Annotated in this window: 53 protein-coding genes and 1 riboswitch (2 of these 54 running past the window's edge); of the genes, 33 read left to right on the forward strand and 20 right to left on the reverse strand. The window is 65.3% G+C overall.

Annotated features, from left to right (window positions below; all coding sequences use genetic code 11):
- The 12 genes from nrdR to IM733_RS22170 form a co-directional block, all read left to right on the forward strand.
- Window positions 1-408 carry the 3' portion of a transcriptional regulator NrdR gene (gene nrdR / locus IM733_RS22115; protein WP_011531964.1) on the forward strand. The gene continues 57 nt to the left of window position 1, outside the view, so only the last 408 of its 465 coding nucleotides appear in the window; its start codon lies off the left edge, out of view; it ends in the stop codon at window positions 406-408.
- 2 nt (window positions 409-410) lie between these two features.
- Window positions 411-1,538 (forward strand): bifunctional diaminohydroxyphosphoribosylaminopyrimidine deaminase/5-amino-6-(5-phosphoribosylamino)uracil reductase RibD, encoded by a 1,128-nt coding sequence (ribD, locus tag IM733_RS22120; RefSeq protein ID WP_248918467.1) that lies wholly within the window; start codon window positions 411-413, stop codon window positions 1,536-1,538.
- A gap of 41 nt (window positions 1,539-1,579) precedes the next feature.
- A complete protein-coding gene (locus IM733_RS22125; protein ID WP_248918468.1) occupies window positions 1,580-2,245 on the forward strand; it encodes a riboflavin synthase in 666 nt (221 codons plus the stop codon).
- A gap of 18 nt (window positions 2,246-2,263) precedes the next feature.
- Window positions 2,264-3,355 carry a bifunctional 3,4-dihydroxy-2-butanone-4-phosphate synthase/GTP cyclohydrolase II gene (gene ribBA / locus IM733_RS22130; RefSeq protein ID WP_011531967.1) on the forward strand — a complete coding sequence of 364 codons (1,092 nt, stop codon included), beginning with the start codon at window positions 2,264-2,266 and terminating at the stop codon, window positions 3,353-3,355.
- Between the two features lie 91 nt (window positions 3,356-3,446).
- The gene (ribH, locus tag IM733_RS22135; RefSeq protein ID WP_003255395.1) at window positions 3,447-3,923 is read left to right on the forward strand and encodes a 6,7-dimethyl-8-ribityllumazine synthase; all 477 of its coding nucleotides are present in this window, start codon (window positions 3,447-3,449) and stop codon (window positions 3,921-3,923) included.
- A complete protein-coding gene (gene nusB / locus IM733_RS22140; RefSeq protein ID WP_011531968.1) occupies window positions 3,920-4,420 on the forward strand; it encodes a transcription antitermination factor NusB in 501 nt (166 codons plus the stop codon). The genes ribH and nusB overlap by 4 nt, the downstream gene beginning before the upstream one ends.
- Before the next feature lie 18 nt (window positions 4,421-4,438).
- Window positions 4,439-5,395 carry a thiamine-phosphate kinase gene (gene thiL, locus IM733_RS22145; RefSeq protein ID WP_248918469.1) on the forward strand — a complete coding sequence of 319 codons (957 nt, stop codon included), beginning with the start codon at window positions 4,439-4,441 and terminating at the stop codon, window positions 5,393-5,395.
- Window positions 5,392-5,895 (forward strand): phosphatidylglycerophosphatase A family protein, encoded by a 504-nt coding sequence (locus IM733_RS22150; protein WP_011531970.1) that lies wholly within the window; start codon window positions 5,392-5,394, stop codon window positions 5,893-5,895. Before thiL ends, IM733_RS22150 begins: the two co-directional genes overlap by 4 nt.
- Before the next feature lie 16 nt (window positions 5,896-5,911).
- A complete protein-coding gene (locus tag IM733_RS22155) occupies window positions 5,912-6,655 on the forward strand; it encodes a substrate-binding periplasmic protein (RefSeq protein ID WP_248918470.1) in 744 nt (247 codons plus the stop codon).
- A gap of 258 nt (window positions 6,656-6,913) precedes the next feature.
- Entirely contained in the window at window positions 6,914-7,531 is a 618-nt protein-coding gene (gene ribA / locus IM733_RS22160) for a GTP cyclohydrolase II (protein ID WP_248918471.1), read from the forward strand.
- Window positions 7,528-7,947 (forward strand): MFS transporter, encoded by a 420-nt coding sequence (locus IM733_RS22165; RefSeq protein ID WP_248918472.1) that lies wholly within the window; start codon window positions 7,528-7,530, stop codon window positions 7,945-7,947. Before ribA ends, IM733_RS22165 begins: the two co-directional genes overlap by 4 nt.
- Window positions 7,947-8,759, forward strand: a complete 813-nt coding sequence (locus IM733_RS22170) for a cobalamin-binding protein (protein WP_248918473.1) — start codon at window positions 7,947-7,949, stop codon at window positions 8,757-8,759. The genes IM733_RS22165 and IM733_RS22170 overlap by 1 nt, the downstream gene beginning before the upstream one ends.
- Here the strand turns inward: IM733_RS22170 and IM733_RS22175 are convergent.
- The 4 genes from IM733_RS22175 to IM733_RS22190 all read right to left on the reverse strand — a co-directional run bounded on the left by IM733_RS22175 (window position 8,737) and on the right by IM733_RS22190 (window position 13,906).
- A complete protein-coding gene (locus tag IM733_RS22175) occupies window positions 8,737-10,593 on the reverse strand; it encodes a TonB-dependent receptor domain-containing protein (protein ID WP_248918474.1) in 1,857 nt (618 codons plus the stop codon). The two genes, IM733_RS22170 and IM733_RS22175, sit on opposite strands and share 23 nt — an antisense overlap.
- Before the next feature lie 105 nt (window positions 10,594-10,698).
- Window positions 10,699-12,594 (reverse strand): 1-deoxy-D-xylulose-5-phosphate synthase, encoded by a 1,896-nt coding sequence (gene dxs / locus IM733_RS22180; RefSeq protein ID WP_248918475.1) that lies wholly within the window; start codon window positions 12,592-12,594, stop codon window positions 10,699-10,701.
- 185 nt (window positions 12,595-12,779) lie between these two features.
- Window positions 12,780-13,667 carry a polyprenyl synthetase family protein gene (locus IM733_RS22185; RefSeq protein WP_248918476.1) on the reverse strand — a complete coding sequence of 296 codons (888 nt, stop codon included), beginning with the start codon at window positions 13,665-13,667 and terminating at the stop codon, window positions 12,780-12,782.
- Complete coding sequence (locus tag IM733_RS22190; RefSeq protein ID WP_011531978.1) at window positions 13,664-13,906, reverse strand: exodeoxyribonuclease VII small subunit; 243 nt, start codon at window positions 13,904-13,906, stop codon at window positions 13,664-13,666. The genes IM733_RS22185 and IM733_RS22190 overlap by 4 nt, the downstream gene beginning before the upstream one ends.
- A 233-nt stretch (window positions 13,907-14,139) precedes the next feature.
- Between IM733_RS22190 and IM733_RS22195 the strand changes: the two genes are divergently transcribed.
- The 5 genes from IM733_RS22195 to IM733_RS22215 all read left to right on the forward strand — a co-directional run bounded on the left by IM733_RS22195 (window position 14,140) and on the right by IM733_RS22215 (window position 18,745).
- A complete protein-coding gene (locus IM733_RS22195; protein ID WP_248918477.1) occupies window positions 14,140-15,543 on the forward strand; it encodes an MBOAT family O-acyltransferase in 1,404 nt (467 codons plus the stop codon).
- Complete coding sequence (locus tag IM733_RS22200) at window positions 15,530-16,672, forward strand: SGNH/GDSL hydrolase family protein (RefSeq protein WP_248918478.1); 1,143 nt, start codon at window positions 15,530-15,532, stop codon at window positions 16,670-16,672. Before IM733_RS22195 ends, IM733_RS22200 begins: the two co-directional genes overlap by 14 nt.
- 1 nt (window position 16,673) lies before the next feature.
- On the forward strand, window positions 16,674-17,864 hold the full coding sequence (locus IM733_RS22205) for an SGNH/GDSL hydrolase family protein (RefSeq protein ID WP_248918479.1): 1,191 nt from the start codon (window positions 16,674-16,676) through the stop codon (window positions 17,862-17,864).
- 393 nt (window positions 17,865-18,257) lie between these two features.
- A complete protein-coding gene (locus tag IM733_RS22210) occupies window positions 18,258-18,503 on the forward strand; it encodes a hypothetical protein (RefSeq protein WP_248918480.1) in 246 nt (81 codons plus the stop codon).
- Window positions 18,500-18,745, forward strand: coding sequence for a DUF3077 domain-containing protein (locus IM733_RS22215; protein WP_213659381.1), 246 nt, complete (start codon window positions 18,500-18,502; stop codon window positions 18,743-18,745). The genes IM733_RS22210 and IM733_RS22215 overlap by 4 nt, the downstream gene beginning before the upstream one ends.
- 94 nt (window positions 18,746-18,839) lie before the next feature.
- On the opposite strand, the gene ribB is transcribed toward IM733_RS22215, so the two are convergent.
- Window positions 18,840-19,490: a 3,4-dihydroxy-2-butanone-4-phosphate synthase gene (ribB, locus tag IM733_RS22220; protein WP_248918481.1), complete on the reverse strand. Its 651-nt coding sequence runs from the start codon at window positions 19,488-19,490 to the stop codon at window positions 18,840-18,842.
- Window positions 19,491-19,570: 80 nt separating this feature from the next.
- Window positions 19,571-19,712: riboswitch (FMN riboswitch) on the reverse strand.
- 36 nt (window positions 19,713-19,748) lie between these two features.
- Window positions 19,749-21,332, reverse strand: a complete 1,584-nt coding sequence (gene rtcR, locus IM733_RS22225; protein WP_248918482.1) for an RNA repair transcriptional activator RtcR — start codon at window positions 21,330-21,332, stop codon at window positions 19,749-19,751.
- Window positions 21,333-21,934: 602 nt separating this feature from the next.
- On the opposite strand from rtcR, the gene IM733_RS22230 reads away from it, so the two are divergent.
- From IM733_RS22230 to IM733_RS22240, 3 genes are read left to right on the forward strand one after another with little or no spacing between them, the layout of a single operon-like run.
- Complete coding sequence (locus IM733_RS22230; RefSeq protein WP_248918483.1) at window positions 21,935-23,065, forward strand: slipin family protein; 1,131 nt, start codon at window positions 21,935-21,937, stop codon at window positions 23,063-23,065.
- A 39-nt stretch (window positions 23,066-23,104) separates the two neighbouring features.
- The gene (locus IM733_RS22235; protein ID WP_248918484.1) at window positions 23,105-24,310 is read left to right on the forward strand and encodes an RtcB family protein; all 1,206 of its coding nucleotides are present in this window, start codon (window positions 23,105-23,107) and stop codon (window positions 24,308-24,310) included.
- Between the two features lie 23 nt (window positions 24,311-24,333).
- Complete coding sequence (locus IM733_RS22240; RefSeq protein WP_248918485.1) at window positions 24,334-25,146, forward strand: nucleotidyltransferase domain-containing protein; 813 nt, start codon at window positions 24,334-24,336, stop codon at window positions 25,144-25,146.
- A 94-nt stretch (window positions 25,147-25,240) separates the two neighbouring features.
- Here the strand turns inward: IM733_RS22240 and IM733_RS22245 are convergent, their stop codons facing one another.
- Genes IM733_RS22245 through IM733_RS22255 form a run of 3 tightly spaced genes read right to left on the reverse strand, consistent with a single transcriptional unit; the run spans window position 25,241 to window position 27,628 of the window.
- Window positions 25,241-26,119, reverse strand: a complete 879-nt coding sequence (locus IM733_RS22245; RefSeq protein ID WP_248918486.1) for an alpha/beta hydrolase — start codon at window positions 26,117-26,119, stop codon at window positions 25,241-25,243.
- Window positions 26,120-26,163: 44 nt separating this feature from the next.
- A complete protein-coding gene (locus IM733_RS22250) occupies window positions 26,164-27,096 on the reverse strand; it encodes a FecR domain-containing protein (RefSeq protein ID WP_248918487.1) in 933 nt (310 codons plus the stop codon).
- Entirely contained in the window at window positions 27,089-27,628 is a 540-nt protein-coding gene (locus tag IM733_RS22255) for a sigma-70 family RNA polymerase sigma factor (protein WP_248918488.1), read from the reverse strand. The genes IM733_RS22250 and IM733_RS22255 overlap by 8 nt, the downstream gene beginning before the upstream one ends.
- Before the next feature lie 179 nt (window positions 27,629-27,807).
- On the opposite strand from IM733_RS22255, the gene IM733_RS22260 reads away from it, so the two are divergent.
- From IM733_RS22260 to IM733_RS22280, 5 genes are all read left to right on the forward strand, one after another.
- On the forward strand, window positions 27,808-30,738 hold the full coding sequence (locus IM733_RS22260) for a TonB-dependent receptor (RefSeq protein ID WP_283107511.1): 2,931 nt from the start codon (window positions 27,808-27,810) through the stop codon (window positions 30,736-30,738).
- 378 nt (window positions 30,739-31,116) lie between these two features.
- Window positions 31,117-32,241, forward strand: coding sequence for an acyl-protein synthase (locus IM733_RS22265; RefSeq protein ID WP_248918490.1), 1,125 nt, complete (start codon window positions 31,117-31,119; stop codon window positions 32,239-32,241).
- 1 nt (window position 32,242) lies between these two features.
- The gene (locus IM733_RS22270; RefSeq protein WP_248918491.1) at window positions 32,243-34,651 is read left to right on the forward strand and encodes an acyl-CoA reductase; all 2,409 of its coding nucleotides are present in this window, start codon (window positions 32,243-32,245) and stop codon (window positions 34,649-34,651) included.
- Between the two features lie 29 nt (window positions 34,652-34,680).
- Window positions 34,681-35,973, forward strand: a complete 1,293-nt coding sequence (locus IM733_RS22275) for a phenylacetate--CoA ligase family protein (RefSeq protein ID WP_248918492.1) — start codon at window positions 34,681-34,683, stop codon at window positions 35,971-35,973.
- A complete protein-coding gene (locus IM733_RS22280; protein ID WP_248918493.1) occupies window positions 35,970-36,884 on the forward strand; it encodes a GNAT family N-acetyltransferase in 915 nt (304 codons plus the stop codon). The genes IM733_RS22275 and IM733_RS22280 overlap by 4 nt, the downstream gene beginning before the upstream one ends.
- A 247-nt stretch (window positions 36,885-37,131) precedes the next feature.
- On the opposite strand, the gene IM733_RS22285 is transcribed toward IM733_RS22280, so the two are convergent.
- The 9 genes from IM733_RS22285 to exaC form a co-directional block, all read right to left on the reverse strand.
- Window positions 37,132-37,830: a LexA family transcriptional regulator gene (locus IM733_RS22285; RefSeq protein WP_248918494.1), complete on the reverse strand. Its 699-nt coding sequence runs from the start codon at window positions 37,828-37,830 to the stop codon at window positions 37,132-37,134.
- Window positions 37,831-37,990: 160 nt separating this feature from the next.
- Window positions 37,991-38,518, reverse strand: coding sequence for an inorganic diphosphatase (gene ppa / locus IM733_RS22290; protein WP_003255365.1), 528 nt, complete (start codon window positions 38,516-38,518; stop codon window positions 37,991-37,993).
- A 93-nt stretch (window positions 38,519-38,611) separates the two neighbouring features.
- Window positions 38,612-39,427, reverse strand: coding sequence for a zinc-dependent peptidase (locus IM733_RS22295; RefSeq protein WP_248918495.1), 816 nt, complete (start codon window positions 39,425-39,427; stop codon window positions 38,612-38,614).
- Between the two features lie 7 nt (window positions 39,428-39,434).
- On the reverse strand, window positions 39,435-40,082 hold the full coding sequence (locus IM733_RS22300; protein WP_248918496.1) for a DedA family protein: 648 nt from the start codon (window positions 40,080-40,082) through the stop codon (window positions 39,435-39,437).
- 258 nt (window positions 40,083-40,340) lie between these two features.
- A complete protein-coding gene (locus tag IM733_RS22305; protein ID WP_248918497.1) occupies window positions 40,341-40,799 on the reverse strand; it encodes a GNAT family N-acetyltransferase in 459 nt (152 codons plus the stop codon).
- A 108-nt stretch (window positions 40,800-40,907) separates the two neighbouring features.
- Entirely contained in the window at window positions 40,908-41,726 is an 819-nt protein-coding gene (gene eutC / locus IM733_RS22310; RefSeq protein WP_248918498.1) for an ethanolamine ammonia-lyase subunit EutC, read from the reverse strand.
- Between the two features lie 8 nt (window positions 41,727-41,734).
- Complete coding sequence (locus tag IM733_RS22315) at window positions 41,735-43,129, reverse strand: ethanolamine ammonia-lyase subunit EutB (RefSeq protein WP_248918499.1); 1,395 nt, start codon at window positions 43,127-43,129, stop codon at window positions 41,735-41,737.
- 49 nt (window positions 43,130-43,178) lie between these two features.
- A complete protein-coding gene (gene eat, locus IM733_RS22320; RefSeq protein WP_248918500.1) occupies window positions 43,179-44,627 on the reverse strand; it encodes an ethanolamine permease in 1,449 nt (482 codons plus the stop codon).
- A 128-nt stretch (window positions 44,628-44,755) separates the two neighbouring features.
- Window positions 44,756-46,276, reverse strand: a complete 1,521-nt coding sequence (gene exaC / locus IM733_RS22325) for an acetaldehyde dehydrogenase ExaC (RefSeq protein ID WP_011532006.1) — start codon at window positions 46,274-46,276, stop codon at window positions 44,756-44,758.
- Window positions 46,277-46,542: 266 nt separating this feature from the next.
- Here exaC and IM733_RS22330 point away from each other — a divergent pair, with 266 nt between their 5' ends.
- From IM733_RS22330 to IM733_RS22350, 5 genes are all read left to right on the forward strand, one after another.
- A complete protein-coding gene (locus tag IM733_RS22330) occupies window positions 46,543-48,498 on the forward strand; it encodes a sigma-54-dependent Fis family transcriptional regulator (protein ID WP_248918501.1) in 1,956 nt (651 codons plus the stop codon).
- 66 nt (window positions 48,499-48,564) lie between these two features.
- A complete protein-coding gene (gene mpl / locus IM733_RS22335; protein ID WP_248918502.1) occupies window positions 48,565-49,914 on the forward strand; it encodes a UDP-N-acetylmuramate:L-alanyl-gamma-D-glutamyl-meso-diaminopimelate ligase in 1,350 nt (449 codons plus the stop codon).
- The gene (gene ubiX, locus IM733_RS22340) at window positions 49,911-50,540 is read left to right on the forward strand and encodes a flavin prenyltransferase UbiX (RefSeq protein WP_248918503.1); all 630 of its coding nucleotides are present in this window, start codon (window positions 49,911-49,913) and stop codon (window positions 50,538-50,540) included. The genes mpl and ubiX overlap by 4 nt, the downstream gene beginning before the upstream one ends.
- Window positions 50,537-50,824 carry a YceK/YidQ family lipoprotein gene (locus IM733_RS22345; RefSeq protein WP_248918504.1) on the forward strand — a complete coding sequence of 96 codons (288 nt, stop codon included), beginning with the start codon at window positions 50,537-50,539 and terminating at the stop codon, window positions 50,822-50,824. Before ubiX ends, IM733_RS22345 begins: the two co-directional genes overlap by 4 nt.
- An 87-nt stretch (window positions 50,825-50,911) precedes the next feature.
- On the forward strand, window positions 50,912-52,576 hold the full coding sequence (locus tag IM733_RS22350) for a ShlB/FhaC/HecB family hemolysin secretion/activation protein (RefSeq protein ID WP_248918505.1): 1,665 nt from the start codon (window positions 50,912-50,914) through the stop codon (window positions 52,574-52,576).
- 122 nt (window positions 52,577-52,698) lie between these two features.
- On the opposite strand, the gene IM733_RS22355 is transcribed toward IM733_RS22350, so the two are convergent.
- Together IM733_RS22355 and IM733_RS22360 are read right to left on the reverse strand one after the other, a co-directional pair.
- Window positions 52,699-53,106 carry a response regulator gene (locus IM733_RS22355; RefSeq protein ID WP_248918506.1) on the reverse strand — a complete coding sequence of 136 codons (408 nt, stop codon included), beginning with the start codon at window positions 53,104-53,106 and terminating at the stop codon, window positions 52,699-52,701.
- A gap of 41 nt (window positions 53,107-53,147) precedes the next feature.
- Window positions 53,148-53,330 carry a Flp family type IVb pilin gene (locus tag IM733_RS22360; protein ID WP_248918507.1) on the reverse strand — a complete coding sequence of 61 codons (183 nt, stop codon included), beginning with the start codon at window positions 53,328-53,330 and terminating at the stop codon, window positions 53,148-53,150.
- 287 nt (window positions 53,331-53,617) lie between these two features.
- On the opposite strand from IM733_RS22360, the gene cpaB reads away from it, so the two are divergent.
- The 3 genes in view from cpaB to IM733_RS22375 are tightly spaced (at most 18 nt apart) and all read left to right on the forward strand, a layout consistent with a single transcriptional unit that may run on beyond the window.
- Complete coding sequence (gene cpaB, locus IM733_RS22365; protein ID WP_248918508.1) at window positions 53,618-54,562, forward strand: Flp pilus assembly protein CpaB; 945 nt, start codon at window positions 53,618-53,620, stop codon at window positions 54,560-54,562.
- An 18-nt stretch (window positions 54,563-54,580) separates the two neighbouring features.
- The gene (locus IM733_RS22370) at window positions 54,581-55,855 is read left to right on the forward strand and encodes a type II and III secretion system protein family protein (RefSeq protein ID WP_248918509.1); all 1,275 of its coding nucleotides are present in this window, start codon (window positions 54,581-54,583) and stop codon (window positions 55,853-55,855) included.
- On the forward strand, window positions 55,852-56,459 hold the 5' portion of the coding sequence (locus IM733_RS22375) for a pilus assembly protein (RefSeq protein WP_248918510.1). It continues 583 nt past the right edge of the window; 608 of the gene's 1,191 nt are visible here — the first part of the coding sequence; the start codon lies at window positions 55,852-55,854; its stop codon lies off the right edge, out of view. Before IM733_RS22370 ends, IM733_RS22375 begins: the two co-directional genes overlap by 4 nt.

Here is a 56,459-nt window from a genome sequence, read left to right on the forward strand (position 1 = left end):
GCCGAGGGCGAGCAAGTGCGCCGCCGACGCGAGTGCGTCGCCTGCGGCGAGCGCTTCACCACCTTCGAGACCGCCGAACTGGTCCTGCCCCGGCTGATCAAGCAGGATGGCACGCGCCAGCCCTTCGACGAAGACAAGCTGCGCGCCGGCATGCAACGGGCGCTGGAGAAGCGCCCGGTCAGCATCGAGCGCCTGGAAGCGGCGTTGGCCCATATCAAGAGCCGGCTGCGTGCCACCGGCGAGCGCGAGGTGAAGTCGCTGGTGGTGGGTGAAATGGTGATGGCCGAGCTGCGCAAGCTAGACGAAGTCGCCTACATCCGCTTCGCCTCGGTCTACCGACGCTTCCAGGACCTCGACGAGTTCCGCGAAGAAATCGACCGCCTGGCCCGCGAGCCGGCTAAAGAGTAAGCATGTCCAGCCAAGCCATTCTCGACGCTCATTACATGGCCCGGGCCGTGGAACTGGCCCGCAAGGGCCTCTACACGACCCACCCCAACCCACGCGTCGGTTGCGTGATCGTGCGCGATGGCGAGGTGGTCGGCGAAGGCTGGCATGTGCGCGCCGGCGAGCCCCACGCCGAGGTGCATGCCCTGCGCCAGGCTGGTGAGCGTGCCCGTGGCGCCTGTGCCTATGTCACCCTCGAACCGTGCAGCCACCACGGCCGCACGCCGCCGTGCGCCGAGGCGCTGGTCAAGGCCGGGGTGGCGCGGGTGGTGGCCGCCATGCAGGACCCCAATCCACAAGTCGCGGGTAATGGCCTGCGGCGCCTGCGCGAGGCCGGCATCGAGGTGGCCAGCGGCGTGCTCGAAGCCGAGGCGCGGGCGCTGAACCCCGGCTTCCTGAAACGCATGGAGCAAGGCCGGCCGTTCGTTCGTGCCAAGCTGGCCATGAGCCTGGATGGCCGCACCGCCATGGCCAGCGGCGAGAGCCAGTGGATCACCGGCCCCGCCGCCCGTGCCGCGGTGCAGCGCCTGCGCGCCCGCTCCAGCGTGGTGCTGACCAGCGCCCAGAGCGTATTGCAGGACAACGCCCGGATGACGGTGCGCGGCGAGGAGCTCGGGCTGGACAACGAACTCACCGCCCTGGCCCTGTCGCGCCCGCCGCTGCGGGTGCTGGTCGACGGGCGCCTGCGCCTGCCGCTGGACGCACCCTTCTTCCAGGCCGGCCCGGCGCTGGTGGTCACCGCCGCAGGCGATGATCCGCGCTACGCCGCTGCCGGCCATGAACTGCTCAACCTGCCGGGCAACGACGGCCAGGTCGACCTGCCTGCGCTGCTGCGCTGCCTGGCCGAGCGCGGTGTCAACGACATCTTGCTGGAGGCTGGCGCCGGCCTGGTCGGCGCCTTCGCCCGCCAAGGCCTGGTCGACGAGTTCCAGCTGTTCGTCGCCGGCACCTTCCTTGGTTCCGAGGCCCGCCCGCTGCTGGACTGGCCATTGTCGAAAATGAGCGAGGCGCCACGGCTGAAAATCACCGAAATGCGCGCGGTCGGCGATGACTGGCGAGTCACTGCCATCCCCTTGCCGGCCCCCGGCGTATAATGCCTGGCCTGCCCCGCGCAGCCCGTCTTTAGGAGAACACCATGTTCACCGGCATCATCGAATCCATCGGCACCATCCGCAGCATGACCCCCAAGGGCGGTGACGTGCGCGTCTACGTGGAAACCGGCAAGCTCGACCTGGGCGACGTCAAGCTGGGCGACAGCATCGCCGTCAACGGCGTGTGCCTGACCGCCGTCGAACTGCCCGGCGACGGCTTCTGGGCAGACGTCAGCGTCGAAACGCTAAAGCGTACCGCCATGGTCGACCTCAAGAGCGGCAGCCGGGTCAACCTGGAAAAGGCCCTGACCCCCACCACCCGCCTGGGCGGCCACCTGGTCAGCGGCCACGTCGACGGTGTCGGCGAGATCGTCTCGCGTAGCGATAACGCCCGTGCCATCCAGTTCCGCGTGCGCGCCCCGAAAGAGCTGGCCAAGTACATCGCCCACAAGGGCTCGATCACCGTCGACGGCACCAGCCTGACGGTCAACGAAGTCGATGGCGCCGAGTTCGAGCTGACCATCGTCCCGCACACCCTGTCCGAAACCATCATGGCCGACTACCGCGCAGGGCGTCGGGTGAACCTTGAGGTCGACCTGCTGGCCCGCTATCTAGAGCGCCTGCTGCTGGGCGACAAGGCCGCCGAACCGAGCAAGGGCAGTGGCATCACCGAAAGCTTCCTGGCCGCCAACGGCTTCTTGAAATCCTGATTGAGAAGGGGGTGCCGCGTGGCGCTCAACAGCATCGAAGAACTGGTCGAAGACATCCGCCAGGGCAAAATGGTCATCCTCATGGATGACGAAGACCGCGAGAACGAAGGCGACATCATCATGGCAGCCGAATGCTGCCTGCCCGAGCACATCAATTTCATGGCCAAGCACGCCCGTGGCCTGATCTGCATGCCCATGACCCGCGAGCGCTGCGAAACGCTCAAGCTGCCGCTGATGGCGCCGCGCAACGGTTCCGGCTTCGGCACCAAGTTCACCGTGTCGATCGAGGCCGCCGAAGGCGTCACCACCGGCATCTCCGCCGCTGACCGCGCCCGCACCGTGCAAGCCGCCGCTGCCAAAGACGCCAAGGCCGAGGACATCGTCAGCCCCGGCCACATCTTCCCGCTGATGGCCCAGCCGGGCGGCACGCTGGCCCGCGCCGGCCACACCGAGGCCGCCTGCGACCTGGCGCGCATGGCCGGTTTCGAGCCCAGCGGCGTGATCTGCGAAGTGATGAACGACGACGGCACCATGTCGCGCCGCGCCGAGCTGGAAGTGTTTGCCGCCGAACACAACCTCAAGATCGGCACCATCGCCGACCTGATCCACTACCGCATGATCCATGAGCGCACCGTGCAGCGCGTCTCCGAGCAGCCGCTGGACAGCGAGCTGGGCCAGTTCAACCTGGTCACCTACCGCGACGCGGTGGAAGGCGACGTGCACATGGCCCTGACGCTGGGCAAGATCTGCGCCGACGAACCGACGCTGGTGCGCGTGCACAACATGGACCCGCTGCGCGACCTGCTGATGGTCAAGCAACCGGGCCGCTGGAGCCTGCGCGCCGCCATGGCTGCCGTGGCCGAGGCCGGCAGCGGCGTGGTGCTGCTGCTGGGCCACCCGCTGGACGGCGACGTGCTGCTGGCGCACATCCGCGAGAGCGCGGGCGATGCGCAGCCCAAGGCACCCACCACCTACAGCACCGTCGGTGCCGGTTCGCAGATCCTGCGCGACCTCGGCGTGCGCAAGATGCGCCTGATGAGTTCGCCGATGAAATTCAATGCGATATCCGGATTCGATCTGGAAGTTGTAGAATACGTGCCCTCCGAGTGACTTGAGGCGGCCTGATCGCCCCTAGACTCGAGTCAAAACCCTCCCGAGGCCGCCACTGCGCGGCCTCGCTCTTGAAGATGAGAACTCCGGAATGACCCTGAAGACCATCGAAGGTACCTTCATCGCCCCCAAAGGTCGCTATGCTTTGGTGGTTGGCCGCTTCAACAGCTTCGTCGTCGAAAGCCTGGTTAGCGGCGCAGTCGATGCCCTGGTACGCCACGGCGTCAGCGAAAGCGACATCACCATCATCCGTGCCCCGGGCGCGTTCGAAATCCCGCTGGTGGCACAGAAAGTCGCCCAGCAAGGCGCTTACGACGCGATCATCGCCCTGGGCGCAGTGATCCGTGGCGGTACCCCGCACTTCGAATACGTGGCGGGCGAGTGCACCAAGGGCCTGGCCCAGGTGTCCATGGAGTTCGGTGTTCCGGTGGCTTTCGGCGTACTGACCGTCGACTCCATCGAGCAAGCCATCGAGCGTTCCGGCACCAAGGCTGGCAACAAAGGTGCCGAAGCGGCCCTGTCCGCCCTGGAAATGGTCAGCCTGCTGGCGCAGTTGGAGGCCAAGTGATTAGCGACGAAAGCGATCGTTTCAACCCGCGCGATCCAAAACCTGCGGATGCCGGCAAGCCCTCGAAGAGCGCCAAGCGTCGCGAAGCCCGCAAGCTCGCCACGCAAGCCCTCTACCAGTGGCACATGGCCAAGCACTCGCTGAACGAAGTGGAAGCGCAGTTCCGGGTCGATAACGATTTCTCCGATGTCGACGGCGCCTACTTCCGCGAGATCCTGCACGGGGTCCCGGCGAAGAAGGTCGAGATCGACGAGGCCCTGAAGCCTTGCCTGGATACGCCACTGGAAGAACTCGACCCGGTCGAGTTGTCCGTGCTGCGCCTGTCCGCCTGGGAATTCATGATGCGCGCCGACGTGCCGTACCGCGTGGTGATCAACGAAGGTGTGGAGCTGGCGAAAGTCTTCGGCGCTACCGACGGGCACAAGTTCGTCAACGGCGTGCTGGACAAGCTGGCTCCACGTCTGCGTGAAGCGGAAGTCCGGGCGAACAAGCGCTGATCGCGGCGCTGACGAGCCATGGGTGAGTTCGAGCTGATCAGCCACTACTTCGCCGCCGCGCCCTGTGCGCAGGGCGGCGAGGGCGTGGCCCTGGGTATCGGCGACGACTGCGCCCTGCTGGCGCTTCCCGCTGGCGAGCAGCTGGCGGTTTCCACCGACACGCTCGTGGCCGGCGTGCACTTCCCCGCAATCTGCGACCCCTTGCTGCTCGGCCAGCGCTCGCTTGCCGTGGCGGCCAGCGACCTCGCAGCCATGGGCGCCACGCCCATCGGCTTCACCCTGGCCCTCACGCTGCCCGAAGTCGGCCCCGACTGGCTCGCGGGTTATGCCGACGGCCTTGGTCGTATGGCCCAGCGTTGCAGTATGGCGCTGATCGGTGGCGATACCACCCGTGGCCCGTTGAGCATCACCGTGACCGTGTTCGGCCGCGTGCCGGCGGGCCAAGCGCTGCGTCGCAGTGGCGCACGGCCGGGCGACCTGTTGTGCGTCGGTGGTTTTCTGGGTAATGCGGCGGGCGCCTTGCCGTTGGTGCTGGGTGAGCGCGAGGCGGCTAATGATGTGGCCGCGCCGCTGCTGGCGCACTACTGGTCGCCGCTGCCACAACTACAGTTGGGCGAGCGCCTGCGTGGCCTGGCCACGGCGGCACTGGACATCTCCGATGGGTTGCTGGCCGACTGCGGGCATATCGCCAAGGCGTCCGGCGTGGCGCTGGAGGTGAACCTGGCGCAGCTTCCCGTGTCTGCTCCTTTGCAGGCGTTTCTTGGCCGTGAGGCGGCATTGCATGCGGCGCTCACCGGTGGCGACGACTACGTACTGGCGTTCACCCTGCCGGAATGCGCACTTTCTTCACTGGCCGACCAGGTGCACGTCATTGGCCGTGTGCTGGAGGGGCAGGGTGTGACCCTGCGTGACCCGCAGGGCCAGGACATCACCCCCGCGCAGCGGGGCTATCAACATTTCAGGGAGACACCGTGACCGACCACCCCAACCAGGTGCCTGCGGAGTTCGTTCCGCCTTCGGTCTGGCGCAACCCGTGGCACTTCATCGCCTTCGGTTTCGGCTCTGGTACCTTGCCCAAGGCCCCCGGTACCTGGGGTTCGCTGGTAGCCCTGCCGTTCATCCCGCTGTGGCAGATGCTGCCCGACTGGGGCTATTGGCTGCTGCTGGGCATCAGCATGTTGTTTGGTGTGTGGCTGTGCGGCAAGGTGGCCAACGACTTGCGCGTCCACGACCACGAGGGCATCGTCTGGGACGAGATCGTCGGCATGTGGATCACCCTGTGGCTGGTGCCGGAGGGCTGGCAGTGGCTGCTGGCGGGGTTCCTGATGTTCCGCTTCTTCGACATCCTCAAACCCTGGCCGATCCGCTGGATCGATCGGCATGTGCATGGTGGCTTCGGGATCATGCTCGACGATATCCTGGCCGGTGTGTTCGCCTGGCTGGGCATGCAGGTGCTGGTGTGGGCGGTGGCCTGAAACAGGGAGCGTTGTGATGAGGTTCAGGACTGTATTGCTGGCAGTGATGCTGCTCGTCGCGGGCTCCGGCGCCATGGCCCGGGAGGCGCCGACGCAGGTGCGCCTGGTCAGCGAGGAATGGCTCGACTACACCAACAAGGATGGCACCGGGCTGGCCTGGGACGTGATGCGCAAGGTGTTCGAACCGGCCGGCGTCAAGCTCAAGCCACAGAGCGCGCCCTACAGCCGCGCGGTGGGCCTGGTCAAGCGTGGCGAGGCGGATGCCTGGGTGGGCTCCTACAAGGAGGAGAACCCCAATAACCTCTACCCGCGCTGGCACTTCGACATGGATCATATCTATGCCCTGGGCCTGGCCAGCAAGCCGGCGCCCACCCTCGACAACATCGGTCAGTTCCGCCTGGCCTGGGTGCGCGGCTACGACTACGGCAGCTACTTGCCCAATGCCAGGAATTTCCGCGAGATCCAGCGCCGCGAGGGCATCCTGCCGATGCTCGAGCATGACCGGGTGGATTTCTATATCGATGCCGAGACCGAGGTGAACTACGTGCTCGGCCAGGCACCCGACCCCAAGCAGTTCAAGCTCACCCACGTGGCCGAGCTGCCGTTGTACCTGGCGTTCGCCGACAGCGAACAGGGCAAGGCCCTGCGTGACCTGTTCGACCGGCGCATGGAGGTGCTGGTGCGCAGCGGCGAGCTGAAGCCGATCTTCGAGCACTGGAAGCAGCCCTATCCGTTCGCCAGCAATAGCCAGCCTCACTAGTGTCACAAGTTTGGATGCCAACCCTGTAGGAGCCGGCTTTGCCGGCGAACCAGGCAACGCGCAGAACGCCGGTGTTCGCCGGCAAAGCCAGCCCCTCCAGGTTGTCTTGAACCCTGAAGGCAGCGGTACGAGGGTTGATGGCGCCCCTATAAGCATCGAACTTTTCGATCTTAAGCCGCGATATTCAGCCTGCGCACCGGCGCCGGGCTGCTGATACAATCGGCCGATCTGAATATTCCTACTTTCCAGGAGCACAACGTGCCCGTCGTCTTTGTCGCCGCCTCCAAACTCCCGACTCCCTTTGCGATCTTCACCATGCATGGTTTCCTCGACGAAGCCACCGGCCGTGAGCACGTGGTGCTCAGCCTGGGTGACATCGCGGACGGTGAGCCGGTGCTGGGGCGCCTGCACTCCGAGTGCCTGACCGGCGATGCTCTGTTCAGCCAGCGTTGCGACTGCGGCTCGCAACTGGAGGCCGCGCTGCAGGCCATCGCCCGCGAAGGCCGTGGCGTGCTGCTGTACCTGCGCCAGGAAGGTCGTGGCATTGGCCTGCTGAACAAAATCCGCGCCTACGAGCTGCAGGACGGCGGCGCCGACACCGTCGAGGCCAACGAGCGCCTGGGCTTTGCCGCCGACCAGCGTGACTACGCCATGTGCCTGCCCATGCTCGAGCACCTGGGGGTGAAATCGCTGCGCCTGATGACCAACAACCCGCGCAAGGTCAAGGCGCTGACCGACATGGGCATCAAGGTCGCCGAGCGCGTGCCGCTGCACACCGGCCACAACCCGCATAACCGCCTGTACCTGGCCACCAAGGCCGACAAGCTTGGCCACATGATGGGCAACAAGCACCAGGGCGAGGTGCCCCAGGCGTGACCCGCGGCGAGGTGAAGCGCCGGCTGGCCCTGGCCTGGTGGCAGTACCTGGCCATGGGCCTGGTGCCGTTGCCGGTGATGGCCTGGGCGTTTGGTGGTAGCGAACCGCTGATCCCGGTGCTGGCCATGCCATTGTTCATCGCCGGGGCTGCGACCATGTTCCTCAGCCTGCCACGCTTCGGCACTTACAAGCGGGCATTGATCGCCACCGACAAGCAACTGGGCACGCCGGAAGAGCCCGGCGCCTGGATCGAGCTGGCGCGGGTGAGGCGCCTGGCCATGCTGTTCGCCTGTTTCCCCGCTTGGGTGGCTGCGCTGTCGGTGCTGGTGGGGCTCGAAGCGGTGCCACAGATCCTGCTGGCGTTGTCTACCGTGGTGATCCTGTACCTCTACCACATTCCGCGTCAGTTGGGCTGATGCGGGCGTTGCTCGCCGGTATCGCGCTGCTGTGCTGCGGCGCCTTGGCCGAAGCACAGCCACGTGTGGTCAGCTTGGCGCCGTCGATGACCGAGATCGTCCTTGAGCTGGAGGCCGGCGACCTGCTGGTCGGCGTGCTCGATGGCGGCGAGCGTCCGCAGGCGCTGGCCAGTCTTCCCTCCGTCGGCCGTCATGGCCAGCTGGATATGGAACGCCTGCTCAGTCTCAAGCCCGACCTGCTTCTGCTCTGGCCCGGGAGCGTGGCTCCTGCCCAGCGTGACCAGCTCAGGCGCCTGGGAATCGACACGTTCAGCGGCGAACCCGGCGACCTCGACCAGTTGATCGAGCAGATCGAAGCCATCGCCCAGCGCATCGGCCGTGACGAGCAAGGTCACGCCTATGCCACCAGTTTGCGTGAGCGGCTGCATGGGCTGCGGGAACATTACCGGCGTGAAGTGCCATTGCGGGTGTTCTACCAGGTCTGGGACAAGCCGCTGTACACCCTGGGTGGGCGTCAGGTGGTCAGTGATGCCTTGCGTGTCTGTGGGGCGCGCAATGTGTTTGATGACCTGACCCAGCCAGCGCCGCAAGTCAGTGTGGAGTCGGTGCTGCTGCGCGACCCTGAGGTGATCCTGGCGGGTGATCCGGCGCAACTGGCCAGTTGGCGCCGCTGGCCGCAGTTGAGCGCCGTTAAGGGTGGACGCTTGCTGGTGGTGCCGGACAAGGGGCTTGAGCGGCCCAGCGGGCAGATGATCGAGGCCACCGCCCGCCTGTGCGCGTTGCTCGAGGCTAGAGCGCCGGTGTCCAGGTAATGCTCAGTAGCCAGGTGCGGCCTTCTTCGCGATAGCCGTAGTCATTCCCCTGGTAGTTGTAGAAATTGCGGCTGTAACGCTTGTCCAGCAGGTTGTCGAGCTTGAGGTCGACCAGCAGTTCACGGGTGGCCGCCCAGCCGCCGCGAATGCCCAACAGCCCATAACCACCGATGGGCACATTGTTGGTTTCGTCGTTGTAGCTGCCACTGACGGCCTGCCAGCTGGCACCGACATTGAAACGGTCGAATTGACGGTCGATATCCAGGCTCAGGGTGCGGCGTGCGCGCCGGGCAAGCGTGTGGCCGCTCTTCTGGTCACGGGGGTCGATCAACGCCAGGCCCAGTTGCGATGTCCAGGCACCCCATTGCTGGTCCAGCGCCATCTCGAAGCCGTTGATACGGGCTTGGGCAACGTTGCTCATGGTATCGGCATCGGCGTCGTAGCTGATGGCATCTCGTAGGTCGGTGCGATAGAGCGAGGTTTCCAGGCGGCTGCTGTCGGTCAGTTGACTGCGCCATTGCACTTCATAGGACTTCGAGTGCTCCGGCTTGAGGTCGGGGTTGCTGAGACCAGGGTAGTAGAGGTCGTTGAACGTGGGGGCGCGAAAGCCCTCGCTGTAGGACAGCAACAGGTCATTGCGGGCGTTCAAAGGCAGGGTCAGGTTGCCGCTCCAGGTGGTCTGGCCGCCGAATTGCTGGTTCTTGTCGTGGCGTACGCCAAGTTCGGTCGAGAAGTGTTCGCCCTGGAAGCGATGCTGGGCGAACACGGCGCGGTTCCAGCGGCTGTCCTCGTTGAAGTCGGTGGCCGCGTGTACCCGGTCCTCGTACCACTCGCCACCCAGCAGCACGCTGTTGTCGTCATTCAGGGTCAGGTCGTTCTGCCAGGTGACCTGGTCGCGGTAGGTGTTGAACGGCGTGCTCTGGTGCGTGAGCTTGTCGCGGCTGTCGTCGCGGTTTTCGCTGTGGGCCACCTCCAGTCGGGAATGCCATTGATCGGCAAGCTGGGCATCGAGGTAACTGCCCAGGCTGCTGACAGCGAAGTTCGAGTAGGGCACCTTCGGGCTGCTGCCGCGAGGCTCGTCGAATTCACGGCGCCCATGGTTCTCGAGCAGGTTCAGGCCCGCTTCGAAACGCTCGTTGAAGGTGTGGCTCAGGCTCAGGTTGAACGCGCGGTTGCGATAGGCGTCATGGTCGCTATCGCTGGCATACGACGGCCCGGTGGAGTCGATGCCGGCCGTTTCGTCGAGGCTGGCGCCGAGGTTGAAGCGCGTTGCGCCATTGCCCCCGGACAGGCCCAGGCTACGCTGCCAGGTCTGATTGCTGCCGGCCGCCAGGCGCAGGCGCGGTTGCAGCCCCTGGCCGCTGCCACGGCGGGTGAAGATCTGGATCACCCCGCCGATGGCGTCGCTGCCGTACACCGCCGAGCGCGAGCCGCGCAGCACTTCCACCCGCTCGATCTGGTCGACGTCGAGAAACTGCAGGCCGCTGTCGCCAGACGTGGCGTTGGCGATGCGCACGCCGTCGACCAGCACCAGGGTCTGGGCCGCCTTGGTGCCGCGCACAAAGATGCCCGGCAGGCTGCCGCGACCACCAGTTGGCGCGACTTGCACGCCGGGCACGCGGGTGAGCAGGTCGGTGACGTTGGACGGTTGCAGGCGGTCGATGTCGCTGCGGGTAAAGACCGTGTTGGCGGCGCTGGTGGCGGTGCGCGACTCGACCTGGCGGCTGGCGCTGATCAGCACGTCGGGGAGCTTGAGGGCATCGTCACGGGAAGGTTCGGCGGCCAGGGCGGCGGCGGGGAGGCACAGCAGGGTGGTGAGGGTTGGAATCTTCATAGGGCGTGCGATTGTGTTCGCCGGCAAAGCCGGCTCCTACAGGTACCGCGCATATCCCGGTAGGAGCCGGCTTTGCCGGCGATGGGCCGCATGGCGGCCCCAGATTTATAGGCCGAGTTTGGCCATGCGGGCCTTGACCGAGGCTTCGATGCCAGCAGCATCCAGCCCGCACTCGGCCAGCATTTGCGCGGGCTTGGCATGCTCGACATAGATATCCGGCAGGCCCAGGTGCAGCAGCGGCTTGACCACGCCTTCACGGGCCAGGAATTCGCCCACGGCGGCACCTGCGCCGCCCATGATGGCGTTCTCCTCGATGGTCACCAGCAGTTCGTGGCTGGCGGCCATCTCCAGCACCAGCGCCTCGTCCAGCGGCTTGACGAAACGCATGTCGACCACGGTGGCGCCGATCTGCTCGGCCACTTGCAGGGCTTCAGTCAATTGCACGCCGAACACCAGCAAGGCGACCTTGCTGCCCTGGCGGCGGACCACGCCCTTGCCGATTTCCAACGGCTCCAGGTCGCCACTGATCGGCGCATTAGGGCCGGTACCGCGCGGGTAGCGCACGGCGGCCGGGCCTTTGTAGTGGTGGCCGGTGCTGAGCATCTTGCGCAGCTCGTTCTCGTCGCTCGGGGTCATCACCAACATGCCGGGGATGCAGCGCAGGTACGACAGGTCGTAGGCGCCGGCATGGGTCGGGCCATCCTCGCCGACCAGGCCGGCGCGGTCGATGGCGAACAGCACGTCCAGGTCCTGCACCGCCACGTCGTGGATCAGTTGGTCATAGGCGCGTTGCAGGAAGGTGGAGTAGATCGCCACCACCGGCTTGGCGCCTTCGCAGGCCATGCCCGCGGCGAAGGTTACCGCGTGCTGTTCGGCGATGGCGACGTCGAAATAGCGCGTGGGGTAGCGTTCGCTGAAGTCGACCAGGTCCGAGCCTTCCTTCATCGCCGGGGTGATCCCCACCAGGCGGTTGTCGGCGGCGGCCATGTCGCACAACCACTGGCCGAACACGGCGGAGTACTTCGGGCCGCTCGGTTTTTTCGGCGCGACCGGCTTGTCGGCCGGCTCCAGCTTGGTGATGGCGTGGTAGCCGATCGGGTCGACTTCGGCCGGGGCGAAGCCCTTGCCTTTCTTGGTGACCACATGCAGGAACTGCGGGCCCTTGAGGTCGCGCATGTTGCGCAGCGTGGCGATCAGCGTGGGCAGGTCGTGGCCGTCGATCGGGCCGATGTAGTTCCAGCCCAGCTCTTCGAACAGGGTGCCGGGCACCAGCATGCCCTTGGCGTACTCTTCGGTGCGGCGGGCGATCTCCCAGGCACCGGGCAGGCGCGACAGCACTTTCTTGCTGCCTTCGCGCATGCTCGCGTAGGTGCGGCTGGAGAGGATCTTGGCCAGGTAGTTCGACAGGCCACCAACGTTGCGCGAGATCGACATGTCGTTGTCGTTGAGGATGACCAGCATGTTGGCATCCACTTCCTGCGCATGGTTCAGTGCCTCGAAGGCCATGCCGGCAGTCAGCGCGCCGTCGCCGATCACGGCGATCGACTTGCGTGGGTCGTTCTGCAGGCGGGCGGCGATGGCCATACCCAGCGCGGCGCTGATCGAGGTGCTGGAATGGCCGACGCCGAAGGTGTCGTACTCGCTTTCGCTACGGCGCGGGAAGGCGGCGATGCCGTCCTTCTGGCGCAGGCTGAGCATGCGGTCACGGCGGCCCGTCAGGATTTTGTGCGGGTAGGCCTGGTGGCCGACGTCCCACACCAGCCGGTCGTCCGGGGTGTCGAAGACGTAGTGCAGGGCGATCGTCAGCTCGATGACGCCCAGGCCCGCACCGAAATGCCCACCGGTCTGCCCCACGGTATAGAGCAGGTCCTGGCGCAGCTCGTCGGCCAGGGTCTCCAGGTCGGCTTCGGCCAGGCGGCGCAGGCCGGCGGGCGTGTCGGCGCGGTCCAGCAACGGCGTGACCGGGCGTTCGCGGGGGATCTCTTGAAACGTCGTGGGCATCAGGCGTGTCGTTATAGGTGTGAAGACGCGGCAGTTTACCCCATTGTGGGAAAAGCTGCCCATTCGGACGGGTGGGAGCGGGGGCTGCTTTGCAGCCCATCGCCGGCAAAACCGGCTCCTGCAGGTTCAGTGCTATCTGTGTAGGAGCCGGCTTTGCCGGCGATGGGCCGCAGAGCGGCCCCAAATCAATGGCGGCGTTCGACGATGTAGCGGGCCAGGGCCCGCAGCGGCTCGGCGTTCTCGCCAAAGCCTTGCAGCGCCGCCAGCGCCTGGTCGCGCAGTTCCAGGGCATAGGCCTTGGCCGCTTCCAGCCCAAGCAGCGCCGGGTAGGTTGGTTTATCGCGGGCGATGTCGGCGCCCTGGCGCTTGCCGAGGGTGGCGGTGTCGCTCTCCACATCGAGGATGTCGTCCTGCACCTGGAAGGCAAGGCCGATGGCCTGTGCGTAAATTTGCAGGGCATCGAGCTGGGCCTGTTCGGCGCGGGCACTGGCCAGGGCACCAAGGCGCACGCTGGCTTCGATCAGCGCGCCGGTCTTGTGCCGGTGCATGTATTCCAGGGCCTGCTGGTCGAGCTTGATACCCACCGAGCCCAGGTCGATGGCCTGGCCGCCGACCATGCCGGCAGGGCCGGCGGCCTTGGTCAGGGCCTGGACCATGTGCAGGCGGATGCCGTCGGCCTGGGGGCTCAGGCGTGGGTCGAGCAGGGCGCTGAAGGCCAGGCTCTGCAGGCCATCGCCGGCAAGGATGGCGCAGGCTTCGTCGAAGGCTTTGTGGGTGGTCGGCTGGCCGCGGCGCAGGTCGTCGTCGTCCATCGCCGGCAGGTCGTCGTGGACCAGCGAGTAAGCGTGGATCAGCTCCACCGCGCAGGCGGCACCGTTGGCCTGTTCGGCCGGGGCGCCCAGCGCCTCGCAGGCGGCGTAGGCCAGCAACGGGCGCACGCGCTTGCCGCCGTTCATCACGCTGTAGCGCATGGCGGCATAAAGGCGTTCGAGTTCTTTCGACGGGGCCTGGAACAACGGTTCGAGGGCTGCATCGACCCGCGCCTGGGCGCTTTGCTGGTACTGGGCAATCATGCCTCGGGCTCCGCGTCGAACGGCTGGGCGGCCAGTTCGCCGTCGCGCTCCAGCAGGATCTGCACCTTCTGCTCGGCCTGGGCCAGGGCGCCCTGGCAATCGCGGGTCAGGGCGATGCCTTGCTCGAAGGCGGCCAGCGACTCTTCCAGCGACAACTCGCCGTTCTCCAGGCGCTCGACCAGGGCTTGCAGGTCGGCGAGGGACTGTTCGAAATCGATGGAGGCTTTTTTGCGGGCCATGGCGACGGTCTCGGTGGCATTCAGAACGGCGCGACACTAGCAGAGCGGGGCAGGGGGAGCAAATTGCCCGGGCTTATCGTTCGTCGCATTTTGTTGCACTTGTCTGCGGCGAGCCATCTTGCATTCTGTGCGATAGCCGCATTGTGAGGGTGCAGGCCCTCTGCCATAATCCGCGCGCTCTGGCCCGCGGGCCAGCCGCCCTCCCTTCTTGATGTCACGTAACGGACTACGTTGTGAGCTTCCTTTCGATCGAATTCGGCCTCTGCTTCACGCTGTTCTTCATGCTTTATTGGTGCCTGTGCTGGAGCGTGCGGTTGCAGAACCTGCTGCTGCTGGCGGCCAGTTATGGCCTGGTGGCGAGTTTCAGCCTGCAATCGCTGTACATCCTGTTGGGCTACAGCGCGCTGGTGTACCTGCTCGGGTTGTTGGCGGGGCGTCACCCCCGGCGCTGGTTCAACGGCGTCTTGCTGCTGACCCTGGTGCTGGGCTGCTTCTACCTGTTCAAGTACCAGGAGTTCTTCGTCGGCGGGATCCAGGGCGCGCTGGCCAGTGCCGGGTTCGAGGTGTCGCTGCCATTACTGGAAGTGCTGGTGCCGATCGGCCTGTCGTTCTACGCCTTCCATTCGGTCAGCTACCTGGTGTCGATCAGCCGCCGCGAGCTGGCGCCCGCCGCACCGCTGGACCTGGCCCTGTACCTGGCGTTCTTCCCAAGCCTCGTGGCCGGCCCGGTCAACCGCGCCCTGCACATGCTGCCGCAGATCCGCCCGCAGGCCATGCGCCAGGTGCTGGAGCCGCAGCGGGCCCTGGGCTTGATCGCCATGGCAGTGGTGAAGCTGTTCTTTCTCAGTGCCTGGCTGGGCAGCGAGTGGGTCGACCCGGTGTTCGACACGCCCGGCAGCGCCACGCCCGAGCAGGTGCTGCTGAGCGTCTATGGCTACAGTTTCCTGATCTACTTCAACTTCAGCGGCTACACCAACCTGGTGACCGGCATCGCCCTGTTGCTGGGCTTCCGTCTGCCGGACAACTTCGACGCGCCCTATGCCGCGCACAACCTCAAGGAATTCTGGGGGCGCTGGCACATCAGCCTGTCGCGCTTCATCCGTGACTACGTCTACATCCCGCTGGGCGGCAACCGCAAAGGTGTGTGGCGCGGCAACCTGAACATGCTGCTGGCAATGCTGGTGTCCGGCCTGTGGCACGGGGCGAGCGTGAATTTCATCATCTGGGGCGCGCTGCATGGCGTGGGCCTGGCCATCTCCAAGCTGTTCAACCAGCTGTTGCCGGGCTTCGAGCGCCTGCCTGGTGCCGCTCTGCTGGCACGCTTGATGACATTCCACTACGTGGCGTTCGCCTGGATCTTCTTCCGTAGCCCGACGTTGGACGGCGCGGTCGAGATGCTCGGTGACATCACTCAGCTGAGCCTGGCAGGCCTGAACAGCGCCACCGGCGTGATGCTGCTGGCCTGCGTGCTGTTCGTGGCCAGTTATCCGTTGTTGCTGGTGCTGTTGCGCCAGAGCGGCGCCGTGTTTCAGCGCTTGCCGTGGCAGCTGTACCCGATCCCGCTCGGGGTCGGCGTGTCGCTGGTGATTTTTGCTTCGCAGTCGGGCGTGCCGGGGTTTATCTATGCAAGCTTCTGATAGCCGTCAGTTGTTCCAGGTACAGATGGGCGCCGCTCGTGCGTTGTATGCGATCGTGGTCACCACTGCGCTGTTGTTCTGGCTGAACCAGGACTCGATCAAGCTCTATTGCCAGCAGAAGTACCACGAGAGTTGCGAGATCCCGCTGCTGGGGCAGATACCGGCCTGGCGCTTCGGGGCGCAGTTGACCCTGGCGCTGGAAGAAGAGCGTGACCGCCTGCTCGAACAATGGCAACCGACCGAGCAGGTGGTCGATGTACCCGCTGCCCAGGTATTGCCAGAGTCGGTGCCGGTGGTGACGGTCAATCTGGAAACCCCGGCGGCCGTGGCCAAGCCGTTGCCGCCTACGGTTGCCCACCCGCCCATGCACAACACACCAGCGCCAGCGCATGCCCCGGCGCCTGTCCCGGCCGCGCAGCCGGTGGTGGCCGCGCCAGCACCTGTGCCGACCGTGTTGCAACCGGGTAAGGTCGCGGCCCTGGCCGCAGGCGACGATGTGTTCCTGGTGGGTGACTCGCTGATGCAGGGCGTGGCGCCGCACCTGGCCAACACCCTGCGCAAGCGCTACCAGATCCGCACCGTCAACCTCAGCAAGCAGAGCACCGGCCTGGCCTATCCTGGCTTCTTCAACTGGCCCAAGACCGTGGCCGAAACCCTCGACCACGAGCCGAACATCCGCCTGATGGTGGTGTTCCTCGGCCCCAACGACCCTTGGGACATGCCCCAGGGCAAGGGCAAGCCGTTCCTGCGCTTCAAGTCGCCGGAGTGGGAGGTCGCCTACCGTGCCCGTATCGACGCGATCCTCGAGCAGGCCCGCGAGCACAACGTGCAGGTGCTGTGGGTCGGCCCGCCTAATATGGAGAAGGCGCGGCTGTCCACGGCCATGAACTACCTGAGTGGGCTGTACCAGGAGCAGACCGCGCTGTTCGGCCAGCACTATGTCTCGGCCAACCCGATCCTCGGCTATACCGACGATGGTTTCTCGTACACGGTGCGGACATCGGAGGGCAAGCGGGTCAAGGTGCGGGTCGATGACGGCATTCATTTCACCATCACAGGCCAGAAGATGATCGCCGAACAGGTGTTGTCGCTGATCAGCTTCCCGGGCCTGACCGTTACAGGACATTGAGATGCGCCAATGGCATCACCTGCTGGGCCTGGCCCTGCTGATCAGCGCCGTGCCGGGTTGCAGCACCGGCGCCAACAGCGCTGCTGCGCAGCCCGCGGCGCGGCCCGCCACCGCGCCGGCCGCGCGCCAGGAGGGCAACCTTGCCCTGCTAGCCGGCAAGCTGCGCAATGCTGGCCGGGCGCCGGTTTCCATCGTCCAGCTGGGCGACTCGCACACCGCCGCCGACCTGTTCAGCGGTGAGCTGCGTCGCTTGTTGCAGGCGCGCTACGGCGACGGCGGCATCGGCCTGGTGCCGGCTTCGCTGGTGCCGGGGATTCGCAACGACCGGGTGATCATCAAGAGCGAGAAGCGCCAGTGGGCGTTGGTGTCGGCGCGCAACCAGCAGAGCAACCAGTTCCCACTCGGGGGCTACCTGTCGCTGCCCCAGGCCAAGCGCTCCAGCGTGGTGATCCAGGCGCGTGACCCCGACAGCCACCGCTACAAGGTTTCGGCGCTTTACCAGTCCAGTGGCACGGCCTCGCTGCTGGCCAACGGCGGCCAGCGCCGGGTGTTGCCGGCGAGCAATGGGCAGTGGCGGTTCAGCCCGGCGTTCACCAATATCGGGCTGCCGGTGCAGTTGGCGGTGGAGGGCGGCAACGTCGCGCTGGGGGGCTGGTATATCCAGGGGCAGAAGAATGCCGGCGTGACCTACTCGGCCCTGGGTATCAACGGTGCGCGCCTTGAAGTGGTGGACAAGTGGCAGCCCGGTTGGCGCGACAGCCTCAAGGCGGTGGCGCCGGACCTGGTGATCCTGGCCTATGGCACCAACGAGGCGTTCGACGACACGCTTGACCTGGGGCTTTACCAGGCGCAGCTGGATGCAACCTTGAGCAATCTGCGCAAGGACCTGCCACGGGCTGCGATCCTGCTGGTCGGGCCGCCGGATTCGATCAAGCAGCGCAAGGCAGGCAGCTGCGCGGCGCGCCAGCCGCGGCCGCTGGCTTCGGTGATTCGCATCCAGAAGCAGATGGCCCGGCAGCACAAGGCGCTGTTCTGGGATTGGCAGGGGTTCATGGGCGGGCCGTGCTCGATTGCCGGGTGGCAGGCGGGTGGGTTGGCGCGGCCGGATCTCGTGCATCTGACGGCGGATGGTTACCGCAAGAGTGCGGCGGGGTTGTATGAGTTTTTGAAGGGGCCTTTGGGTTTGCGTTGAGTGTTCCGGCCTCTTCGCCGGCAAAGCCGGCTCCTACAGGTTCGCGCATGCCGGCGAATGGCCCTGAAGCCGTAAGGCATTTCTGAACCTGAAACAAAATCCTTCAGCCGGTCAGCGCTTGGGACCTATCCTACGCGCCTGCCGGAAGGCTCTGAATTGGCTGGGAAATGCCCCGGGGGTAACGTCGCTGGGTCGTCAAATTTGGCGACCGGGTGTGAGAAGCCCGTTGTGTTTCTAGATTCAGGTTGCCTGTAATGGCAGCCGTGCGCGTGCAGGCTTCGGTCTGGCCGTGGTGTCTGGAACACGGTCTTCTCACCTCGCGTACGGCTGCCACCCTTGTCTGTGAGAAGGATGCCGGTGGTTGCTCTAGAATCCATTTCCAGAGTGACAACAATGAAAAAGATCGTTCCAGATCCACCGTACCCAATTCCTTTCGTCACCATCATCAGCGACCTCCCTCCCGATGAGGCCATGGCCCACGCCAACAAGCTGATGCACACCCTCAGCGACACCATTAACGCCTACACCCACTGCCCACGCGACGAACGCCTGGACGTAATGATGGACAGCGCCGAAATCCTCGCTCAACTGGTCATCGCGTTGGTCCGCCACGCCAGGGCCAAGGGGGCGCCGGTATGAGCGACGACCACAAGCCCGGCCCAACCCAGGGCACGACCACTTGCCTCGAGATCTTCCGCATCCAACCGGGCATTCCTTTCGATCACGCCTTCAGCGACCTGTCGGTGCTGCTCGGCTGCGTGGCGCATTTCACCACCGAGGCCGAGATGGAGGGCGATCTCATGGCCGCCAGCGCCGCGCGGATTCTCAGCGGGCTGGCCAAGGGGCTGATCGATGACATGGAGTTGGGGTTGAATCGGTAGCGCTGACCGGGGGGGGCTGCTGCGCAGCCCCTTCGCCAGCAAGGCTGGCTCCTACAGAGCGTTGTAGGAGCCAGCCTTGCTGGCGAACAGGGGCTCAGGCGATCTCTGCTTCCAACTCAACCATCGCCTCGCGATACCGCGCCAGCTCTTCGATGGTCAGCACCGGCAAGTTGTACTGGCGTGCATACACCGCCACCTGTTCACCCCGGGCCATGCTGCCATCGGGGTTCATCAGCTCGCACAGCACCGCCGCCGGGCGCAGGCCGGCCAGGCGCGCCAGGTCCACCGAGCCTTCGGTGTGGCCACGGCGGGTCAGCACGCCGCCGTCACGTGCGCGCAGCGGGAACACGTGGCCCGGGCTGACGATATGGCGCTGCTGTGCGGTGGAGCGCAGCGCGGCTTCGATGGTGGTGATGCGGTCCTGGGCCGACACGCCGGTGCTGACCCCTTCGGCCGCTTCGATGGTGACGGTGAAACCGGTGCCATGGCGGGCCTGGTTGTTCTGCACCATCGGCGCCAGCTGCAGGGCGTCGACGGTGGCCTCGTCCAGGCACAGGCAGACGATGCCGCTGCAATCGCGGATCATCATGGCCATGGTCTGCAGTGACAGGTTCTCGGCGGCGGCGACGATGTCCGCTTCGTCCTCGCGGTCGTCGTCGTCGAGCAGCAGCACGGGGCGCCCGGCCTGGAAGGCGGCGATGGCGGCGCTGACGTTGGGGAATTGCTTGTTAAGCGGGGTGGACATGAAACGCTCCTCGTGAATGATCGATGAACGTCTCGGGGCGAACAAAATGCGCGCGCAAGGGCGCCTGGACGGCCCCTGCCAAACGCCTTCTTTCATCCGGACTATGACCGTCGGCCCTGGAATCTCACCAGATCTGCTGACCCCCGGCATGGCCGGGGCGCTCGCGGGCTCATCTTTCGATTTACCGCCGGTGGGGACTTTCACCCCGCCCTGAAGACCGGCCAAGCATACAGCACGATGCCAGCATGCTGGCAAGCCCTACGACTTTAGTTGCTGCCACTCCAGCCCGAACCGTGCCAGGTACTTGCGCAGGCGGTCGGCGTCGTTGGGGTTGGCCTTTTCCTGGCGCGACACCGCGAACAGCTGGCGCCCGGCCTCGGACAGGCTCTGGGCGCGGCGGCACACATCGATCACCGCCTGCAGTTGTACCTGGTCGAACAGGTCCAGTTCGCGGCCGGCCAGCAGCGGCTCGGTTGCCAATTCCAGGCCCCAGGCATAGCGCAGCCGATCGATCTCTTCCTCGACCAGTGCCTCGTCGATGCGCCCGCTGTCAGCCAGGGTCGCCATGCGCGTGATCGACGCCGACAGCTCGCGGAAGTTGCCGGCCCAGCGCGCTTCGCTGGCATGGGCGAAGGTCAGGTAGCGGCGCTTGGCCTCGAGGTTGAAACGCACCTGACGCCCTTGTTCGCGGGCGTGGCGTTGCAGCTCGAAATCGAGGTTGGGTTCGATGTCCTCGCGGCGTTCGGCCAGGCCCGGCAGGGCGAAGGTCCACAGGTTGATGCGGGCGAACAGGTCTTCGCGGAACGAGCCGTCGGCGACCTTGGCGCGCAGGTCGCGGTGGGTGCCGGCGATCAGCTGGAAGTCGCTTTCCACTTCGCGGTCGGCGCCCAGCGGGAAGAAGCGTTTTTCTTCGATGGCCTTGAGCAGCATGGCCTGTTCGTCGGCGCCCAGTTCGCCGATTTCGTCGAGGAACAGCATGCCGCCGTCGGCGGCGCGCAGCAGGCCGTCGCGGGCGTTCTGCGCGCCGGTGAAGGCGCCCTTGGCGTGGCCGAACAAGGTCGACATGGCGCCGTCGCCACGCAGGGTGGCGCAGTTCACTTCGATGAAACGCCCGCCCAGCTGATGGCGGCCGCGCTTGAGCTCGTGGACACGGCGGGCCAGGAACGACTTGCCGGCGCCGGTCGGGCCGACCAGCAGCATGGGCGCCTTCGAGCGCAGGGCGACCCGTTCGATCTGCTCAATGGTGCGGTTGAAGCCGGGGTTGCGGGTGGCGATACCGGACTTGAGCAGCGATTGCCCCTCGACCTGCTCGCGGCGAAAGCGCGAAGCAATCGGGTCGTAGCGCGACAGATCGAGGTCGATCAGGGTGGCGATGCCGGCCGGCTCGCTGTGCTCGTCCTGCTTGCGCGAGGGCGAGGTCTGCACCAGGCGCGCCGGCAGGTAGCGCGCCTCGGTGAGCAGGAACCAGCAGATCTGCGCGACGTGGGTGCCGGTGGTGATGTGCACCAGGTAGTCCTCGTGCTCGGTGTCGAAGCGGTAGCCACTGGCGAAGTCGTGCAGGGCGCCGTAGACCTCTTCGAAGTCCCACGGGTTGCGCAGGGCCAGCGGGTGCAAGCGTACCTCGGTGCCGGGCGAGACCTGCTGGATGTCGCCGCGGATGCGGTCGGCCAGGCTCTGGTCACGCGTGCTCGGGCCGTGGATCAGTTCCAGGCGGTCGATGGGCAGGTCGGGTTGCTGGCACAGGCCGATGGTTGGCCGCCACTTGTTCCAGCGCGCCGCGCCCTTGCCGTTGCGGTCGAGGGTGGTGCCGAGAAAACCGATGGCGACGAGGGGCTTGGTCATCCGTGATTATCCAAAAAGATAAATGTGTATCGCAGGATATACGAAAAACTAAATCGGTATGACCATCGCAATGTGCCATCTAATTCGTAATTAAAGAATAAATCCTTATAAATCAGATATTTAGAAAATATTTTCAAGAGCGGATGAAAACCTGGCACGCCGCTCGCTATATCCCTTTCGACCGCATCGCCAGGCAGGCCCTCGGGTCAGGGGATATCAACCCCCGCCGGTGCACGTACCCACCCTCAGGTGTCGGTGTCGTGCATGCCGCCGCCGCAACGACCGGTCTTTGCGGCGCAAGCCTTTGAACAGGCTTGCGAGGCGCTCGCCGGGCCAAGTCCCGGCACTACCCTCCACGGTAGCTACAACCGCAACACCCGCAGGTGGGGCACAGGCAACGCAACCAGGGCCAGGATGGTCCGCTTTTGCGAAGGACGCCTGGGCCACCGCTGGCCCACCCGGCCCGCCGGCCGGGCCTGGCGCAACGATGGAGGCCGCCGGAGCAAACGCTCCCGGCCCCGGACTCCGCCAGGCTTCGCCCACGGCGCTCGGTGAGTCGGCGACCACCCGCACACAAGGACATTGATAAAAGGATGAGCAAGATGAAACTGTTGAAACGCTTTGTGGTGAAGAAGAACGAACGCGGCCTGTTGATGAGCGAAGGTGACTTCGTCTCGATCCTCGAGCCTGGCCAATACCAGCGTTTCGACTGGCAAGACCGGCTGACGGTAACCACCTTCAGCCTCCAATCCCCACTGTTCGACCACCCGCTGGCGCAGTACCTGCGTGGGCATGAGCCAGCGCTGGTCGAGCAGTATTTCGAAACCATGGACCTGGCGCAGCACGAGGTCGGCCTGCGTTTCGAGAACGGCCGCCTGGTCGAGCTGCTGGCCCCCGATAGCCGCCGCCTGTACTGGAAAGGCCAGGTCGAGCATGGCTTGCAGCGCATCGACCTGAATCAGGGCCGGCGCCTGGACGACGAACTGGTGGTTCGCCTGAACCGCCCCGGCGTGGCCGGCACGGACCTGGTCCTGCTGGCGCTGGTGCCGGCGTTCCATGTCGGTGTGCTGAAGATCGACGGCGTGGTGGCCGGGTTGCTCGAGCCGGGACGCCATGGCTACTGGCGCTGCGGCAGCCAGGTAGCGGTGGAGATGGTCGACACCCGCCTGCAGGCGCTGGAGGTCAACGGCCAGGAGATCCTTACCCGCGACAAGGTCAGCCTGCGCCTGAGCCTGGTGGCCAACTGGCGCTACACCGATGTGCTCGGTGCCCACGGGCAGATGAGCAAGCCGGTGGAGCACCTGTACCGTGAGCTGCAGTTCGGCTTGCGTGCGGCGGTGGGTACCCGCACCCTCGACGAGCTGCTGGAAGACAAGCAGTCCATCGACGGTAGCGTCACCGAGCACCTGCAGGCGCATCTGCAAGGCAGTGGCCTGGAAGTGAGCAGCCTGGGGGTGCGCGACATCATCCTGCCGGGCGAGATGAAGACCCTGCTGGCGCAGGTGGTGGAGGCGGAGAAGGCCGCCCAGGCCAACGTGATCCGGCGCCGCGAGGAAACCCAGGCGACCCGCTCGTTGCTCAACACCGCCAAGGTGATGGAAGGCAACCCGACGGCCCTGCGCCTGAAGGAGCTGGAAACCCTGGAGCGGGTGGCCGAGCGCATCGACCGGATTTCGGTGTTCGGTGGCCTGGATCAGGTATTGAATGGAATGGTCAGCCTCAAGGCGGGTTGACCCTTTGCGACATGACGTAGCGCAACAAGGAACAAGGCAATGAACATACTCGAAGTGGCGGGCGGCAAGCCGATCAAACTGTGGACCGACGGTGTGCCGGTCGAGGACGACGCCCGCAAGCAACTGATGAACACGGCGAAGATGCCGTTCATCTTCAAGCACCTGGCGGTGATGCCGGACGTGCACCTGGGCAAGGGCTCGACCATCGGCAGCGTGATCCCCACTGTGGGCGCGATCATCCCCGCGGCGGTGGGCGTGGACATCGGTTGCGGCATGATCGCCGCGCGCACCTCGCTGCACGCCCGCGATCTGCCGGACAACCTGCACGGTTTGCGCACGGCCATCGAGAAGGCCGTGCCCCATGGCAAGACCTTCGGTCACCGCGACCAGGGCGCCTGGGACAACGTACCGAGCCAGGCCGACCAGATGTGGAGCGGACTCGCTGGGCGCTTCAAGGCCATCACCGACAAGTATCCGCGGCTGGAGAAGACCAACAACCGCCAGCACCTGGGAACGCTGGGGGGCGGCAACCATTTCATCGAGGTCTGCCTGGACGAGGCCGACCGCGTCTGGTTCATGCTGCACAGCGGGTCGCGCGGTGTGGGTAATGCCATCGGCAACCTGTTCATCGAACTGGCCCAGGCCGACATGCGCCAGCACATGGTCAACCTGCCGGACCGGGACCTGGCGTATTTCGAGGAAGGCAGCCGCCACTTCGCCGACTACGTCGAGGCGGTGGAATGGGCGCAGGATTTCGCCCGGCATAACCGCGAGCTGATGATGCTGGCGGTGGTCGCCGCCACCCGCAAGGTACTGGGAAGGCCGTTCGAGGCCAGCCTCGAAGCAGTCAACTGCCACCACAACTACGTGCAGAAAGAGCAGCATTTTGGCCGCGAGGTTCTGGTGACCCGCAAGGGGGCGGTGTCGGCACAGAAGGGCCAGCTGGGCATCATCCCGGGCTCGATGGGCGCCAAGAGCTTCATCGTTCGCGGCTTGGGTAACGAGGAATCGTTCTGCTCGTGCAGCCATGGCGCGGGCCGGGTGATGAGCCGCACCAAGGCCAAGAGCCGCTTCACCGTCGAGGACCAGCAGCGTGCCACCGCCCATGTGGAGTGCCGTAAGGACAAGGACGTGATCGACGAGATCCCGATGGCCTACAAGGATATCGATGCCGTCATGCATGCCCAGCGCGAGCTGGTCGAGGTTGTGCACACCCTGCGTCAGGTGGTGTGTGTGAAAGGTTGAACCCCTGCACAAGGATTGGGGCCATGAATCAGGAAGCACTGCATCCACTGTCCACCGCCATGCGTGAGCGGGTGCTGGATGAGTTGCAACGTATCGAGCGCGAGCACCAGGTGACGGTGCTCTATGCCTGTGAATCCGGCAGTCGGGCCTGGGGCTTCGCCTCACCGGACAGCGACTACGATGTGCGTTTCATCTACGTACCGCGTGCCGACTGGTACCTGCGCGTGGATGAGCCGCGCGACGTGATCGAGCGGCCCTTGAGCGACGAACTGGACGTCAGCGGCTGGGAGCTGCGCAAGGCCCTGCGGCTGATGCGCGGTGCCAACCCCAGCCTGCTTGAGTGGCTGGGCTCGCCGCTGGTGTACCGCGCCGACGCCGAGGCTGCGCGAGGTTTGCAGGCGTTGGGCGAGGCATGCTACTCGCCGCGAGCGGTGCGTCACCACTACTTGTCGATGGCGCGCAAGAACCTGCGTGGCTACCTGCTGGGCGAGACGGTGCGCTACAAGAAGTACCTCTACGTGATCCGGCCGTTGCTGGCGGTGCGTTGGATCGACCGTGGGCTGGGCATGCCGCCCACGGCGTTCCCGGCGTTGATGGCGCGCACCGTCGATGAGCCGGGCTTGCAGGCGGCAATCGATGCGTTGCTTGAGGTTAAGAGGCGTTCGGGCGAGGCCGAGCAGGGGCCGCGTGATGAGGTGCTGCATGCTTTCATCGAGGCGGAGCTCGAACGGGCTGACGGGGCGCAGGAGGTGCCGGTGGCACGGGGGGATACCGGCAGGTTGGATGCGTTCCTGCGCGAGACCGTTTGGCGGTTTTCGCAACCCGTACCTCTTTGATTTGGCGCGAGCTCTGTAGGAGCGGCTTCAGCCGCGATCACCCGCAAAACGGGTGCCAGGCACCGCGTTGCCTGGATCGCGGCTGAAGCCGCTCCTACAGGCCCTGGGTCAGCACGTACTGCAACGACGCCGGCAGCATCGGGCCGTGCCCCAGGCCCTCGAAGCGCTGGAAGGTCACCTGCAGGCCTTTCACCTTTTCCAGATCGTTGACCAACCCACGCATCGGGCGTTCGGCCTCACCCTCCACAGAAGCCTTTGGATTCGCCGGCTCATCCGTGCCACGCATCAGCAGCAGGCGCGGGTGGTTTTCACCCAAGCGCTGTTGCAACCCCGATACCTCGCGCAGGATGGCGCCGTCGTTCCACCACAGCGATGGGCTGGCCGCTGCGTAGTCGTTGAACATGCCGGGGCGGGTGAACAGTGTGTGCAGCACCGCCAAGCCGCCATAGGAGTGCCCCCACAGTGTTTGCCGGTGTGGGTCGATGGCGGCGACGCCGGCAACCATCGGGCGCATGCGCTGTTCCAGCAGGTCGAGGAACGCATCGATGCCACCACTAGGCTGACCGCTCAGGGGATCGCGCTGCTCGGCCAGGCCGGGCACGTTGGGTGTGTAGTCGTAGGTGCGGGCGTTGCGCTCGATGCGCTGGTCGGTCTGGTAGCCGATGGCGACCAGCACGGGTGCCTGCCCGGCGGCGAGTTGCTCCAGTTGCCGCGGCTGCAAGGCACCGATGGCGGCATTGCCGTCGAGCATCCACAGGACCGGGTGACCGGTCGCGGGAGCCGGGCGCTTGGGTTCGCCGACCCACAGGCGGTAGTGGCGCTGGCCGTCCTGCGAGTCCATGTCGAGGTGGCTGAAACGGTAGGCGAGGTCCTGACGTTGCAGCAGGGTGCTGTCCATCAGTTGCTCGGGCTGCACCTGGGCGAAGGCCGGGGTGCTCATCGCCAGGGCCAGGAAAAGGGGAAGAAACTTCATGTCGGTGTTCCTGATCTTTGCGAAACCCATGCAGGCTGCCTGGTTCAGCGGCTGATGGCCACTTGCGTGTTGTCGTCGTACACCCGCAGCCCGTAGGTCTGGGTGAGCATGGCCAGGGCCAGGGGCAAGTCATCGACGGGGAAGGTGCCGGAGACGCGCAATGTCTCCACCCCCGGATCACAAGCCAATGGCCTTGTCGTGTAACGCATCATCTCCTGCGCCCACTGCGCCAGCGGCATGTCGTCCGCCAGCAACAGCCCGTTGCGCCACGCGATCAAGGCTTCGCTGGTGGCCTCGATGGGCCCCGGGCGGTCGTGGCTGAAACGCACCTGCTGCCCGGCGCGGACGATGGTCTCATGGGGCGCGACTTGAACGGCGCCTTCGTAGACCGCGAGCAGGGTTTCCCCGGGCAGCTGGCGCACGCTGAAGCGGGTGCCCAGTGCGCGCAGGATGCCTTGTCCGGTCTGCACCTTGAAGGGCCTTACGGGTACCTGGGGGTCGCTGGCGGTGACAATGTACAGTTCGCCGCGTTGTAACTGCAGCAGGCGCAGGTCCTTCGTGAAACGCACATCCATGGCCGTGTCGCTGTTGAGCGAGACGCTGCCGCCATCTGCCAGGTGCACGTCCCGGCGTTCGCCCACGGCGGTCTGGTAGTAGTTGTCGGGCGCGCCGCGCCGCCAGGCCCACCAGCCCAACGGTGCCGCGCCGATCATCAACAGCAAGCCACGCAGCACGGTGCGTCGGTCATGGCGTGTTGGCCGCGTCAGGCTCTGCCTGGCCAGGGTCGGGGGCAGGGTGCCGAGGCGGTCGAGCAGGCGTTGGGCGCGGCTCCACGCCCGTTCGTGCTCGGGGTTGGATTGCCGCCAATGCAGCAGCCGGGCCTGCTGTTCAGCGGTCAGAGGCCCTTCCTGCATCAGCAGCAACCACGAGGCGGCCTGGGCGAGCACGGGCCGGGCGATCGGGGAGGTGTCAGTCATCAGGCATCTGGCTCAGGCAGGTCAGGTAGCCTTCGTGGATGTACTTCTTCACCGTCGGCAGGGCGATATTCAGGGCCTGGGCGATGTCCTTCTGCTTCATGCCATCGAGGGTCGCCATCAGGAATGCCTGGCGCACGCGCGGGCGCAGGGTATCGAGCACGGCGTCGATCTCGTGCAGGGTCTCGAGGATCACGCTTTGCTGCTCCGGGGAGGGGTGCTCGGGCTCCGGGACCTGCGCCAGTGCTTCGAGCCAGGCCTGCTCGAGTGAGTGACGACGGCGCCAGCTGACCAGCACGCAGTTGGCGATGCGGGCCAGGTAGGCCCGGGGTTGACGCAGGGTGCCTGGCTGCATGGCGTCGCGGTTGCTGAGCACACGCAGGAAGATGTCCTGGGCCAGGTCGTCGGCCACGCCATGCCCCCACGAGCGCAGCCGATACGCCAACCAGCCGCGTAACCAGGCGTGGTTCTCGAGGTATAGCGTCGTGACGGCACAGGGGGCGGTACGCAGGGGAGGGGGTTCGAAGGCGGTCATGGTGGGCTGAATCAGGATCGCAATTGCGCAAATGAAAACCATTATCACTGGTTTCTTTCGAATCACAAGCTTCCGGTGAAAATACGAATCGAGTGCATATACCTTTTTCGATCTCGTGCGACAGAAGGGGTAGAAGCCCGCATCGAGTGCCGGGCACACACCCTACGAGCGAGAAAAACATGCCCGCAGCACGACGGCTTCCCCCTGTTTCGCGCCCCTTGCAGCGCCCGTCCCCGATCAGTTTCGCCGTGCGCTGCGCGATGCTCGGCTGCCTGGTGGCGGGTGGCGCCTCCCTGGCCCAGGCCGCTGGCGCGACCTCCAGCGTGGCCACGCGGCTGGACGATGCCACAGTGCGCGACTACGACATCGGCCAGGGGCCGCTGGGGACCTCGCTGGGGGTGTTCGCCAACCAGTCCGGCCTGCTGCTTTCCTATGACCCCGAGCTGACCCGTGGCCGCGCGGCACCCTCGCTCAAGGGGCGCTACACGGTGCTGGAAGGTGCGCGGCGCCTGCTGGCGAACACCGGGTTGCAGTTGTTGCCGAGCGCATCGGGCACCTACATCCTGGCGCCGCAGACCCGTACATCGACCACTGCCACCGAGTTGAGCGCGACCGTGGTCGACTCCACCGAGCTGCTCGATCCGCAGCGGGACACCTACCGCGCGCCGCACTCCACGGTGCACCTGTCGCGGGAAGACCTCGACCGTTTCGGCACGGTGTCGGTGGGCGACATGCTCAAGGGCGTGGCGGGTGTGCAGGTGGGCGACAGCCGCAACGGCGGCGCGCTGGACGTCAATATCCGGGGTATCCAGGGGCAGAGCCGGGTGGCCGTGCGGGTCGATGGCTCGGAGCAGGCGCTGGACGTCTATCGCGGTTATGGCGGCACCCAGCAGCGCAGCTACATCGACCCGGACCTGCTCAGCAGCGTCACCGTGAACAAGGGCCCGAGCACCCGCTCGGGTGCGATCGGTGGCTCGGTGGAGATGAAGACCCTGGGCGTCGACGACATCCTGGTGGATGGCAAGGACGTGGGTTTGCGCCTGACCGGCAACCTCTGGAACAACGGTGTCGACCCCGACCATCGCAACAGCCATTCCCGCGACGAGGACCTGAGCGCGGTGCCTCGCGACAAGCGCAACGGCCTGTTCGGCTCGAAGGCCGAATCCGGCAGCGCGGCTTTCGCCTACAGCAACGCGCGCCTCGACCTGGTGGCGGCCTACGCGCACCGTAACCAGGGCAACTATTTTTCGGGCAAGCATGGCCAGGACCGCTACCGCCTCTACGACCGCGATGGCGACGAGCAGCCCAGCGTGGCCAGCACCTACAACGCCGGCGAGGAAGTGCTCAACTCGTCGGCGCAGACCGATTCCTACCTGCTCAAGAGCACCTGGCGCCTGGCGGACGACCACACCCTGGAGCTGGGCTATCGCCGCTTCGAAGGGCGCATGGGCGAGATCATGCCATCGGACATCTTCCGCTTCGGCACGGCTGGCATCTATCAATACCCCCAGTCCGAAATCGATATCGACACCTACACCGCCCGCTATCACTACCTGCCCGAAGGCAACCCGTGGGTGGACCTGACCAGCAACCTGTGGATGACCGATTCGAAGACCAGCACCCTGAGCGCGGCCTGGATGGCGCCCAAGTCGCAGCTGTTTCGCACCGACCGCAGTTGGTCGCTCCAGGACGACCGACGCCTCGGTGGCGACCTGAACAACGTGTCGCGTTTCACTACCGGCTATGGCGACTTCAAGCTCGACCTGGGCGGCGCCTTCCAGCTCGAAGACTTGCAACCGCAGAAAAGCGTGGTCGCCACCCAGCACGACATCAACGCCAACCGCATGCTGCGCGATGCATCACGCCAGGAGTTCAGTTTCAACGGCAAGCTGGAGTACCAACCCATCGAGCAGGTGACGCTGTGGGGCGGGGGCCGCTACGCCTACTACCGCACCAAGGACAATACCGTGCTGGCCGAGGCCCGCCGTGAGGAGCGCGAAATGCGCTGGATCACCGCGAGCAGCCCGGGGCACTGGGGCAGCATGATGTGGTTCCCCGACGCGAACGGCCAGTACACCGACGCCACCGACCCACGCCTGAACAACGGCATCGTCTTCGAGAACAGCAACGAGCCGTTCAATGGCGTGCCGTTCAACGAGTCCGGCGCAGTTGACGTGACGGTGTACCCGGAAGATATCAGCAGCGTGGTCACCGGCTATGACTACACCCCGCAGGGCAAGTCCAGTGGTGGCGGCTTTGCGCCGGCCTTCGGCATCAACGTCGAGTTCCTGCCCGACACCTTCGTCTATGCCTCGTACACCCAGGGCCTGCGCCTGCCTTCGTTGTTCGAGACCAGCCAAGGCACCCAGCAGGTTACCCCGGGCAAGCACCTCGAGCCCGAGCGTTCGCGCAGCTGGGAGGTGGGCGTCAGTGCCCTGCGCAGCAACCTGCTGACCGCAGGCGACGAGGCGTCGGCGAAGCTGGCGTTCTTCGACAACGACATCAAGCACTACATCACCCGCTACTACGACCCGAGCCCGGGCAAGTGGGGGCAGATGACCTTCAGCAACACCGATCGCTTCCGCACCCGTGGCCTGGAGCTGCAGTCGCACTATGATGCCGGGCGCGTGTTCGCCGACCTGTCGGCCACCTATTATCTGAAGACCGAGACCTGCGACGCGGCCTTCGCCGCCAAGCTGCGCGCCAGCGCCAATCGTTACCAGCCCACCCACAACACCCCGGACTGCACGCCGGGCAGCTACATGGGCTCGTACACCAACACTCAGAACCCGCCGAAGTTCTCGGCCAACCTCACCTCCGGCCTGCGCTTCTTCGACGAGGCGCTGACCGTGGGTGGGCGCATGACCTACACCTCCGGCCCCACCGCGCAGATGGACAAACCGTGGCAGACCGGCGCCACCACGCCGCAGATCGACTACCGCTCGGTGGCGTTGTTCGACCTGTTCCTCAAGTACAAGGTGCTGGAGCATACCGAGCTGAACCTGTCGGTGCAGAACCTGACGGACCGCTATTACCTGGACCCACTGGCACAGAGCTTCATGCCAGCACCGGGGCGGACAGTGCGAATGGGGGTGCAAACGCGGTTCTAGGCCAACCCCGTCCCCGCCGTTAAGCGAAAAACCTCCAGCAGGCCCGGTACTGCGCAAGCATCCAGGCCTGCGACCCCGCTTCTAGAGTCCCACGCGTTTTGATATCGCGCTGACACCAATCCTCGCATCAGTCCGATATCGCATGTCGAAAGCGCCCACATTTTGTGATGACTTTCCCTACTAACTTTCAATACGCATCCGCATAGAGTTTTCCGCTGCAACGCTCGGATCGCCTGGATGAACCGCTAACAGTCAACGGAGCTTCAGGCGCATCCCGATGTTTCAGCCGTGTCGCAGCCCAGCGGTGCCGAGCATTCCCGGCACCTGCTTGCGGGCTGACCACGGTTGTTTCTCAGTGCATGGCTCGGAGCTCGTTCGATGAATCTTGTACACGTTGAGGCACTCTGTGCGCTTGATGATCCCTACCTGGTCGGCGAGTACGCCGATCATCTGTTTGATGCCGCGATGCGTGAAGTCACGGCTTACCACCAACAGCACTCACCGGGCTATGCCGAGTGGTTGCGTCAACAGCAGTTCGATCCTTCTGCCCCGGGTTTCGAGAGTTGGGGGCAGTTGCCGCCGATATTCGCCAACTATCTGAAGAAGCACCTGCTGCTCAGCGAGACAGGGGTGGATGCCCTGGAGCTGACCTCGTCAGGCACTACGGGCCAGAAGAGTCGAATGCGCTATGACGCGCGTAGCCTCGGTGCCGCGCAAGGCATGGTCGACCGGATCTATCGGCGGTATGGCTGGGATACGCCGCATGTGCCGTGCAACTACCTGATGCTGGGCTACGAGCCTGTCAGGCACAGCGCGCTCGGCACCGCCTACACCGACGACTTCCTGTGCAAGTACGCGCCGGTCAAACAGGCGTTTTATGCCCTGCGTCACAACGGCCGGCAAACCGAGTTCGACCCCTTTGGTGTCATCGAGGCATTGCAGCGGTTCGCGCAGGATGGGGCGCCTCTGCGCATCCAGGGCTTCCCGGCATTCATGTGGTTCGTCCTCGAGCGAATGCGGGACATGAAGGTCCCGCCCCTGGCATTTACTGCCGATTCGCTGGCCATGTTCGGCGGTGGCTGGAAAACCCATGCCGACCAGCAGATCCCCAAGGCCCAGCTGTATGCGCGGATGAACGAGCAGTTGGGCATACCGACCTCGCGCTGCCGCGACGGTTACGGCTCCGTCGAGCACTGCGTGCCCTATGTCGAGTGCGAGAACCACCGCCACCACGTACCCACCTATTCCCGCGCCTACACCCGCCACACCGGGACGTTCGCCTTGCAAGGGTACGGGCAGCCGGGGCTGATCCAGTTCGTGTCGCCGTACATCACCTCCAGCCCCGCCCACAGCATCGTGATGAGTGACCTGGCGGTGCTGCATCGCGGTGACGCGTGTGGCTGCGGTATTGCCACCGACTGGTTCGAGATTCTTGGGCGGGCTGGCACCGGCAAGAGCCGCAGCTGTGCGTTGGCCGCCTCCGAGCTGATAAGGGAGAACTGATATGTACCTCATTCAAGGGCAGTACCATGCGGACCTGACGCTGGACCAGGCATTGGTGCGGGTGACGGGCGAACTGGCGCACACGCTGAGCCACCCCTGCGGGATCGAGACCGTGCTGGCCTGCGCCGGTCGGTTTGCCGAGCAACTGCTGGACGGTCAGTTCCTGGCCGAGCTCGACGCTGCTTTACGGGAGCAGCTCCGAGCGTTCTGCCAGCCTGACGTTCTGCGCGCCAAGCTGGAAAACGAACTGGGTGTCAATCCATTCTCCCTACGTCGTCGCGATTATCGGGCCCCCCGCTTCGAGAGCTGGCGGCCGCTGGGGCTCATCCTGCATATCACCCCAGGCAATGCACCGCTGCTGCCATTTTTTGCCGTGCTGGAAAGCTTGCTGGTGGGCAATGTCAACTGGCTACGCCCCAGCGCGCGCGACCAGGGCTTGAACACCCGATTGCTGCAGGCCTTCCTGCAGTGCGATCGATCCGGCGTACTGGCCAACCATGTGGCGGTATTGCCGGTGGCCAAGGCCGAGCTCTCGAGCTTGATGGCCTATGCCGATGGTGTTTCGGCCTGGGGGGGAAGCGAGGCGTTGAAGACCCTTCGCGACCAGCTGCCAGACGGTTGTCGATGGATTCCCTGGGGGCACAAGGTCAGTTTTGCCTGGCTGGTGCCGGAGGCGGTCGATGAGTGTGCCCTCGATGCGCTGGCCGACGAGGTCTGCCGCCTGGACCAGCAGGCATGCTCCAGCCCGCAGGTGGTGTTCGTCGACAGCGACGATGCGGACACGCTGCGAGCGTTGGGCGGGCAACTGGCCGCGGCGATGCGCCGCCGCCATGCCCTCTGGCCTGCGCTGTCGCCCAGTATGCAGGAGGCCGCGCAGGTCACCACCAAGCTTGCACTGGCCGAGCTGGATCACGCGTTCGTTGATGGCCGAGGCCAGCTCTGGAGGGGCCAGGGTTGGCAGATTATCCTTGAACATGTGATGGCGCTTGAGCCCTCTGCGCTGTTTCGCACGATCTTGCTTCGGCCATTGCCGCGCCAGGCGGTGATGCATGCCCTGCGCCCTTGGCGCACGCGGTTGCAGACTTGTGGCCTGGTCTGCGCCGCCCACGAAATTGCTCACCTCAGCCAGTTGTTGCTGGCCGCAGGGGTCGACCGGGTCACCTCGGTGCAGACAATGCACGATGGCTACAGCGGTGAGCCTCACGATGGCGTGTTTGCCCTGGGCATGTTTGCCCGCCGGGTTTCCGTGAGCCTGGTGGAGGGCTGCCTGCCTGGGCAGGCGACCCTGGATGCCAGCGGCCAGGCACCCGCCGGCCTGGAAGGGCAACCGATCATGAGCCGCAGTGCATTTCTGGACGGTTCGATCAGTACGCAGGCACAGCTGTTCTTCCGCACTGGCGGTACCACGGGCACGCCAAGCCTTGCCGGTTATACCTACCGCGATTATCACCGGCAGATGCAGGCTGCGGCCGACGGACTGTTTGCCGCCGGCCTGGAACCTGGCGAGGATCGGCTCATCAACCTGCTGTACGGGGGGAATCTATACGGCGGCCTGCTCAGTTTCTTCACGGTCCTGGACAAGCTTGGAGCCCGGCACTATCCGATGGCCGGCCCCCAAGGTGACGATTACCACGCGATAGCCCAGCTCATCGTCTCTGAACGCATCGACACTGTGATCGGCATGCCGACCACGGTGCACCAACTGTTCTTGCGCGAGGCCGCAACGTTGCGTGCCTATGGCGGGATCCGCAAGGTACTGCTGGGGGGTGAACACCTTGCCCCGGTACAGCGCTCGTTCATCCAGGGCTTTGGCGTCGAGACCATCCGTTCCGCGCTCTATGGTTCCGTCGATGCCGGCCCCCTGGGCTACTCCTGCGCGTCCAGCCCGGATGGGGTCTTCCACCTGATGGGCGATACCCAATGGCTGGAGATCGTCGACCCTGAGCGCGATGAGCCGGTCGCCCCGGGTGAGGCGGGGCGTTTGCTGTTCACCTCGAAGGCCCGGGAGGGGCAGGACGTCGCCCGTTATGACATCGGCGACATGGGACGTTGGGTGAGTGGCCAGTGCCCCTGTGGCGTGCCGGAGCCACGGTTCGAGCTGCTGGGGCGTCACGGGGCGCGGGTGCGTATTGGTTCGCTGTTCATCCAGCCGCAGCGGCTTGCCGCGCTGGCCGAAGCCCCGGTGCAACTGCACCTGGAGCACAATTCTGACAATGGTCTGGAACGTCTTCGCCTGCTGGCGGAGGCTGAGCCCGAGGTGGTGAGGGCCAGGGTGTGTGCCGACGCCGAGTTGAGCGAAGCATTGACACTTGGGTTGTTGGAGCTGGAGGTGTGCCAACGGGCGCAACAGCACTTCGAGAACCACCCGCAGACGGGGAAGACCCCATTGCTTATCGACAAACGTCGCTGACCCACGGTGCCTGTAGAGGACGCAGAAACATGGATTACTCCAGCAAATGCCCGCTTGCACTGGCATGGCTCGTCGATCATGCCCGGGAACATTCCCCCTACTATGCCCGCTTGTATCGGGACCTCCCGAAAGCGGGCTGGACACTGGCCGACCTGCCGATGGTCGATACACAGCAGTACTGGGCCCGCGGCGCGGTTCTCAAGGACTGGCCTGTGCTGACGGGGCCCGTGACGGATGCGATCGTCTACAAGACCGGTGGCACGACGGGGGCAGCCAAGCATTCGGTCTACACCCAGGCTGAATGGGATCAGTTCATCACGACATTCGGGCGCAGCCTTGGCGCCAGGCTCGAGCCTGGGGATCGTGTGGCCAATCTGTTCTTCGCAGGTGACCTGTATGCCAGCTTCCTGTTCATTCAAGGGGCGTTGGCCAAGACCCAGGTGCCGATCTGCGTGTTTCCCTTCACCGGAGCGGTCGATCCACAGGCGCTGGCGACACAGGTCAGACAGCACGGGATCAACGTTCTGGCGGGCGTACCTGGAAAACTCCTGCACGCCATCGCCAGTCTCGAACAGCACGGCATCCAGCTGCCAGGGGTCAGGACCGTCCTGTACGGCGGGGAAAGTGTGTTTGCCGAACAACACGCGTTGTTCAAGGCGGTGCTACCCAACGCCAACGTGGTATCGATCGGCTGTGCCAGCGTGGACGCGGGCCTGATCGGCGCCAGCGCGGTCGATTGCGCGCCGGGTGAGCATCGCGTTTTCGAACCCGACACCCTTGTCGAGATTGTCGATGAAGCGTCGGGCGAGCCGATCCACGAAACCAACCGTACCGGCCTGTTGGTGGTGACCAACCTGACGCGCACCTTGATGCCCATCATTCGCTATCCCGTCGGTGATCTGGCGCAATGGAGCGAAGCACCGGGGAGCGCCGGCCGCAAGTTCAAGCTCGCCGGGCGCAACAGCCTCGGTCACCGGGTGAGAGTCGGCTATGCGACCGTTTTCCCGGACGAGTTGGCGTCAGCCATCGAAGCGCGCCTGGGGCACTGCCCGTGGCAACTGCTGATCGACCGCAAGAACGGCACCGACTTCATCGAGCTTCGTATTGCCCACCCTGGTGACGGCGGATGCGCCGAGGCATTGCAGCAGTCTCTGAAAGCAGGGGACGCTGCTGTGGTGGAGCTCATGGAGAAGGGGGCGCTGGCGGTGTCGGTCAATTGGTGCCAACCCTCGGCTCTGGTGACGAATCAGCGAACCGGCAAGCTGCTGCGTGTTGTCGACCGGCGCGACTATCAGTGCCCTCGTGATGAGGTCGGCCAATGACGATCGTTCGCGGGTTCGAGGAACGTGATGCGGCGCAGATCAGCGCGTTGTTCAACAGGGTCTATGGCGAGGACTACTTCTACCCGGAGATCTACCTGCCCTCCGTCATCTGCCACCACAACCGGACGCAGCGTTGGCAATCCGTGGTCGCGCTGCAGGGGGATCGTATCGTCGGCCATGCCTCGCTGTGGCGTTCTTCGGGTGATGAACGCTGCGCCGAGCTGGCGATGATCGTCGTCGATCCCGAGATGAGGGGGCAAGGAATCGCCACCCGGTTGGGCAAGGACCTGTGTGGGCGAGCCCGTCAGCAGCAGTTGGCGGTGCTGACGATCAAGATGGTCGCCAGCCACCTGTGGACACAGCGACTGGGGCTCGCACTGGGGTTCCAGGCAACGGGGCTGCTGCTGGATTACGTCGAGTCGCCGTTCAGCCATCCGGCGCGCGAAACAGCCATTCTGGGTGTTCTGCCACTGCAGGCGCACCCTATACCGCTTTGCGGGATGCCGGGTGGCCAGCCGGCGTGGATCGCTCCGCTGATCGAGCGCTTCGGGGCCGTTGCCGCCCACGTCACGAGGGATTGTGGCGTGCCCCCGAAAGTAACCGTTCAAGACGATCGCATGGATTTGATCATCGAGTGTGCAACCTATCCCTCGATCGTCGAAGCCTCCCGCTTGCCATCCGCCCGGATGACGCATCTCTGGTTGAAGATGGATGCCAACTTGGCAATGGCGCTGTCGGCGTTTCATCAGGCAGGTTATGTCGACACGGGGCTGGCATTGGGGCCCGAGCGGCAATGGTACTGGTTGTTGCAGCGCGGTTTTTCCGGTCGCCAGATGCAGCTTCACTGTCCGACGGCGCGTGCGTTGCTTGCTGGCGTGACACAGGAGGCGCCCCACGCTGAAGCGTGTTGAGTGTCGTGAAGGGCAGGCATTAAAAAGCCGGCTTGTGGCCGGCTTCTCGGGGACGGTCTTGGCTCATTTTTGATAAGCCGCAACCGCCTTAAACGGTTGGCAACATGGCCTGAAAAAGATGGCGGACGGCTGTGTGAGGCGTCGCCAGGCCCTCTGGAATGCGGCTTGCACCATCAGGGGGCATGATGTGCGGCGTAGCATACTAGGGCTCGGGGCCCATGCCCAGCAAAAAATGGCGTGAAGTGTATCAGCCTGGGCGGGCGGGGCGCAGGCACGACCACCAGAATACCCAGCCGAGGATCTCCAGGCGCTGTGCCCGGCGTTGGTAGGCGGTATAGCGCTCGGTCGGGTGGTTGAGGCGGTCGTGGCTGTGCAGGCACAGGGTACCGTGGCGGCCAAGGGTGAGCTGGTGCACGCGCAGCTTGCCATTGTGCAGCAGTGCATAGCATTCACCCTCGACGACACGGGTGAAGCTGCGGTCGACGGCCAGCAATGTGCCTTGTGGCAGGTAGGGGGCCATGTTGCTTGCCGGCATGCCGATGCAGAACGCGTGTTGCGGGGCCACGCGGATACAGTCGAGCGCTTCCCTGGGGATTGGCTGATGAAGGCCCGGCACGGCCGCGAGGCCACTTTCGTGGGGGCGATAAAGGGGGAGTGGCACACACTCCGTGCCCAAGGCCAGCAATGGCATGGGTGGTTCCTCGCGGGGCCTGGGCGGACGGGGTGGCGTGAAAGGGCCCGGGTGTTTTGGTCCTTCGCCGCTACGCAGCCAGCCGGGGTGCACGCAGAACAACCCGGCGATTTCCTCGACGCGCGCCTGGGGCACGCCGCGCTTGAGCCAGTTGTTGACGTGCTGGGGGGTGACCTTGCGTTGGGCGGCAAAGTCCGAAGGGGTCAGGTCGCACTCCTGCAGGAGGGCTTTGAGGCGGTCGCCGGAAGTGTTCATGGGGGCGAGTCTATCGCCCTGATAAATATGTGGAAATAAACCAGATGTCGACGAGATCTGTAGGGTAAATCTCGATTTGCAGGAGATTGCCTAGGGCCTTGTAGGGCATTTCTTGCGGACACAAAAAAGCCCTGCCGAAGCAGGGCTTCTTCCGTCAGCCTCAGCCTTTGTAGGCAGCAACCGACTTGGTGATCGCGGCACGGGCGGCGTCGGCGCCTTCCCAGCCTTCGATCTTGACCCACTTGCCCTTCTCGAGATCCTTGTAGTTCGCGAAGAAGTGCTCGATCTGCTGGATCAGCAGGGCTGGCAGGTCGGTGTATTCCTTCACGTCGACGTACAGCTGGCTCAGCTTGTCGTGAGGCACGGCGATGACCTTGGCGTCGCCGCCGCCGTCGTCGGTCATGTTCAGCACGCCGACCGGACGGGCACGGATCACCGAGCCTGGGGCGACCGGGTACGGGGTGACGACCAGCACGTCCAGCGGATCACCGTCGTCAGCCAAGGTGTTGGGGATGAAACCGTAGTTGGCCGGGTAGAACATCGGGGTGGCCATGAAGCGGTCGACGAACAGGGTGTCGCTGTCCTTGTCGATTTCGTACTTGATCGGCGCGTGGTTGGCCGGGATCTCGATAGCGACGTAGATGTCGTTCGGCAGGTCTTTGCCGGCTGGAATCTTGCTGTAGCTCATTGGGCAATGCCCCCGTGTTTGATCAAAAAAGTGGCGGCGATTATAGGCACATTCCCACAGTGGGTGCCACGCCCGGCCAGATGTGCGGGGCGATCAGGCAGGGTGCTCACGGTAATCCGGGTGTTCGGCTTGCAGCAGGGCCAGGCGCGTCAGTGGGTCCTGGCGGTAGAACAGCGCCAACTGCTGGTAGACCGCTGGAAAGGCCTGGTGCAGCAGGTCGGGGGCGCTGAAGAAGTACTCGCTGGTGACGGCGAAGAACTCTGCCGGGTTTTCCGCGGCGTAGGGGTCGATGGCGGTCTGCGTGTCGGGGTTCTGGTCGAGCTGGCGGTTCATGCCGTCGTAGGCCTGCTGCATGGCCAGGGCCCAGTCTTCCACGCGCATGCCGTTGTGCAGCGGTGGCAGGCCATTGGCGTCGCCGTTGAGCATGTCGAGCTTGTGCGCCAGTTCGTGGATGACCAGGTTGTAGGCTTCCCAGCCCCCGCTGGCCAGTACCCCGGGCCAGGCCAGGATCACCGGCCCCTGTTGCCAGGCCTCGCCACTGTGCTCGGCGTCCCACACGTGTTCCACGCCGCTGGCGTCGCGATGGCGCTGGGGGCTGAGAAAGTCGTCGGGGTAGAGGATGATCTCGTGGAAGCCCTGGTACCAGTTCAGCTCGCCCAGGTGCAGCAGCGGCAATTGGGCCTGGGCGGCGAGGAACAGGCGCTGCTCGTCGTCCAGTTCGACGCCGGGCAGGGTGGTCAGGTGCTTGTCGTGCAGGAACAGCACGCAGGCCTCACGCAGCCAGCGGTCTTCCTCGTCGCTGATGCCATCGAGCAGTGGCAGGCGATCACGGATCACCTGCCATAGCTGATCGTCGACCGGGTAGCGGGCCAGGGTGCGGCGGCGCCGCCAGGCGCTGAACGACCACATGCCGCGATCAGTGGGCCTTGGCCGCGCGGCTGAACCGGCCGCGCAGCAGGCCGAGAAGCATCGGCACCAGCGACAGGACGATGATGCCGACCACCATCAGCGACAGGTGCTGCTTGATGAATGGCACGTTGCCGAAGAAGTAGCCCAAGGTGACCAGGCCACCGACCCACAGCAGCGAGCCGGCCACGCTGAAGGCCAGGAAGCGTGGGTAGTGCATGTGGGCGATGCCAGCGACGAACGGCGCGAAAGTGCGCAGGATGGGCAGGAAGCGCGCCAGAGTGACGGTCTTGCCGCCGTGGCGTGCGTAGAACTCGTGGGTGCGTTGCAGGTAGTCCTGGCGGAAGATCTTCGACTTCGGGTTGCGGAACAGGCGTTCACCTGCCGTGCGCCCGATCACGTAGTTGGTGCTGTCCCCCAGTATGGCCGCAGCCATCAGCAGGCCCGCCAGCAGCACTGGGTCCATGCCACCTCCCGCGGCCACGGCGCCGGCGATGAACAGCAGCGAGTCGCCGGGCAGGAAGGGCATCACCACCAGGCCGGTTTCGCAGAAGATCACGGTGAAGAGGATGGCGTAGATCCATGGACCGTAGTTGGTGACCAGCAGGTCGAGATAGGCATCGAGATGCAGGATAAGGTCCAGCGGGTTGAAGTCCATGTACAGCACCTGTGTTCTTGACCCGCTTCTACGGGCGCGCGATGACGGAGAGCGTTCTGGGTGTGGAGGGTTTACCTGCGGAAGGTAACTTTTCACACATGACAGGAAGGGGATTATACGGCGAAGTCGCGGTTATGCCCGGAGAGTTTGTAGCGGGGGGTTACCGTAGGGGCGGCTTCAGCCACGATGCAGGCAACGCGGTCTTTGCGGGTGATCGCGGCTGAAGCGGCTCCTACAGAGTCAAGAAATGGCAGGGCTTCAATCCAGGCTGATCGGCAGTATGTAGTTGTCGAACTCGGTATCTTTGCGAAAGCCCATGGACTCGTAGGTTTTCTTCGCCACCTCGTTGTCGCTGCTGGTGGCCACGCGCATGCGCACGGCGTTGGTCTCTTTGGCCATTTTCTTGGCTTCGCGCATCAGGCGGTCGGCCACCAGCATGCGCCGCGAGTCTTCGGCCACGTAGATATCGTTGAGAATCCACACGCGCTTGAGTGATAGCGATGAGTAGCTCGGATAGAGCTGGCAGAAGCCCAGCAGACGGTCGTCGGCGTCATCCGGCAGGGCCAGGTAGATGATCGATTCACTGCGCATGAGGCGCTTTTCGAGGAACTTGCGCGAGCTGTCCGGGTAAGGCAGCTGCCCATAGAACTCACGGTATTTCACGAACAGCGGAGTGAGCAGGTCGAGGTGCTCGAGGGTTGCCTTGATGATGCGCATGTGCGGGCCTCTGAGTCCATGTGGGTGTACGGCGGATTGCCAGCTGCGTCAGATCGCATGCTGCCTAATGCAGGGTAGAAGCGCAATCCGCCTTCCATGACATGTTTCTTACCCTTCGCCGAGTAAGAAATTTCCGCTTTTGGTGCCGGCGTTATCGCTATCGAGACTGTGGACCTCCGCTTCGTCCTTGAGGTTCACCCCCGAAAGCTGGCGCCGACAGGCTTCACGCATCAAGTACAGCAGGCGATGGGCGGCCATGCCATAGCTCAGGCCCTCCAGGCGCACGTTGGAAATGCAGTTGCGGTAAGCGTCGGTGAGGCCGACCTTGGGCGCGTAGGTGAAGTACAGCCCGAGGCTGTCGGGGGAGCTCAGGCCCGGGCGTTCGCCGATCAGCATCACGGTCATGCGCGCGCCCAGCAATTCGCCCACTTCGTCGGCCACCGCCACGCGGCCCTGCTCCACCAGCACCACTGGGGCGCTGCTCCAGCCGTCGGCGGCGGCCTGCTCCTCGAAGCGGCTCAGGAAGGGTAGCGTGTGGCGGTGCACGGCCAGGGCGGAGAGCCCGTCGGCGACGACGATGGCCAGGTCCACCCCGCCAGGATTGGCCTGGGCATGTTCGCGCAGGCGCTGGGCGGAGTCTTCGTGCAGGCGCCGCCCCAGGTCGGGGCGTTGCAGGTACTGGTGGCGGTCATTGGCGGCGCTGTGCAGCAGCAGGCTGTCGCGGCCGCGCTCGCTGAGCTGCTGGCGCAGGCCGGCGTGGTCGAAGGGCAGGTGCACGGCGTCGCGGGCCTGGGCATGGGCGTACTGGAAGTCCAGCTGGGCGCCGGTGGGCAGGCTGATACCGGTGCGCCCCAGGGCGATGCGCGCGGGGGTGAGGTTGCGCAGCGCCAGCCAGGGGTTGTCCGGGGTGGGGGTGTGTCGATCCATGGTCACCTCTAGGCCAGGTGCGCCAGTGCGTGGCGGAAGGCCGGTGGCAGGTTGTCGCCGAACAGCACGCGGCCATCGGCCTGGGTGAAGATGCCGGTGCGCGCCAGCCAGGCCTCGAATTCCGGCCCGGGCTTCAGGCCCAGGGTCTGGCGGGCGTAGAGCGCGTCGTGGAACGACGTGGTCTGGTAGTTGAGCATGATGTCGTCGGAGCCGGGGATACCCATGATGAAGTTGATCCCGGCCACGCCCAGCAGGGTCAGCAGGGTGTCCATGTCGTCCTGGTCGGCTTCGGCGTGGTTGGTGTAGCAGATGTCGCAGCCCATCGGCACGCCCAGCAGCTTGCCGCAGAAGTGGTCCTCGAGGCCGGCGCGGATGATCTGTTTACCGTTGTACAGGTATTCCGGGCCGATGAAGCCGACCACGGTGTTGACCAGGAACGGCTTGAAGTGGCGGGCCACGGCGTAGGCACGGGTCTCGCAGGTCTGTTGGTCGACGCCATGATGAGCGTTGGCCGACAGGGCGCTGCCCTGACCGGTCTCGAAGTACATCAGGTTTTGCCCGACCGTGCCGCGCTTGAGCGACAGGCCGGCCTCGTAGCCTTCCTGCAGTACGTTGAGGTTGATGCCGAAGCTGGCGTTGGCCGCTTCGGTGCCGGCGATGGACTGGAACACCAGGTCCAGCGGCACGCCACGGTTGATCGCCTCGATCGAGGTGGTGACGTGGGTGAGCACGCAGGCTTGGGTGGGGATCTGGTAGCGCTGGATGATGGCGTCGAGCATCTCCAGCAGGGCGCAGATCGAGGCGATGCTGTCGGTGGCCGGGTTGATGCCGATCATGGCGTCGCCGTTGCCGTAGAGCAGGCCGTCGAGGATGCTGGCGGCGATGCCGGCAGGTTCGTCGGTGGGGTGGTTGGGCTGCAGGCGAGTCGACAGCCGGCCGCGTAGGCCCATGGTGCCGCGGAACTGGGTGACCACGCGGATCTTCTGCGCCACCAGCACCAGGTCCTGCACGCGCATGATCTTCGACACCGCCGCCGCCATTTCCGGCGTCAGGCCCGGCGCCAGGGCCCGCAGGCTGTGTTCGTCGGCTTGCTCGCCCAGCAGCCAGTCGCGCAGGCCGCCGACGGTCAGGTGGCTGACCGGGGCGAAGGCGTGTTTGTCGTGGGTGTCGATGATCAGCCGGGTGACTTCGTCTTGTTCGTAGGGGATCAGCGCTTCGTTGAGGAAGTGCGTGAGCGGGATATCGGCCAGGGCCATCTGCGCCGCGACCCGTTCGCCATCGTTGCTGGCGGCGACGCCCGCCAGGTAGTCGCCCGAGCGCGCCGGGCTGGCCTTGGCCATGACCTCTTTGAGGCTATCGAAACGGTAGATCTGGTGACCCACCGTGTGTACGAAACGTGCCATACAGAATCTCCAGGGCGCCGCAGGGCTTGCCTGCGGCGTGGGTCGGCGCTCAGTGCAGGGCCTCTTCGGCCTTCTGGATCGCGGCGAATTCCTCTTCGGGCGTCCCGGCCACCAAGTGATGGCGGCTGTAGAAAGCAAAGTAGGCAATCAATACGGCATAGATCAAGGCGGCGCCGATCACCACCCGTGGATCGACCAGGAAGCCGGCGACCACCGCGATGCACGCCAGCACCAGGGCTACGCCCGAGGTCAAGATGCCACCTGGGGTGCGATACGGGCGTTCCATTTTCGGCCGGCGGATGCGCAGGGTGATGTGCGCGGCCATCATCAGCACGTAGGACAGCGTCGCGCCAAACACCGCCACCAGGATCAGCAGGTCGCCCTGGCCGGTCAGCGACAGGGCGAAACCGATGATCCCCGGGATCACCAGGGCCAGCACCGGCGCCTTGCTCTTGTTGGTTTCCGACAGCTTGCGCGGCAGGTAGCCAGCACGGGAAAGGGCGAAGATCTGCCGCGAATAGGCATAGATGATCGAGAAAAAGCTGGCGATCAGGCCGGCTAGGCCCACCAGGTTGACGAAACCGCCCATCCAGGTGGAACCGCCATAGGCTTTGGACAGTGCCTCGACCAGCGGGTTGCCCGAGGCCTTGAGTGCGTCGGCGCCGGCGCCGCCGGGGCCGACCACCAGGATCAGCAGGGCGAAGGCCAGCAGCACCAGCATCGCGCCGATCAGGCCGCGGGGCAGGTCGCGCTTGGGGTTCTTGGTTTCTTCGGCGGCCAGCGGCACACCTTCGACGGCGAGGAAGAACCAGATCGCATAGGGTATCGCCGCCCACACGCCGACATAGCCGAACGGCAGGAAGCTGCTTGCACCCACGGCGTCGGTCTTGGCGATGTCGAACAGGTTGGCTGCATCGAAATGGGGCACCATGCCGATCAGGAACACCGCCAGGGCGATGGCGGCAATGGCGGTGATGATGAACATCAGTTTCAGCGCCTCGCCCACCCCGAAGATGTGGATGCCGATGAACACGATGTAGAACGCCAGGTAGATCATCCAGCCGCCGATGCCGAACAGCGACTGGCAGTAGGCACCGATGAACACGGCGATGGCCGCAGGGGCGATGGCGTACTCGATGAGGATCGCCGTACCAGTGAGGAAGCCACCCCAGGGGCCGAAGGCGCTGCGGGCGAAGCCGTAGCCACCACCGGCGGTGGGGATCATCGACGACAGCTCCGCCAGGGAGAAGCACATGCACAGGTACATGGTGGCCATCAGCAGGGTGGCGAGGAACATGCCGCCCCAGCCACCCTGGGCCAGGCCGAAGTTCCAGCCGGCGTAGTCGCCGGAGATCACGTAGGCCACGCCCAGGCCCACCAGCAGGACCCAGCCGGCGGCGCCTTTTTTCAGTTCACGTTGCTGGAAATAATCCGAGCCGACTTTTTCGAAGTCGACGGAAGAGCTCGCCGGCGTGCTGCCGGAGTGATCGCTTGGCATGGTGTTCACCTGTTTTTTTCGTTTTTGAGTGGTGAAGGTGTTGCAGGATGCGGGCCAGGGGGTGGCGGTTCGCCAGCAAGTTGGCTCCTACGGGAACAGGTAGGAGCCAGCTTGCTGGCGAAGGGGGCTTAGAAGAAGCCCAGTGGGTTGATGTCGTAGCTCACCAGCAGGTTCTTGGTCTGCTGGTAGTGGTCGAGCATCATCTTGTGGGTTTCACGACCAACGCCGGACTTCTTGTAGCCACCGAACGCGGCATGGGCCGGGTACAGGTGGTAGCAGTTGGTCCATACGCGGCCGGCCTTGATGCCGCGGCCCATGCGGTAGGCGCGGTTGATGTCGCGGGTCCACACGCCGGCGCCCAGGCCGAACTCGGTGTCGTTGGCGATGGCCAGGGCTTCGGCTTCGTCCTTGAAGGTGGTGACGCTGACCACCGGGCCGAAAATTTCTTCCTGGAACACACGCATCTTGTTGTTGCCCTTGAGCAGGGTCGGCTGGATGTAGTAGCCGCTGGCCAGCGAACCTTCGAGTTGCTCCACCTTGCCGCCGGTCAGCAGCTCGGCGCCCTCTTCCTGGGCGATCTTGAGGTAGGACTGGATCTTCTCGAACTGCTGCTGCGAGGCCTGGGCACCGACCATGGTGTCAGTGTCCAGCGGGTCGCCGCGTTTGATCTGCAGCACCTTCTTCATCACCACTTCCATGAACTGCGGGTAGATCGACTCCTGTACCAGCGCTCGCGACGGGCAGGTGCACACCTCGCCCTGGTTGAAGAACGCCAGCACCATGCCTTCGGCGGCCTTGTCGATGAACGCAGGCTCGGCCTGCATGATGTCTTCAAAGTACACGTTGGGTGACTTGCCACCCAGCTCGACGGTGGATGGGATGATGTTCTCGGCGGCGCATTTCATGATGTGCGCGCCGACTGGGGTGGAGCCGGTGAAGGCGATCTTGGCGATGCGCTTGCTGGTGGCCAGGGCCTCGCCGGCCTCGCGGCCATAGCCTTGCACCACGTTGAGCACGCCCTTGGGCAGCAGGTCGCCGATCAGTTCCAGCAGCACGGTGATGCCCAGCGGGGTCTGCTCGGCGGGCTTGAGCACCACGCAGTTGCCGGCGGCCAGGGCCGGGGCGAGCTTCCAGGCGGCCATCAGCAACGGGAAGTTCCACGGGATGATCTGCCCGACCACGCCCAGCGGTTCATGGATGTGGTAGGCCACGGTGTTTTCGTTGATCTCGGCGGCGCCACCTTCCTGGGCGCGGATGCAGCCGGCGAAGTAGCGGAAGTGATCGACCGCCAGGGGGATATCGGCGTTGAGGGTTTCGCGGATCGGCTTGCCGTTGTCCCAGGTTTCGGTGATGGCCAGCACTTCGAGGTTCTGCTCGATGCGGTCGGCGATGCGCAGCAGGACGTTGGAGCGGTCCTGCACCGAGGTGCGGCCCCAGGCGTCGGCGGCGGCATGGGCGGCGTCGAGGGCCTTGTCGATGTCTTCGGCGGTGGAGCGGGGGAACTCGGCGATCGGCTGGCCGTTCACCGGTGAGGTGTTGGTGAAGTACTCACCCTTTACCGGAGGAACGAACTCACCACCGATGTAGTTGCCGTAGCGGCTCTTGAAGGAAACCTTCGCGCCCTCGGTACCGGGATGTGCGTAACGCATGGTGTGTCTCCTGGTCGTTGTGATTGTTGCGGAGTGTCAAAGCGTAGAGCAAAGGTCGGGCCAGTGCCGTGAGGCCTTTGCAAATCAGTGACTTGGGTCAGTGTCCGGGGCTTGTTTGCGATGCTTTGTGCCAGCCCTGGTACGGGGCGGGTGACATTTTGTGCCGTTTCCGGGGCGCCCATGACTTGCTGGTCAGCGCGGCATTGCAATGCGTTCGCGCCTGGAGGATGCTGGCGGGACGATCGATCTGCGGAGAACAACAACACATGCAGAGCAATTCGTTCAGCCGCCATGCCCAGCAGGTGCTCACCATCGCCCGAGGGCAGGCCAGCGGGCCGGGCAGTGACCCGTCCATCGCCCGTTCCTGGCTGCGTTGCCTGGAGGATTACCACCTCGACCCCGCACGCGCCCAGGCGCCCGTCGTGCTTGAACACGGCCGCCTGCTGGAGAGCCGCGAGCGCCTGCACCAGGTGCTGCAGATCGCCGACAACGAGATGAACAGCCTGCACCAGCAACTGTCCGGCGCTGGTCACGCGGTACTGCTCACCGACGCCCGTGGCGTCATCCTCAACTGTGTCACCACCCCCAGCGAGCGGCGCATCTTCGAGCGTGCCGGGCTGTGGCTGGGCGCCGACTGGAGCGAGGCCCGCGAGGGCACCAACGGCATCGGCACCTGCCTGGTCGAGCGCCAGGCCCTGACCATCCACCAGGACGAACACTTCCGCGGCCGGCACACGGGCCTGACCTGTTCGGCCAGCCCGGTGTTCGACCCCCACGGTGAATTGCTGGCGGTGCTCGACGTCTCGTCGGCGCGGCCGGACGTGTCACGGCAGAGCCAGTTCCACACCATGGCCCTGGTAAATCTTTCGGCGAAGATGATCGAGAGCTGCTATTTCCTGCGCCACTTCGAACAGCAATGGCTGCTGCGCTTCCACCTGCAGGCCGAGTCGGTCGGGCTGTTCAGCGAAGGCCTGCTGGCGTTCGATGGCGACGGGCAGATCTGCGCGGCCAACCAGGGCGCGCTGAACCTGTTGGGTACCATCCGTGGCGGCGTGCTGGGCAAATCGGTGGACACCTTCTTTGCCCTGCGCCATGACGAGCTGTTCAGCCGCGCCACACCGCAAGGCAGCAGCGTCTGGCCGCTGCATACCCGTGATGGCCGGCAGGTGTTCGCCAGCCTGCGTGGCCAGGCGCGCACGCCAGCCTGGTCGGTGCCGGTGGCGTCACCCCAGGCCAGCGAGCCCGGCATCTGCCTGCTCGACCCGGCCCTGCAGAACGATTTTCGCCGTGCCGTGCGCGTCTTTGAGCGCGACGTACCCCTGCTGCTGCGCGGCGAGACCGGTTGCGGCAAGGAGGCCTTCGCCCAGGCCGTGCACCAGGCCAGCGCGCGCCGACACAAGCCGTTCGTGGCGATCAACTGCGCCTCGATTCCGGAAAGCCTGATCGAGAGCGAGCTGTTCGGCTATCGCGGCGGCAGTTTCACCGGCGCGCGCAAGGAAGGCATGCGCGGCAAACTGTTGCAGGCCGACGGCGGCACCCTGTTGCTCGATGAGATCGGCGACATGCCATTGGCCCTGCAGACCCGCCTGCTGCGGGTGCTGGAGGAGCGCCAGGTGGTACCCATCGGTGGCGAGCCGCAGGCGGTGGATGTCCGCATCATCAGTGCCACCCACCGCGACCTGTTGGAGCGGGTGGAACAGGGTGGTTTCCGCGAAGACCTCTATTACCGCCTCAATGGCCTGGAGGTGGCGTTGCCGGCGCTGCGCGAGCGCAGCGACAAGGCACCGTTGCTCGACTTCCTGCTGGCGCAGGAGGCCGAGGGCCAAGCCATCGGCCTCGAGCCTGCCGCCCGCCAGGCGCTGCTGGACTTCACCTGGCCGGGGAATGTGCGGCAACTGCGCAATGTGCTGCGAACCTTGGTCGCGTTGTGCGAAGGCCCGCATATCGTTTTTTCGGATCTCCCTGCAATCGTCCGCAATGGCACGCCTTCTGTGGGAGCGGCTTTGTGTCGCGAAAGTGCCGCAAAGCGGCCCCAGGATTTCAGCAGCGCTGCTGAATCTGCCGGGGCTGCTGCGCCGCTCCTGCATGCCGAGCGCGATGCACTGCTGGCCGTACTGGAGGCAAACCGCTGGCACCTGACCCATGCCGCCGAGCACCTGGGCATCAGCCGCAACACCCTCTATCGAAAACTGCGCAAACATGGCATCGCCCGGGCCGGCTGAGCGAAACAGCGGGTGCGATTTCCCTCGCCGTGGGCTACCCTGCCTCGACGTTTTGCGAGGTCGATCATGCACATTCACATTCTCGGTATTTGCGGCACTTTCATGGGTTCGCTGGCCGTGCTGGCCAAGGAACTTGGCCACCGCGTCACCGGTTCCGACGCCAATGTCTACCCCCCGATGAGCACCCAGCTCGAAGCCCAGGGCATCGAGCTCACCCAAGGCTATGACCCGGCCCAGCTGGAGCCGGCACCGGACCTGGTGGTGATCGGCAACGCCATGTCGCGGGGCAACCCGGCGGTGGAATACGTGCTGAACAAGGGCCTGCCCTATGTGTCCGGCCCGCAGTGGCTGGCCGACCATGTGCTGCAGGGGCGCTGGGTGCTGGCGGTGGCCGGCACCCACGGCAAGACCACCACCAGCAGCATGCTGGCCTGGGTCCTGGAGCATGCTGGCATGAGCCCGGGCTTTTTGATCGGCGGCGTGCCGCAGAATTTCTCGGTGTCGGCGCGCCTGGGCGGCACGCCGTTCTTCGTGGTCGAGGCCGACGAATACGACAGCGCCTTCTTCGACAAGCGCTCGAAGTTCGTGCACTACCACCCACGCACCGCGATCCTCAACAACCTTGAGTTCGATCACGCGGACATCTTCCCGGACCTGGCGGCCATCGAGCGGCAGTTCCACCACCTGGTGCGGACCATCCCGAGCGAAGGCCTGGTGATCCACCCGACCACCGAGCAGGCGCTGGAGCGGGTGATCGGCATGGGCTGCTGGACCCCGGTGCAGACCACGGGTGTTAGCGGCCAGTGGCAGGCGCGCCTGCTCAGCCCCGACGGTTCGCGCTTCGAGGTGCTGTTCGAGGGCGAGGCGCAAGGTGTGGTGGACTGGGCCCTGACTGGCCAGCACAACGTCGCCAACGCCCTGGCGACGCTTGCCGCCGCCCGCCACGTGGGCGTGGCCCCGGCCATGGGCATCGAAGGCCTGAGCGCATTCAAGAGCGTCAAGCGGCGCATGGAGAAGGTCGCCGAAGTCCAAGGCGTGACTATCTACGATGACTTCGCCCACCACCCGACCGCCATCGCCACCACCCTCGATGGCCTGCGCAAGCGCGTTGGCGAGGCGCCGGTGATCGCGGTGATCGAGCCGCGCTCCAACTCCATGAAGCTCGGTGCCCACCGTGATGGCCTGCCGGAAAGCGTCAGCGATGCCGACCAGGTCATCTGGTACGCGCCGCCCAACCTGGGTTGGGACCTGGCCGGTACCGCCGCCCAGTGCAAGGTCCCCAGCGTGGTGGCCGACAGCCTCGAGGCGATCATCGACCGGGTCAAGGGCCAGGCCCGCCCGGGCACCCACGTGGTGATCATGAGCAACGGCGGCTTCGGCGGCCTGCACGGCAAGCTGGCCGAGGCCCTCAAGTGAGCGGGCCGGAGCGCATCACCCTGGCCATGACCGGGGCGTCCGGGGCGCAGTATGGCCTGCGCTTGCTCGACTGCCTGGTACGTGAGGACCGCGAGGTGCACTTCCTCGTCTCCAAGGCCGCGCAACTGGTGATGGCCACCGAGACCGACGTGGTGCTGCCGGCCAAGCCCCAGGCGATGCAGGCCTTCCTCACCGAATACACCGGGGCCGCCGACGGGCAGATCCGCGTGTACGGCAAGGAGGACTGGATGTCGCCGGTGGCCTCGGGCTCCGGCGCGCCGGCGGCGATGGTGGTGGTGCCATGCTCCACCGGCACGTTGTCGGCCATCGCCACCGGTGCCTGCAACAACCTGATCGAGCGCGCCGCCGACGTGACGTTGAAGGAGCGTCGCCAATTGATCCTGGTACCGCGCGAGGCGCCACTGTCGACCATCCACCTGGAGAACATGCTCAAGCTGTCGCAGATGGGCGCGGTGATCCTGCCGGCGGCACCGGGCTTCTACCACCAGCCGCAGACCATCGACGACCTGGTCGACTTCGTCGTTGCGCGCATCCTCAACCTGCTGAACATTCCCCAGGACATGCTGCCGCGCTGGGGCGAGCACCACCACGGGGTCGACGATTGAGGCGGGCGTTGCTGGGCTGGCTGGTATTGATGCAATTGGGGGGCTGCGCCACGGTGCGTACCCTGGACGCCAACAAGCCCGGGGCACCGGTGGTGTACGCCGGCACGCGGCTGGACCTGTACGTGATGAACGGCGGCTGCTGCCCCGAAGACCGTTTCGGGGCTGAGGCGCCGGCCTACCCGGGGCTGGACCTGCCCGCCAGCGCGTTGCTGGACACGTTGTTGCTGCCCCTGTCATTGCTGACCGCGGCGGGGGTGGGCTTCAACGCCACGGGCGGGCTTTGACCCTTCGGGGGGCTGCACCTACGCTGATCCTCACGTGCGCCGCATGCCTGCACGGGGCGGTGGCCTTCTGGATCACGGAGTGTCCGCATGCGCCTGATGCTGTTGACGATGCTGGCGTTGTCCTGTGGGGCCAGCGCTCGCGCCGAGTCCCTGCCCAGCTACCTCGATGGCAATGAAACCGACAACCGCCTGCCCACGGCGAACCTGCCGGTGGCTGCCTACCGTCCGGGGGAGCCCTTCGTACAGGTGGTGACGCCCGACATTCTTCGCCAGCAACCCTTGGCGATGGACACCCGGGTGCAGGTGCGCAAGGTGCGTTTCGAGGGCGGTACCGTCTATGCATTGGGCGAATTGCGCGATCACTACCAGCCCATCATCGGCCAGACACTCAGCCTGGCCGAGCTGAACGAACTCACTCAACGCCTCACCCGGCGTTACCAGCAGGACGGTTACCTGCTTTCCTACGCCTACCTCCCTCCACAAGACTTCGCCGACGGCCGAGTGCACGTGGTCCTGGTCGAAGGCCATGTCCATGATTATCGGATCGAAGGCCAGATCGGCCCGGCGCGCGCCTACCTGGTCAGGCTGCTGGAACGGCTCAAGACCGAACGCCCGCTGACCCGGCAGACCCTCGACCGCTCTGTCAGCCTGATGGGGCGTATACCGGGTGTGACCTTGCAGGCCAGGGTCGAAGCACCCGTCGCCGACGATGGTGCAGCCCGCTTGGTCGTCCAGGTATCGCATAGGCCGTTTGCTGGCAACGTGACCGTGAATGACGGCAGTCGCGCTGCGCCTCAAGCCTTGGTCAGTGTTGCCAGCAACGCCCAGACCCGCTACGCCGAACAGCTGCGCGCCAGTGTGCTGGCACCTCCCGGCGAGGACGAGGCGCACTTTGCCCGCCTCGACTACAGCCAGTTCATCGATGAGCAAGGGTTGCAACTGCAACTCTCGGCTTCACGCTACCGCAGCGAACCCCGCACGCATGTGCGATTGGACGATGGCACCGACCTGCGTCAGCACCGTGACAGTGACCGCTATGCGATCGGTCTCAACCACCCACTGATCGCAGCACCAGACGAGTGGCTGGAGGTGGTGGGGCGCTTCTACGTGGTCAAGGACCGGGTCGACTATCAGGGGGCGGCGCAGCAAGCGGACACCGCGACCGATGTTCGTGCGTTGTCCTTCGAAGGCGACTGGCGCAAGGTCGAGGCCGGGCGCCTGCGGATGCTCAGTGCCGGCGTCTACCAGGGCATGGACTACCTTGGGGCGAGCAGCAATGCCGGCTATGACCTGGACTTCCTGCGGCTGCGGCTGTCCGGTTTGCAGAGCGACGATTTCACCGACCATTGGCAAGGCGTGGCGTCGGCCGCCGCGTACTGGAGCGGCGACAGCCTGCCCGACAGCGAGCGTGTGCTGTTGGGTGGCCAGGGCTTCGGCCGGGGTTATCCCCGCGACCAGGCGAGCGGCGACATGGGATGGGGAGTGGCCTACGAGGTCAACTACAGCTTCAGGCGCGGCGGCGAGTGGTTGAAGGTGGTGCAGCCTTATGCCGTGGTCGATGCCGCCAGGACCTGGTTCAACGAAGTGGACGTGCATGAGGCGAAACTGGCGTCCGCCGCGCTGGGGGTGCGCTTGGGGGATAGGCGTTACTTCAACGTCGCCGTAGAACTGGCCAAGCCACTGGCGGACGTTGCCCTGGACAGCCTCGACCGTCGGCCCAGGGTTACGCTGAGCTTCAGTTGCCAGCTCTAAAAATGTGCTGACTGTACTGGCCTATTCGCCGGCAAAGCCGGCTCCTACAGGTGCAGCGTTGACCTTGAGGTTGGCGCCGTACCTGTAGGAGCCGGCTTTGCCGGCGAATGCTTTGCACGTCGCTAGTTCACGGCTTGCAACAGCGGCTTGGGAAACAGGTTCTCCAGGGTTTCCAGCAAGCGTGCGTGGTAGATGGGCTTGCGGAACAGGTCGAGCACCTGCAGGCGCAACAGGTCGCTGACGTCGTCCATGTCAGCGTGCCCGGACATCACGATCACCGGCAGATGCTGGCGGGCGGTGTGGTCGCGCAGGCGCTGGATCAGACCAATGCCGCTCTCCTCGGGCATACGCAGGTCGGTGATGACCAGCGCCACGTCCGGGTGGCGGGTCAGTTGTTGCAGGGCGGCCTTCACGGAGCTGGCGGTGTGGCAGGCGAAGCCTTCGTTTTCCAATAACTCGGCCAGCTCCAGCAAGGCGTGCTCGTCGTCGTCCACCAAGAGAATCTGCTGACGCAATGCAGAGGTCGGCATGCTCGGCTCCCGGGCTGTCGGTCAGGCGTCCTGGCCTGCGATCACTGGGTGATGGCGGTCTTGATGCTGGTCATGATGTTGCTGACTTCGGCGCCGATGGGCGTGACGAAGCCCGCCAGCACCACCGCGACCATGGCGGCGATCACCGCGTACTCGATACCGGAGGCGCCATCCTTGCGCTGGAGGAAGTGCTTGCAGTGGAGGACGATCAGTTGCAGCAGCATGGCATGTCTCCTTGCGCTCATGTGGCGCGGGTCTCGGGGCTTGAAAAGTGACACCCCTTTGCCATCACAGAATCGTCAAGCCATGGCCGGCTGCAAATGTAAGAAGGCATTAATCCAAAAGTATTGTTCACAATCGGCGAGGCTAAGTTTCTGTTTTGCCTGTGCGTCAATTTCATGGCTCGAAAAACGCCGACCAGTTAATGGCGAATCGGCAGGGCTCGGCTACCGTGCAATAGCGAAATAGTTACTTTTTGCCAGCATCGATCACGGGCGCAGGGAGGGCGGGAATGAGCAGTCGCTTGACCATGATCCTGGCTGGCCTGTTCTTCCTCGCGGCATTGCTGGCGGGGTACTGGGGGCTGCGCCTGAGCCGCCCGCCCGAGCCGCCTGCACCGTTGGTGCCCGCCGCCGATGCCCTGCCAGCGCCGACGCCCGTCGTCGTACCCGCGCAACCGCCAGAGCCGCCACGCTCGCCCATTGTGGTGTTGCGCAAGGCGGTGCCGGCCAATGTGCCGCTGACCGAGGACGATGTGCTGGTCGAGCGCCTGCAGGTCGTGCCTGCGGGTGCGTTCCAGCAGCTCGACCAGGTGCTCGGGCGCCGCAGTTCGCGGCCGTTGGCGGCCGGCAGTTGGCTCGATGAGTCGAGTTTCCAGGCCGGTGGCCCATTGGCGCGGATGATCCGCGCCCACGAGCGTGCCGTCGCGGTGGCGGTGGATGACGTGAGTGGCGCCGCTGGGCAGCTGCGGCCGGGGGATTACGTCGATGTGCTGTTGTTCCTGCGCGAGGAGAACAACAACCCGCAGTCCTCGGCCCAGGTGGTGTTGCCGGCCTTGCGCGTGCTCAGCGTCGACCAACAGACGGGCCTGGCCAACGATGGCCGCCCGGCACAGACCGCCGAGGAGCAGAAAGCCCGCCGCGACCAGCAATCGCTGAACAGCAACGCCACCCGCACCGTCGGCCTGGCCGTGCCCGAGGCCCTGGCCAGCCGCCTGATGCTGGCCGCCCAGGCCGGCACTCTGCGCCTGGCGGTGCGCAGCGCCGACGAACAATTGCTTGCGCGCTACTGGTCCGGCGAAGACGCCAGCCCCCAGCTGGCCGCCGCCAACCGTGACCTCTTCCGCTTCAGCCAGCTGTCCCAGGTGCCGTTGGCCAACCCGGCCGCCGCAGGCGCGCCCGGCATGCAGATCATTCGTGGCGCCCAGGCGGCCAACGACCTGAACAAGACCCCCTGACCAGGCAAGGATGCAGCTATGCGTAGTTCCGTGCAGGTTTCCAAATGGCTGTGCCTGGCTTTGCCTCTGCTGATGCCGCAGGCACTGGCGATGGCCAAGGGCTGCGCGGCGTTCGACCAGATGCCCACGGTGATCGAGATGGACCAGGGCCTGCAGCAGGAATTGCGCCTGCCCGTGGCCATCACCCGGGCGGCGGTGGGTGAGCCGAAGGTGGCCGATGTCCAGGCCAGCGGCGACCGCGCGGTGTTGCTGACCGGGGTGGGGCAGGGCAACACCAGCCTGATGCTGTGGACCGACTGTGCGCCGAAGCCGCACCGGGCCATGGTGTTCATCAAAGGCCGGGCCAGCGCCGACATGGCCGAGGTGGAAGTGCCCGCTACCGAGCAGGCACCGCTGCCGACTCAGGTGCAGGCCGATATCCGCTTCGTCGAGGTACGCCGGCTCAAGTACAAGGAGGCCGGGGCCAAGTTGTTCTTCAAAGGCTCCAACAACAGCCTGTTCGGCTCGCCCGGCACGGTGCCCAATACTGTGGTCCGGCCCGGTTACGTGCCGGGCATCCAGACCGGCACCAACCCGGTGACCTACGCCGACGTGCGCCCCGGCATCCCCCTCGACAACGGTGTCTTCAACATCGTCTGGGGCGGCGGCAGCAGCCGCTTCCTGGCGATGATCAATGCCCTGGAGAACAGCGGCTTCGCCTACACCCTCGCACGCCCCAGCCTGACCGTGCTCAGTGGCCTGACCGCCAGCTTCCTGGCCGGCGGCGAGATTCCCATCCCGGTACCCAGCAGTGGCAGTGACAACGTCTCGATCGAATACAAGGAATTTGGCGTGCGCCTGGCCTTGACCCCCACCGTGGTCAGCGGCAACCGCATCAACCTGAAGGTGGCGCCGGAGGTCAGCGAGCTGGACTACAACAATGCGGTGGTGATCGCCGGCACTCGGGTGCCGGGCCTGAGCGTGCGCCGCACCGACACCAGCATCACCCTCGCCGATGGCGAGAGCTTCATCATCAGCGGCCTGATCACCAGCAACGTGCGTTCAGGCGTGGACAAGATGCCTGGGCTGGGCAACCTGCCGATCATCGGCGCGTTCTTTCGCCAGACGGCGCTCAACCGCGAAGAGACCGAACTGCTGATGATTGTCACCCCGCACCTGGTCCAGCCGCTGGCGGTCAATGCCAAGCTGCCGGAATTGCCGGGCGAAGGGCTGCGCACCTACGACCCCAGCTGGGGCCACCTGTTCTTCATGGAAAACGGCAGCTTCGATGGCCGTGGCGGGTTGTCGCGATGAACGAGAGCCTGAACCAGACCTACCTCGCGCTGACCCGCAACGAGGACGACCTGCACTGGCTGCAAGGCGCGCTGGCGCCACTGGGGCAGGTGATCGGCGCCAGCAACGGCAGCCTCGACGAGTTGCTGGCGCTGGTCGACATGACGTTCAGCAACCTGGTGTTCATCGGCCTGGACCGCGAGCAACTGGTCAGCCAGTGCGCACTGATCGAGGGCATGCTCGAGGCCAAGCCGATGCTGGCCATCGTCGCCCTGGGCGACGGCATGGACAACCAGCTGGTGTTGCATGCCATGCGCGCCGGTGCCCGCGACTTCGTCGCCTACGGCTCGCGGGCCAGTGAGGTGGCCGGGTTGGTACGACGCCTGGGCAAGCGCCTGCCTGCGGTGGCCAGCAACCCCAGCCTGGGTGGCCTGACCGTGCTCTACGGGGCCCAGCGCAGCGCCGATGGCGCGCTGCTGACCACCCACCTGGCGCGGGTGGTGCAGGACAGCGGCCAGCAGACCTTGCTGCTCGACCTCGGGCTGCCCCGCGCGGACAGCCTGGCGCTGCTGGGGCTGGAGGCGTCGTTCCACTTCGGTGATTCACTGCGCCACCTGCGTCGGCT

Source organism: Pseudomonas entomophila (genome assembly GCF_023277925.1).
GTDB classification, from domain to species: domain Bacteria; phylum Pseudomonadota; class Gammaproteobacteria; order Pseudomonadales; family Pseudomonadaceae; genus Aquipseudomonas; species Aquipseudomonas entomophila_D.

Coding starts and splice junctions, on each gene's coding strand:
- ppa (WP_003255365.1), bottom strand. CDS start 38,518: ATGAGCTACAGCAAGATTCCAGCCGGCAAAGACCTGCCGAACGACATC.
- cpaB (WP_248918508.1), top strand. CDS start 53,618: ATGAGCAGTCGCTTGACCATGATCCTGGCTGGCCTGTTCTTCCTCGCG.
- IM733_RS22360 (WP_248918507.1), bottom strand. CDS start 53,330: ATGCTGCTGCAACTGATCGTCCTCCACTGCAAGCACTTCCTCCAGCGC.
- IM733_RS22210 (WP_248918480.1), top strand. CDS start 18,258: ATGAAAAAGATCGTTCCAGATCCACCGTACCCAATTCCTTTCGTCACC.
- IM733_RS22170 (WP_248918473.1), top strand. CDS start 7,947: ATGCGGGCGTTGCTCGCCGGTATCGCGCTGCTGTGCTGCGGCGCCTTG.
- IM733_RS22125 (WP_248918468.1), top strand. CDS start 1,580: ATGTTCACCGGCATCATCGAATCCATCGGCACCATCCGCAGCATGACC.
- IM733_RS22275 (WP_248918492.1), top strand. CDS start 34,681: ATGGATTACTCCAGCAAATGCCCGCTTGCACTGGCATGGCTCGTCGAT.
- IM733_RS22285 (WP_248918494.1), bottom strand. CDS start 37,830: ATGAACACTTCCGGCGACCGCCTCAAAGCCCTCCTGCAGGAGTGCGAC.
- mpl (WP_248918502.1), top strand. CDS start 48,565: ATGCACATTCACATTCTCGGTATTTGCGGCACTTTCATGGGTTCGCTG.
- IM733_RS22175 (WP_248918474.1), bottom strand. CDS start 10,593: ATGAAGATTCCAACCCTCACCACCCTGCTGTGCCTCCCCGCCGCCGCC.
- IM733_RS22260 (WP_283107511.1), top strand. CDS start 27,808: ATGCCCGCAGCACGACGGCTTCCCCCTGTTTCGCGCCCCTTGCAGCGC.
- IM733_RS22295 (WP_248918495.1), bottom strand. CDS start 39,427: ATGTGGTCGTTCAGCGCCTGGCGGCGCCGCCGCACCCTGGCCCGCTAC.
- IM733_RS22315 (WP_248918499.1), bottom strand. CDS start 43,129: ATGGCACGTTTCGTACACACGGTGGGTCACCAGATCTACCGTTTCGAT.
- IM733_RS22350 (WP_248918505.1), top strand. CDS start 50,912: ATGCGCCTGATGCTGTTGACGATGCTGGCGTTGTCCTGTGGGGCCAGC.
- IM733_RS22230 (WP_248918483.1), top strand. CDS start 21,935: ATGAAACTGTTGAAACGCTTTGTGGTGAAGAAGAACGAACGCGGCCTG.
- eat (WP_248918500.1), bottom strand. CDS start 44,627: ATGCCAAGCGATCACTCCGGCAGCACGCCGGCGAGCTCTTCCGTCGAC.
- IM733_RS22250 (WP_248918487.1), bottom strand. CDS start 27,096: ATGACTGACACCTCCCCGATCGCCCGGCCCGTGCTCGCCCAGGCCGCC.
- IM733_RS22190 (WP_011531978.1), bottom strand. CDS start 13,906: ATGGCCCGCAAAAAAGCCTCCATCGATTTCGAACAGTCCCTCGCCGAC.
- IM733_RS22330 (WP_248918501.1), top strand. CDS start 46,543: ATGCAGAGCAATTCGTTCAGCCGCCATGCCCAGCAGGTGCTCACCATC.
- exaC (WP_011532006.1), bottom strand. CDS start 46,276: ATGCGTTACGCACATCCCGGTACCGAGGGCGCGAAGGTTTCCTTCAAG.
- dxs (WP_248918475.1), bottom strand. CDS start 12,594: ATGCCCACGACGTTTCAAGAGATCCCCCGCGAACGCCCGGTCACGCCG.
- IM733_RS22155 (WP_248918470.1), top strand. CDS start 5,912: ATGAGGTTCAGGACTGTATTGCTGGCAGTGATGCTGCTCGTCGCGGGC.
- IM733_RS22245 (WP_248918486.1), bottom strand. CDS start 26,119: ATGAAGTTTCTTCCCCTTTTCCTGGCCCTGGCGATGAGCACCCCGGCC.
- IM733_RS22205 (WP_248918479.1), top strand. CDS start 16,674: ATGCGCCAATGGCATCACCTGCTGGGCCTGGCCCTGCTGATCAGCGCC.
- IM733_RS22305 (WP_248918497.1), bottom strand. CDS start 40,799: ATGCGCATCATCAAGGCAACCCTCGAGCACCTCGACCTGCTCACTCCG.
- IM733_RS22240 (WP_248918485.1), top strand. CDS start 24,334: ATGAATCAGGAAGCACTGCATCCACTGTCCACCGCCATGCGTGAGCGG.
- ribH (WP_003255395.1), top strand. CDS start 3,447: ATGACCCTGAAGACCATCGAAGGTACCTTCATCGCCCCCAAAGGTCGC.
- ribB (WP_248918481.1), bottom strand. CDS start 19,490: ATGTCCACCCCGCTTAACAAGCAATTCCCCAACGTCAGCGCCGCCATC.
- IM733_RS22235 (WP_248918484.1), top strand. CDS start 23,105: ATGAACATACTCGAAGTGGCGGGCGGCAAGCCGATCAAACTGTGGACC.
- IM733_RS22280 (WP_248918493.1), top strand. CDS start 35,970: ATGACGATCGTTCGCGGGTTCGAGGAACGTGATGCGGCGCAGATCAGC.
- IM733_RS22255 (WP_248918488.1), bottom strand. CDS start 27,628: ATGACCGCCTTCGAACCCCCTCCCCTGCGTACCGCCCCCTGTGCCGTC.
- eutC (WP_248918498.1), bottom strand. CDS start 41,726: ATGGATCGACACACCCCCACCCCGGACAACCCCTGGCTGGCGCTGCGC.
- IM733_RS22355 (WP_248918506.1), bottom strand. CDS start 53,106: ATGCCGACCTCTGCATTGCGTCAGCAGATTCTCTTGGTGGACGACGAC.
- ribD (WP_248918467.1), top strand. CDS start 411: ATGTCCAGCCAAGCCATTCTCGACGCTCATTACATGGCCCGGGCCGTG.
- IM733_RS22215 (WP_213659381.1), top strand. CDS start 18,500: ATGAGCGACGACCACAAGCCCGGCCCAACCCAGGGCACGACCACTTGC.
- IM733_RS22185 (WP_248918476.1), bottom strand. CDS start 13,667: ATGATTGCCCAGTACCAGCAAAGCGCCCAGGCGCGGGTCGATGCAGCC.
- IM733_RS22370 (WP_248918509.1), top strand. CDS start 54,581: ATGCGTAGTTCCGTGCAGGTTTCCAAATGGCTGTGCCTGGCTTTGCCT.
- IM733_RS22200 (WP_248918478.1), top strand. CDS start 15,530: ATGCAAGCTTCTGATAGCCGTCAGTTGTTCCAGGTACAGATGGGCGCC.
- rtcR (WP_248918482.1), bottom strand. CDS start 21,332: ATGACCAAGCCCCTCGTCGCCATCGGTTTTCTCGGCACCACCCTCGAC.
- IM733_RS22270 (WP_248918491.1), top strand. CDS start 32,243: ATGTACCTCATTCAAGGGCAGTACCATGCGGACCTGACGCTGGACCAG.
- IM733_RS22265 (WP_248918490.1), top strand. CDS start 31,117: ATGAATCTTGTACACGTTGAGGCACTCTGTGCGCTTGATGATCCCTAC.
- thiL (WP_248918469.1), top strand. CDS start 4,439: ATGGGTGAGTTCGAGCTGATCAGCCACTACTTCGCCGCCGCGCCCTGT.
- IM733_RS22300 (WP_248918496.1), bottom strand. CDS start 40,082: ATGGACTTCAACCCGCTGGACCTTATCCTGCATCTCGATGCCTATCTC.